This is a genomic window from Thalassiella azotivora (assembly GCF_054781695.1).
In genome coordinates this window covers 1-57,398 of record NZ_BAAGTX010000007.1, presented here as the reverse complement: position 1 = coordinate 57,398, position 57,398 = coordinate 1, and the positions used below count along the sequence as shown (strand labels likewise).

Here is a 57,398-nt window from a genome sequence, read left to right as displayed (position 1 = left end):
CCGCGCCCCGCCGGCCGGGCCGGGCTCGCACCACACCGTCCCGCCGTGTGCGCGCACCGTCTCGGACACGAGGCTCAGCCCCAGCCCCGTCCCGGGGCGCGAGGCGCGGGACCCGCCCCGCACGAACCGCTCGAAGACCCGCTCCCGGTCGGCCTCGGGCACGCCCGGCCCGGCGTCGTCCACCTCGACCAGGACCGACCCCTCGTCGCCGCGGACCGTCACCGCCGTGACCCCGTCCCCGTGCAGGTCGGCGTTCTCCAGCAGGTTGACCACCGCCCGGGCCATCTGCTGCTTGTCCACCAGCACGGGCAGGACGGCCTCCGGCCCCTGCACCAGGCCGGGGTCGCGTCCGCTCAGCTCGCAGGCGCCGCGCACCAGGTGGGTGGCGTCGACCTCCGCGCGCAGGTCCCGGGCGGTCCCCGCGTCGAGCCGGCCGAGCTCGAGCAGGTTGTCCAGGGCCGAGCGGAACCGGACCAGCTCGGTGTCGACCAGGTCGAGCACCTCGCGGGAGCGCTGCGGCATCTCGTCCTCGCGGGCACGCAGCAGCTGCACGCTGGTGGTCAGGGTGGTCAGCGGCGAACGCAGCTCGTGGCTGACGTCCGCGGTGAAGCGCGCGTCGCGCTCGATCCGCTCCGACAGCGCGTCGACCATGGCGTTGAAGGACCCGACGATCGTCACCAGCTCGGGGTCGTCGGTGCCCGGCAGCCTCGTGCCCAGGTCGCCGCCGGCGATCCGCGCCGCGGCGCCGGCCACGTCGTCCAGGGGGGCCAGGACCCGCCGTGACGCCCACCGGCCGAGCAGAGCGCCGGCCAGGGTGGTGAGCACCGCGAACGCCGTGAGCACCCACCCCAGGGTGGTGAGCGTGCGCTGCAGCTCGGCGGTGACGGTGACCTCGTAGAAGCGGGCCTGCGCCGCGGGCACGGGCACGCCCACGGCCACCGCGGGGACGCCGTCCACGGTCGTCCACGCCAACCCGGCGCTGCCCGCGGCGACGGTGTCCTGCAGCGCGTTGGGCACCACCTCGACCCGGGGCCGCAGGGACGTCGTGTACCACTCGCCGCCGCGCTGGACGAGGACGACCGTGTCGGACGGCGGCGAGACGGTGCCGAGCGCGTCGGCGACGGGCCGGCCCGCCGTCAGCAGCCCGTCGCGCACGTACGAGGCGTCCGCGAACGCCTGCCCGAGCGCGGCGCTCTCCCGCTGGTCGAGCAGGTACTGGCGCGCCACCAGGTAGGTGCCGCCGGAGAGCACGGCCGACAGGGCCAGCGCCCCGGCGGCGAACGACACCGTCACCTGGTTGCGCAGCCCGAGGGAGCGGCCCCGGAACCGCCGGCTCACTGCGGGTCCAGCCGGTACCCCAGACCCCGGACCGTGACGACGAGGCGCGGGTGGGACGGGTCGGTCTCGATCTTCGTGCGCAGCCGCCGGACGTGGACGTCGACGATCCGCTCGTCCCCGAAGAACCCCCGGTCCCACACGCTCGACAGCAGCGCCTGCCGGCTGAGCACCCGCCCGGGCGGGGAGGCGAGCTCGGTGAGCAGCCGGAACTCGGTGACGGTCAGGTGCACGTCCTGGTCGCCGCGCCGGACCCGCCCGGCCCGCGGGTCCAGCACCAGCGGGCCGTCGGAGTCGAGCACGACCCCGCTGTCCGACGGCGCGTTCTGCGGGGTCGCCGCCTCCGCCGCGCGCCGGCCCCGGCGCCGCAGCGCGCGCAGCCGGGCGGTGACCTCCTTCAGCTCGAACGGCTTGGTGACGTAGTCGTCCGCCCCGGCCTCGAGGGCCGCCACGATGTCGTGGGTGTCGTTGCGGGCGCTCAGCACGATCACCGGCGCGTCGTGCTCGGGGCGCACGGACCGGATGAAGCTGAAGCCGTCCATGCCCGAGCCGAGCATGAGGTCGACGAGCATGAGGTCGACGTCCTGCCCCTTCAGCAGGTCCAGGGCGTCCTCGGCGCTCGCGGCGTCCAGCACCTCGTAGCCCTCGTCGAGCAGGGCGAGCCGGACGGCGGCGCGGATGCCGTCGTCGTCCTCCACCACCAGCAGGCGCGCGACCACCCGCCCATCGTGCCAGCCGGCCGGGCGGGCGCCCGACGCCCGTCACGATGCGCCGCCGATCCGTCACGGAACCGCAAAGGAACCGTGCGGACGGACGCAACACGCGGCGTCCACGCTCGGAGGGCCGGGCCGAGGTGGCCCGTCGAGGTGACGGGAGGAGGACGACGTGTCGGTCCTGGCAGGCAGGCCCACGGGCCCCCGAGGCGTGGGTCGCCCCCGCGGTGGGGCGAGCGACCCGGTGACGGGCCGGGCGACCGGCTCCACCGTCGTCCACCTCGACGAGGGCAGCCCGGTCGAGGCGCTGAACCGGCTGCGCACGGCGGTCAGCGCGCACCTCCTGGACGGCGGTCGCACCGTCGTCGTGGACGTGTCCCGGCTGAGCCGGCTGTCCTCGGGCACCGTCGCCGCGCTGCTGTGGGCCAAGCGCCACTGCCGCGCGCGGGGCGGCACGGTCGTCGTGCGCGGGGCGACCAGCGACAGCCTCACCACCCTCACCCGCTCGGGTCTGGGTGACGTCTTCGACATCGAGCCGGGGCCGAGGGCCCGGGAGGTCCGATGAGCATCGTCCTGACGCAGGCGCTGCCTGTGCTGAGCACCCGCACGCCGCCGTCCCCGCACGAGGTCCGGGGCACGTGGCACGTGGACACGCTGACCCGGCGGGACGGGTCGGTCAGCGTGGAGCGCGTGCCCGGCGGCGTGCGGGTCAGCGTGGGGGACACCGGGACGGACGACGACGCGACCCGGGTCGAGCTGCTGGAGGACGGCGGGGTGCGGGTCACCTCGCACGCCAGCCCGCCCGCGCTGCTCGTCGGCGAGCACGGCGCCCGGTTGCTCCCCACCGGCACCGAGCCCGACGGCCGGGCCCAGGCGCACTGCGGCGACGTGCTGGTGCTCTGCTCCGCCGAGGCCCTCGGGCAGCTGCCGAGCGGGCTGGGCGGGGTGCTGGCGCACTCGCCGCGGCGGCTGGGGGCGCACGACCCGGACGGGCTGCTCGCCGAGCTGATGGCCGAGAGCGACGTCGGCGCCGCGGCGGTCGCGGTGCTGGGTGCGGAGGGCGCCGGCCGATGAGGCGAGACGCCCCCCTGACGACGACCGTCCCGATGACCCCGACGACGACAGCCACGACGACGACAGCCACGACGACGACGACCGTCACCGACCAGGCACCGCGCCACCGGCGCACCCGACCCGCTCCGAGGAGGGGACCCATGACCACCAGCCCAGCGTTCCTCCGTGAGGTGGCCGACCAGGCCGCCCTCGCCAAGCGCCAGCTGGCCGCCGCCGAGGCCGTCGGCGACGAGGCCGCGGCCTCCGCCGCCGCCAACCGGCTGCTCGACCTCGACGAGATCGCGGCGCGGGCCAGCGACGCGACGTTGGTGGTGGAGGACGCGCTGTGAGCTCGGTGCTGGCCGTCCTGTCCAGCACGGTGCTGGCGGTGGCCGGCGTGCTGACGATGGGGCGGGAGGCGCCGGTCGCCGGCCTGGACCCGGACGTCCTCGGTGCCGTGGCCGTCGGCCTGGCCGTGATGATCGGGGCGGCGACGGTCCTGCTGTGGGCGGCCCGCGGCCCCGGGGCCGTCGGCGGGACCGGCGCGGTCGCCAGGTCGCCGCACCGGCGGCGCGCGCGGGGCTGACCGGCCGACCCTGACCTACCGCACTGGCCGGCGGGGCTGACCACCCGTTCGGGTCGGCGTTCGACGCGCGGCCCCCACGTGCGGTACCCCTGGGCGGGTCCACCGACCCGCACCCGGGGAGAGCCGTCATGCCGAGGTCCCGACTGGCCGTCGCCGCACCGGCACTCGCCGCGGCCGGTACGGCGCTGGCCGGCACGCTGGTGGTGCGGTCACAGGCCGACCGCCTGCCCGAGCCCGTCGCGACCCACTGGGGCACCTCCGGGCCGGACGGCTTCTCACCGCTCGCGGACAGCCTGTGGACGACGGCGGTGCTGTTCGCGCCCCTCGTCCTGGTGCTGACCGCGGTGACGGCCGTCGCCCCCCGCTCGGCGCGGGGCGCCGTGGCCGGCTTCGGCGTGGGCACGCCGGTGGGTCTCGGCGTCCTCGTCTACGGCAGCACGCTGCGGCAGGCCGGGTTGGACGACGCGGCGCTCGCGCCCGGTCCGGGGCCGCTGGTGCCCCTCGCCCTGCTCGTGGGCGCCGCCGTCGGGACCCTGGCGGGGTGGTCGCTGCGGGTGCCCGCGCCGCTCCTGCCCGCTGACCGGGCGGGTCTGACCGTGCCGCCGTCCGAGCGCGAGGTGTGGACGGGCACCGCCGGCGTGGGACGTCGCGCGCAGCTCGTGGTGGTCGTCGTCACCGTGGCCCTCGCCGTCGCGACGGCGCTGCTCGACGTGTGGGTCGCCGTCGTCCCGCTCGTCGTCGGGGCCGTCGTCCTGCTCTGCGCGTCGGCCACGGTGCGCGTCGACCACCGGGGGCTGCTCGTGCGCGCGGCCGGGGTGGCCCCCGTCGTGCGGGTGCCGCTGGAGCGGGTGGAGTCGGCCGACGTGACGCAGGTCCAGGCCTTCGCCGAGTTCGGCGGCTGGGGCTCGCGGGTCGGGCTGGACGGCCGGCGGGCCTTCCTGACCCGCAGCGGGACGGCGCTGCGCGTGCGCCGCGTCGACGAGCCAGACGTGCTGGTCACCGTCGACGACCCCGAGGGGGCCGCACGGGTCCTGGCCGCCCTGGTCGCCGCGGCGCGATCGGTCTAGCCGGCCTGACCGGCCGCGCCGCGGCGACCGGTCAGGCGGTGGTGCTGGGCGTCTCCTCGCCGAGCTCGCGCAGCGTCCCCGCCTTGCGGTCCTCGAGGTACTTGCGCATCTCCCGCTTGACCACCGGCAGGAGCAGGTAGACGCCGAGCAGGTTGACGAAGGCGCAGACGAAGAGCATCGCGTCGGCGAACCCGAGCACCTCGCTGAAGGTCAGCACCGTGCCCGTGACCGTGAACAGGCAGAACACGACCTTGTAGAGGTTCTCCGAGAACGTGGACCGGCCGAACAGGTGCGTCCACGCCTTGAGGCCGTAGTAGCTCCAGGTGATGAGCGTCGAGAACGCGAACAGCGCGACGGCCACCGCGAGGACGACCGGGAACCACGGCAGGACGGTCTCGAAGGCGTCCGAGGTCAGGACGACGCCGTCCGCGGTGGTGCCGCCGGTCTCGGCGACCTCGTCGCGGGCGGCCAGGTAGCTCGCCGGGTTCGCGATGATGATCGTCAGGGCGGTCATCGTGCAGATGATGACGGTGTCGGCGAAGGGCTCGAGCATGGAGACGAAGCCCTCGCTGACCGGCCTGCGGGTCTTCACCGCGGAGTGGGCGATGGCTGCCGACCCCAGCCCGGCCTCGTTGGAGAACGCCGCCCGCTGGAAGCCGACGATCATCACCCCGATGACGCCGCCGCCGACGCCCTCGGGGGAGAAGGCGCCCGTGACGATCTCGCCGAAGGCCGCGGGCACGTGGCCGAGGTTGCCGAGGATGACGACGAGGCAGGCGGTCACGTAGACCGCGGCCATCGCGGGGACGAGCCGGCTGGTGACGACGCCGATGGAGCGGATCCCGCCGATGATGACCAGGGCGATCAGGCCGGCGAGGCCGAGACCGAACAGCAGCGCCGCCCCGTCGTTGCCGAGGAAGCCGTCCGCGCCGCCGGTGACCTCCCGGGCCTGGGCGAACGTCTGGTTGGCCTGGAACATGTTGCCGCCCGCGACACCGAACATGATGATCGCGACGGCGTACAGGCCGGTGAGGCCGGCGGACGGGATCCGCCCGAAGCGCTTGAACGCCACCGGCAGGTAGCGGAACGGGCCGCCGCTGACCGTGCCGTCCTCGTGGACCTGGCGGTACTTCACGCCGAGCGTGCACTCGGCGAACTTCGTGCACATGCCGAACAGGCCGGCGACGATCATCCAGAAGGTGGCGCCGGGACCGCCGAGCGCGACGGCCACGCCGACGCCGGCGATGTTGCCGAGCCCGACCGTGCCGGACAGCGCCGACGTCAGGGCGTGGAAGTGCGGCACCTCGCCCGGGTCGTCGGCGGTCGAGTAGTGACCGCGGACCACCTCGGTCGCGACCTTGAACCCGCGGAACTGGATGAACCCGAAGTAGAGGGTGAAGATGACCGCTGCGGTGACGAGCCACAGGGCGACGATGGGGAAGGTGGCGCCGGCGATGGTGACCTCGAAGAACACGATCTTCGTGGCCCACTCGGTGACCGGCTCGAAGACGCTGTTGATGGCGTCCTCGGTGGCGCTGAGCCAACCGGCCCGGTCGTCGTCGGCGACGCTGCTGACGAGGTGTGACGTGGGCGACATGTCAACGCAGCGAACACCGTGGCTGCCCGGATGGCAAGACGAGCCGCCGTCCGTCACGTGTCCGTGACCTGCACCGACGGGCGGCGGGACGGCGTCCAGCAGCCGGGCGGGTCCGCGTGGCGCGACCGGTGGCTCGTACGCTCGACGCCGTGAGCGCGCCCACCGTCCGCCGGTCCGGTACGCCCCGCGACGACGACGGCGGGCTCGTCGCCGCCCTGCGGGCCGCGGGGCTGCGCGACGTCGACGACTCGCCGCTCAGCCGCTCGCTCTACTCCTCCGACGCCTCCCTGTACCGGGTGCCGCCCCGCGCGGTCGTCGTCCCCAGGCACACCGACGAGGTCGTGGCGGCCCTCCAGGTCTGCCGCGAGGCCGGCGTCCCGCTGACCGTCCGCGGAGCGGGGACGTCGATCGCCGGCAACGCCGTCGGGCCGGGGGTCGTCGTCGACGTCAGCCGGCACCTGAACCGGGTCCTCGAGGTCGACCCGGAGAGCCGCACGGCCCTCGTCGAACCGGGTGTGGTGCAGGCGAACCTGCAGCGCGAGGCCGCCCGGCACGGCCTGCGCTTCGGCCCCGACCCGTCGACGCACAACCGCGCCACGATCGGCGGGATGGTCGGCAACAACGCGTGCGGGTCGCGCGCCCTGGGCTACGGGCGGACCAGCGACAACGTCACCGGGCTCGACGTCGTCACCGGCACCGGCGCCCGGCTCCGGCTGGGTGGCGTGACGGGGCCGGCGTCCGCCCCGTCGTCCTCGTCGCCGGTGCTGGACGCGCTGCGCGACGTGGTCTCCGCCGACCTGGCCACGATCCGCACCGAGCTCGGGCGGTTCCCCCGGCAGGTCTCCGGCTACTCGCTGGAGCACCTGCTGCCCGAGAACGGGTTCGACGCCGCGCGCGCTCTCGTCGGCAGCGAGGGCACGCTCGCGCTGACCCTGGCCGCCCGGGTGCGGCTCGTCGCCGACGCGCCGGTCCGCGTCCTCGTCGTCCTGGGCTACCCGTCGATGGCCGAGGCCGCGGACGCCGTCCCCGCGGTGCTGCCGCACGGGCCGGTGGCGTGCGAGGGGATGGACGCGCGGATCGTCGACGTGGTGCGGACCCGGAGGGGACCGGGCGCCGTGCCCGAGCTGCCGCGCGGCGGGGGCTGGCTGTTCGTCGAGCTCGTCGGGGACGAGGAGGCCGCCGTCGCCGACGCCGCCACCCGGCTCGCCAGCTCCGTCGGCGCGCTGGGCTCCCGGGTCGTCACCGACGCGGTGGAGGCCGCGGCGCTGTGGCGGATCCGCGAGGACGGCGCGGGGCTGTCCGCGCGAACCCCGGCCGGGGACCCCGCGCACGCCGGCTGGGAGGACGCCGCCGTCCCCCCGGCGTCGCTGGGCGCCTACCTGCGCGAGTTCGAGGCGCTGATGGCCGACCGCGGCCTGACCGGCCTGCCGTACGGGCACTTCGGTGACGGGTGCGTGCACATCCGGATCGACTTCCCCCTCGACGCGGCCGGTGGGACGACGGTCTTCCGCGACTTCCTGCACGACGCGGGCCGGCTCGCCGCCGCGCACGGCGGGTCGATGTCCGGTGAGCACGGTGACGGCCGGGCCCGCGGTGAGCTGCTGCCGCTGATGTACTCGCCGCAGGCGATCGCGCTGTTCGAGCGGGTCAAGGCGGTGCTCGACCCCGACGACGTCCTCAACCCCGGGGTCATCGTCCGGCCGGCGGCGGTGGACGACGACGTGCGCGTCGCGCAGGCCCACCCGGTGCGCCGGGCCGAGCTGCCGTCGCTGCGCCTGGGGTACCGGCACGACCGCGGCGACCTGTCGATGGCCGTGCACCGGTGCACCGGGGTCGGCAAGTGCCGCGCCGACACCACCGCCGGGGGCGGGGTGATGTGCCCGAGCTACCTGGCCACCCGGGAGGAGAAGGACACGACCCGCGGGCGCGCCCGGGTGCTCCAGGACGTCGTCGCCGGCCACCTCGGTCCGGACGGCTTCCGCACGCAGGCGGTGCACGACGTCCTCGACCTGTGCCTGTCCTGCAAGGGCTGCTCCGCGGACTGCCCCACGGGCGTCGACATGGCGGCGTACAAAGCCGAGGCGCTGCACCAGCGCTACCGGCGGCGGCTGCGGCCCCGGTCGCACTACGCCCTGGGCTGGCTGCCGCGCTGGACGCGGCTGCTGGCGCGGCTGCCCCGGTGGGTGACGGCGGTGGCGAACGCGTCGCTGCGCTCGCGGGCGCTGCACCCGGTGGTGACGTGGGCGGCGGGGGTGGACCGGCGGCGGTCGTTGCCGCAGCTCGCCCCCGAGACGTTCCGACAGTGGTTCGCTGCGCGTGCCCGAACGGGCTCCGGCGGGGCCGGTGCCGCCGCGCCGCACGGGGACGTGGTGCTGTTCGTGGACACGTTCACGGACGCGTTCTCCCCGCAGGTCGGTCGTGCCGCCGTCGCGGTGCTGGAGGACGCCGGGTACCGCGTGTCGCTGACCCGGGAGAACGTGTGCTGCGGGCTGACCTGGGTGTCCACCGGGCAGCTCGACGCCGCGCGCACCCGGGTGCGCGCGACCGTGGCGGCCCTGCTCCCGCACGTGCGCTCGGGCGCCGCCGTCGTCGGGCTGGAACCGTCGTGCACCGGGGTCCTGCGCGCCGACGCGGTCGAGCTGCTGGACGACGCGGAGGTGGCGGCCGCCCGCGAGGTCGCCGCCGCGACCGTCACCCTCGCCGAGCTGCTCGGCCGCACCCCCGGCTGGACGCCGCCGGACCTGACGGGCACGACCGGGGTCGCGCAGCCGCACTGCCACCACCACGCGGTGATGGGCTGGGCCGCGGACGCTGCGCTGCTGCGCAGGGCCGGGGTGGACGTCGAGCGCCTGGGCGGGTGCTGCGGCCTGGCCGGCAACTGGGGGGTCGAGCGGGGGCACCACGACGTGTCCGTCCAGGTCGCCGAGCACCAGCTGCTGCCCGCGGTCCGCGGGGCGGGGCCGGACGACGTGGTCCTCGCCGACGGGTTCAGCTGCCGCACGCAGCTCGACGACCTCGCCGGCCGCTCCGGCGAGCACCTGGCGGAGCTGCTGGCCCGGCACCTGACCGACTGACGCCGTCAGCGGAGCCGCCGTGCCGTCGTCCGGACTGCGGACATTCGGTCCGGGGAGTGGGACGGGTTACCCTCGCCGGGCGAGCACGACCGTCACCACCGGAAGGAGCGCCGTGGCCGCGCTGGACGAGAAGCTGGAGCCGATCTACGCCGAGGTGCTCCGTCGCAACCCCGGCGAGGACGAGTTCCACCAGGCCGTGCGCGAGGTGCTCGACAGCCTCGGCCCGGTCGTGGCCAAGCACCCCGAGTACGCCGAGGCGTCCGTCATCGAGCGGATCTGCGAGCCGGAGCGGCAGATCATCTTCCGGGTGCCGTGGGTGGACGACGCGGGCACGGTCCAGATCAACCGCGGCTTCCGCGTCGAGTTCAACTCCGCGCTGGGCCCGTACAAGGGGGGCCTGCGCTTCCACCCCAGCGTCTACCTGGGCATCGTGAAGTTCCTCGGCTTCGAGCAGATCTTCAAGAACTCGCTCACCGCGCTGCCGATCGGCGGTGGCAAGGGCGGGTCGGACTTCGACCCCAAGGGCCGCTCCGACGGCGAGGTCATGCGGTTCTGCCAGTCCTTCATGACCGAGCTGTACCGCCACCTCGGCGAGTACACCGACGTTCCCGCCGGTGACATCGGCGTCGGTGGGCGCGAGCTCGGCTACCTCTTCGGCCAGTACAAGCGGATCACGAACCGCTACGAGTCCGGGGTGCTCACCGGCAAGGGCCTGACGTGGGGCGGTTCGCAGGTGCGCCGCGAGGCGACCGGCTACGGCACGGTGTTCTTCGTCGACGAGATGCTCACCACCCGCGGCGAGTCGTTCGACGGCAAGAAGGTCGTCGTCTCCGGGTCCGGGAACGTCGCGATCTACGCGATGGAGAAGGTGCACCAGCTCGGCGGCGTCGTCGTCGCCTGCTCGGACTCGAACGGCTTCGTCGTGGACGAGTCCGGGATCGACGTCGAGCTCGTCAAGGACCTCAAGGAGGTCCGCCGGGAGCGGATCAGCCACTACGTCAAGGAGCGGGGCAACGGCGCCCGGTACGTCGAGGACGGTCGGATCTGGGACGTCGCGTGCGACGTCGCCCTGCCGTCGGCGACGCAGAACGAGCTGACCGGCAAGGACGCGCAGGCGCTGGTGCGGGGCGGCTGCCGCGTCGTCGCCGAGGGCGCCAACATGCCCACGACCCCGGACGGCGTCCGCGTGCTCACCGAGGCCGGCGTCCTGTTCGCGCCCGGCAAGGCCGCGAACGCCGGCGGTGTCGCGACCAGCGCCCTGGAGATGCAGCAGAACGCCTCCCGCGACTCGTGGTCGTTCGAGCACACCGAGGAGCGGCTGGCGGAGATCATGCGCGGCATCCACGACCGGTGCGCCGAGACCGCCGACGAGTACGGCCGCCCGGGGGACTACGTCGCCGGTGCCAACATCGCCGGCTTCACCCAGGTCGCCGACGCCATGCTGGCCCTCGGCGTCATCTGACCCGCCCCCCGGCCCGCACCTTTCCACCAACCTGCGGTCCCCGAGCCCGTCCTGACCCCACCTTTCCACCAACGTGCGGGCGCGGGTCGGACGGAGTCGGGGCGGTCACCCGACGCGACGCGCCGTGTGACCGCCCCGTCGCGCGCGGCGGATGGGTCGTGTCAGTAGCGGGGGGCGCTCATCGCGTCGTAGTACCGCGACGACTCGGGCCGCCACAGCAGCCAGATGATCGCCGCCGCGAGCAGCACCTGCAGTCCGCCGAGAGCCATGGCCAGACCGGTGGTGGGCTGGGCGAACGAGCCGAGGAACGACAGGATCGAGAGCCCGCCGAGCACGGTGCTGAGGATGCGCGCCCACTTCTTGCCGCGGGCGTTGAACACGGCGTTGAGAACCCACAGCACCACACCGATCAGACCCACGACGGTCGCGATGACCAGCGTGAAGGTCACCAGGGTGTCGAGCGTGCTCGGGTCGTAGCCGGGGGTGCCGGCGGACTGCTCCTCGATCATGTCGCGCATGAGGTCCCGTTGCACGAAGGGGACCAGGATCGACAGCAGCGCGAGCCCGGCGCCGGCGTACATCAACCGGACGGCGAGGTCGAGCGGCTTGGGACGGGAGGCCGGGCCCGGTGCGGGCGGGTACTCCCCGCGACTGCTCGGGTCACCGGACGGGTAGGCGGGTGGCCCGCTCTGCGGGGCCGAGGGGTAGGCGGGCGGGCCGTCGGAGGGTGTCTGGGTCATGGGCGCAGAGAGTGGCACACCGGACCCGACCCGCGCCGCCGGATTCGCCGAGCCGCAACGGGGACCATCTGCCGCCCTGGCGCCGGACGCGTCACCGCAGCGACCGGACGAAGGCCCGCACGTCCTCGACGAGCGCGTCGGGCCGCTGGAGCGCGAGGAAGTGCCCGCCGTGGTCGAGCTCCGTCCAGCGGACGACGTGGTGGTCCCGCTCGGCGAACGTCCGGACGGTGACGTCGTTGGCGGACAGCAGGAAGGCGGTGGGGACGGTTCCGCGCTCGGGGGCCCAACCGCCCACCTCGGCCCAGCCCTCCGCGCCGGCCCCGCTGTCCGTGGTGCCGCAGCAGCCGCCGGCCCCACCGTCGACCCCGCCGCCCCACGCCGCCGGGTTCATCGCCTCGAAGTACACCTGCGCCGACGACCCGGCGGTGCGCGTGAACCAGTAGAGGGAGACGCCGGTGAGCATCCGGTCGCGGTCGAGGGCGTCCTCGGGCGCGGCGTCCGCCGGCAGGTCGCTGAGCCGCTGGAAGAGCTCGACCATCCACGCGAGCTGGCCCACGGGTGAGTCGGTCAGCGCGTACGCGACGGTCTGCGGCGACTTCGACAGGATCTGGAGGTAGCCGTCGTTGTAGGCCTGCATCCGGTCCCAGCGCGCCTTGTCCTCACCGCTGAGGGCGTCGGCCTCGCCCTCACCCACCGGGAACGTGATGGCGGCGTTCAGGTGCACCCCGAGGACGTGCGCGGCGTCGACCCGGCCGACCTCGGGGGCGACGAAAGCACCGGTGTCGGCGCCCTGGACGACGTACCGGTCGTACCCGAGCCCGGCCATCAGCGAGGCGAGGACGCCGGCGGTGCGGCCGGCGTCCATCCCCGGTCCGGCCAGCGGCGTCGAGAAGCCGAAGCCCGGCATGGACGGGACCACCAGGGAGAAGGCATCCGCGGGGTCCCCGCCGTGCGAGCGCGGGTCGGTGAGCGGTCCGACCACGTCGAGGAAGTCGGCGAACGTGCTGCACGAGCCGTGCAGCAGGAGCAGCGGCGTGGCGTCCGGCTCGGGTGAGGGCACGTGCAGGACGTGCAGCCGCTGGCCGTCGACGTCGGCGAGGTACTGCGGCCAGGCGTTGAGGGCGGTTTCCGCGGCTCGCCAGTCGTAGCGGGAGCCCCAGTAGCCGGCCAGCGTCTGCAGGTACGCCTGGGGGGTGCCGCGGCTCCACCCGACGCCGGGCAGCTCACCCGGCCAGCGGGTGGCGGCCAGGCGGCGTCGGAGGTCGTCGACGTCGTCCTGGGGGACGTCGATGCGGAAGGGACGGAGCTCGAGCGGTGTGGTCGTCATGCCTGCACGCTGGCACCGGGTGAGGACGGGTTCTGTCCGCAGTCGGTGGCAGGCTCTGCGTCGTGTCCACGACGGCCCGGCTGCTGCGCCTGCTGACGCTGCTGCAGGCCCGCCGCAGCTGGACGGGTGCCGAGCTGGCCGAGCGGCTCGACGTCACCACGCGCACCGTGCGGCGGGACGTGGAGCGCCTTCGGGGCCTCGGGTACCCGGTGCACACCACCCGCGGGGCGGCCGGCTACCGGCTCGGCGCGGGCGCCAGCACCCCGCCGCTCGTCCTGGACGACGACGAGGCGGTGGCCGTCGCCGTGGGACTGCGCACCGCTAGCGCGGCGTCGGTCGCAGGGGTCGAGGAGACGTCGCTGAGGGCGCTCACCAAGCTCGGGCAGGTCCTGCCGGCCCGGCTGCGCCACCGGGTGCAGACGCTCGACCAGGCCGTCGTCCGCGCGGGTTCGCCCCCCGGGCCGCAGGTCTCGGCGGACGTGCTCGTGCAGGTGGCCGAGGCGTGTCGTCGGCACGAGCGTCTGCGCATGGACTACGCCGGTCACGACGGTCGGACCAGCCGGCGGGTGGTGGAGCCGCACCGCCTGGTCGGCTACGGGCGGCGCTGGTACCTGGTCGCCTGGGACACCGAGCGCGACGACTGGCGCACCTTCCGGGTGGACCGCCTGGTGCCCCGTGCGCCCACCGGTCCACGGTTCGCGCCGCGGGAGCCGCCGGACGGGGACGTCGTCGGCTACCTGTCGCGGGGCCTGTCGGCGCGTGCCTGGCCGTACCGGGCCACGATCCGGGTCGGCGAGCCGGCCGACGCCGTGGCGGCACGGATCTGGCCGGGCATGGGCTCGGTCGAACCCGTGGCTGACGGCGCGTGCGCGGTGCACCTGGGGGCGGACGCCGTCCCGGCGCTGGTCTGGATGATCACCTCGCTGGACGTCGACTTCGTCCTCGTCGACGGGCCCGCGGGGCTCGCCGAGGCGCTGCTCGCGCAGGCCGACCGGTGCCGTCGTGCGGTGGCACCGGTCGGTCGGCCAGGCTCGGCGCCCTGACGGGCGCCGCCCTACGTTCGGTCCCCGGCCCCGGTCGAGGGGTGTCGCAGCGCCAGTGCCACGGCGAGCGCGGCGACGCCGAGCAGGACGATCGGTGGCGACGGCAGCAGCAGGAGCGAGGTGACCCACCCGGCCGCCAGGACGCCGAGCAGGAGCGTCAGGGCGGCGCGCGACTCGTCGACGAGCGCGGGTGCGCGTCGCAGGGCGTGCAGGAGGAGGCCGCCCGTCGCGAGCAGCAGGAGACCCATCAGGACGCTGAACCCCGTGAACAGCTGCCAGAGGCTCCGCTCGATCCCGGCGAGGGTGACCGTGGTCGCGTCCATCGCGGCCCGGGCCACCCGCTCCCCGTCGGGCACGGGCGACAGGGCACCGAGGGCCGCGACGGTCAGGTGCCCGGCTCCGGCGACCACGAGGCACCAGCCGGCGACGGCGACCGGCACGTGCCGAGGTCGTCGTCCCCGCACCCGCTCCGCGTCGTGGGACGGTGCCGCTGCGGCGGTCACCGTCGACCCGCCCTGTCGTCGTCCGCGGCCACGCCCGGCGCGTCGTGCGCGGGGTGGGCGCCCCCACCCGGTGGCGGCGTCGGTGGCCTCCACCCCGCGGCCCGGTCCGAACCGCGCAGGAGGACGCCCCGGGGCGTGAGCCGTGCGGCGGTGTCGCGGACCGCGGCGCCGACCGGCCCGGTGTGCTGCGTGACGCGCCCGATCCGCGCGGACAGCCGGCTCAGTGCGGCGACCCGGGGCCGTCGGGCGCCGTTGTAACGGGCCAGCGCCTGGTGCACGTCAGCGTCCTCACCGAGCTCGTGGGCGAGCACGACGGCGTCCTCGACCGCGAGGCACGCGCCCTGGCCGAGGTTCGGCTCCATGGCGTGCGCGGCGTCGCCGAGCAGCACGGCCCGGCCGCGGTGGAGCACGTCGGGCACCGTCGGCAGGGCGTGCACGTCGTGACGCAGCACGGCCTCTGGTGCGAGCGCCTCGAGGAGGGCGGGGATCGGCTCGTGCCAGCGGCCGAACCGCCGTCGCAGCTCGGCGACCTCCTCGTCGCTGCCGGTGGCTCCGCCGGCCGGCACCGTGGCCGTGGCGAACACGTAGACGCGCCCGTCGGCCATCGGCACGACCCCGAACCGCTCGCGCACGCCCCACGTCTCGCTGACCTCGCGGACGGGCACGTCGGCGCGGACGACGGCACGCCAGGCGGTGTACCCGGCGTACGCGGGCTCGGCCAGGTCGGGCCAGAGGGCGGCGCGCACGCGGGACCGGACGCCGTCGGCGCCGACCACGAGGTCGTGCTCGGCAGCGAGCTCGTGGGGGTCGTGGACGTCCGAGCCGAGGCGGACGGCGTCCGAGCCGAGGCGGACGGCGTCCGGGCCGAGCGCGTCGGCGAGGCCGGTCTGCAGGTGGCCGCGCTCGATGCCCAGCAGAGGTGCACCGTGCCGGGCGGCGAGCGCAGCGCCGTGGGTGCGGGCGAGGAGCCGCCCGTCGGGGCGGCGGATCGCCGTGCCGCCGAGGACGGCGGCGTGCTCGCGGACGGCGTCGCCGAGCCCGAGTGCGTCGAGGGCGTGCACGGCGTTCGGCCACAGGACGAGCCCGGCGCCGAGTGGTTCGAGCGCCGCGGCCCGTTCGTGGACGGTGACGGACCAGCCGGCGCGCTGCAGGGCGACGGCGGTGGTGAGGCCGCCGATGCCGGCGCCGACGACGGCGGCGCGACGGTCTGGGCGGCCGACCGTAGGGGAGGAGGTCATGGCCATGACTCTACGAATGTAGAGGCTTCGAGGCAACTCTACGCCGGTAGAGTCAGGTCACATGGAGACGGACCGCCGCCGCCAGATCGCCCGGGCGGCGTTGGAGGTGCTCGCTGCCGACGGCGCGAGGGGGCTCACGCACCGCGCGGTCGACCGTGCCGCCGACCTGCCGGCCGGGTCGACGTCCTACTACTTCCGGAGCCGGGCGGCGCTGCTGGAGGCGTGCCTGGACGACCTGGTCCGGCAGGACGAGGACGACATCGCCGTCCTCGCGCCGCTGCTGCGCGCCGGGGACGAGGAGACGTTCGCCGACGCGATGGCCGGGGTGCTGCACCGGTGGCTGACGACCGAGCGCAGTCGCCAGCTCGGCCGCTACGAGCTGTTCCTGGAGGCGCTGCGCCGACCGGACCTCGCGACGGCTCTGCACGTCGGTGGCGCCGGCATCCGGCAGGGGGTCGGGCGGGTCCTCGCCGACCTCGGCGCCCCGGACCCGCAGCAGCGCGCCGAGTGGCTCGTCGCCGCGGTCGACGGCCTGCTGTTCGAGCGGGTCGCGGGGGCGAAGGCCACCGAACCGGTCGACCGCGCGTCCCTGGACGCCGTCGCCCGCTGGCTCACCCGCGCGGCGCTCAGGTGACCCGCGCGGCCCACCTGACCCGCACCGCCCACCTGACCCGCACCGCCCACCTGACCCGCGCAACGCTCGGTGCCCCGTGGGCGACCTCGACGTCCGTCAGGCCGACCACGGGGCACCGGAGTCGCGCGGCGACTCGCGCGTCGCCGCGACGGCGGTCAGTACCGCGACTTGTAGTTGAACTGGTACACGACGTAGTTGGGGTCCCAGACGCCCGGGGCGATCTGCGGGACGATCCCGTAGCACGACTTGGTGATCCGGACGAACGACGTGGAGCCGTAGGCCCGCTGGGCGTCCCGGCACTCTGCCATCGTGTCGTAGCGGGGACTCCTGGCGGCCGACGCGGGCGTCGCCAGGGCCCCTCCCAGGGCGACTGCGGTCAGCGTGGCGATGCTGACGCCGCGCGCGATGCGGCGGCGAGCCGAGGTGGCGGTTCCCATGCGTGATCTCCTTCTCCGGACGGATGTGTCGCCAGATGCTAGGTGGGGCGGCGGATCCGGCCTCCGGAGTTGTCCACAGGCCCCTTCCGGACCGCCGCGCCGCCGTCGAGATGAGTCGTCGTGGGTTACGACCCGGAGGTCGCCGAGCGGGTGCGCGCCGCGCTGGCCGACCGCGAGGTCCGCGAGGTCCGCATGTTCGGCGGGCTGGCGTTCATGGTGGACGGGCGGATGCTCGTCTGTGCCTCGAGCGGAGGCCTGCTCGTCCGGGTCGACCCCGCCGAGGACGCCGAGCACCTGACCAGGCCGGGCGCCGCGCGGGCCGAGATGGGCAGGGGCCGGCCGATGGGCGAAGGGTGGATCACGGCCGACCGGGCGGTCCTGAGCACGGACGAGGACCTGGCTCCCTGGCTCGCCGCAGCCCTGTCCTTCCACGCGAGCGGCGCGGGCGTGACCCGACCGGGGAAGCGAACCCGTGTCGGACGGGAACACGAGAACCGCCCCGAGAGTTGAGTGTGGCAGACTCAACTTGACGACCGGTGGGCCGGTCGGAGCACGCGAAGGGGTACCGATGGAGCTGAAGCTCACCACCAAGTCGCAGGAGGCGCTCTCCGCGGCGGTCCAGCAGGCGACGGCGGCGGGCAACCCGCACGTCGAGCCCGCGCACCTGCTCGTCGCCCTCGCCGACCAGGCCGGCGGGGTCGCGGCGGGCCTGCTCGAGGCCGTCGGCGTCCAGCCCGCGACGGCCCGCACCCGCGCGCAGGCGCTCGTCACCGCCATGCCCAGCGCCACCGGCACCTCGGTGGCCGCGCCCCAGCTCTCCCGCGGAGGGCTGCAGGTCATGCAGGCCGCCCAGCAGGAGATGGAGGCCCTCGGCGACGGGTACGTCTCCACCGAGCACCTCCTCCTCGGCCTGGCCGCCGACCGCGGGCAGGCCGGCGAGCTGCTGCGCTCCCTCGGCGCGACCCGCGAGGCGCTGCTCGAGGCGCTGCCCGGCCTGCGCGGCTCCGCGACCGTCGACAGCCCCGACCCCGAGGGCACCTTCCAGGCCCTGGAGAAGTACGGCATCGACCTCACCGCGTCGGCACGCGACGGCAAGCTCGACCCCGTCATCGGCCGGGACGCCGAGATCCGCCGCGTCGTGCAGGTGCTGTCCCGCCGCACCAAGAACAACCCCGTCCTCATCGGCGAGCCCGGCGTCGGCAAGACCGCCGTCGTCGAGGGCCTCGCCCAGCGGATCGTCGCCGGCGACGTCCCCGAGTCCCTGCGCGGCAAGCGGCTCGTCAGCCTCGACCTCGCCGCCATGGTCGCCGGGGCCAAGTACCGCGGGGAGTTCGAGGAGCGCCTCAAGGCCGTCCTCAAGGAGATCAAGGAGTCCGGCGGGCAGGTCGTCACCTTCATCGACGAGCTGCACACCGTCGTCGGCGCCGGAGCCGGCGGCGAGGGCGCCATGGACGCCGGCAACATGCTCAAGCCGATGCTGGCCCGCGGCGAGCTGCGCCTCGTCGGCGCCACCACCCTCGACGAGTACCGCGAGCGGATCGAGAAGGACCCCGCCCTCGAGCGCCGCTTCCAGCAGGTGTTCGTCGGCGAGCCGAGCGTCGCCGACACCGTCGCCATCCTGCGCGGCCTGAAGGAGCGCTATGAGGCGCACCACAAGGTCGAGATCACCGACGCCGCGCTCGTCGCCGCCGCGAGCCTGTCCGACCGGTACATCACCGGCCGCCAGCTGCCCGACAAGGCCATCGACCTCGTCGACGAGGCGGCGTCCCGGCTGCGGATGGAGATCGACTCCAGCCCCGTCGAGATCGACGAGCTGCGCCGCCAGGTCGACCGGCTGCGGATGGAGGAGCTCGCCCTGTCCCGAGCCGACGACCCCGCGTCCGCCGACCGGCTGGAGCGGCTGCGCGCCGACCTCGCCGACACCGGCGAGCGCCTCGCCGGCCTGACCGCCCGCTGGGAGCAGGAGAAGGCCGGCCTCAACCGGGCCGGCGAGCTGCGCCAGCAGCTCGACGAGCTGCGCTCGCAGGCCGAGCGACTCCAGCGCGAGGGTGACCTCGGGGCGGCCAGCGAGCTGCTCTACGGGAGGATCCCCGGCATCCAGAAGGAGCTCGAGGCCGCCGAGGCGGAGCAGGAGCGTCCCGCGGAGTCGCCGATGGTGTCCGAGCGCGTCGGACCGGACGACGTCGCGGACGTCGTCTCGTCCTGGACCGGCATCCCCGCCGGCCGGCTGCTCGAGGGCGAGACGGAGAAGCTGCTGCGCATGGAGGAGGTCATCGGGCGCCGCCTCATCGGCCAGCGGGACGCCGTCCGGGCCGTCAGCGACGCCGTCCGCCGTGCGCGAGCGGGCGTCTCCGACCCCGACCGGCCCACCGGCTCCTTCCTCTTCCTCGGCCCCACCGGCGTGGGCAAGACCGAGCTCGCGAAGTCCCTCGCCGACTTCCTGTTCGACGACGAGCGGGCGATCGTGCGGATCGACATGTCCGAGTACGGCGAGAAGCACACCGTCTCGCGGCTCGTCGGCGCGCCCCCCGGGTACGTCGGGTACGAGGAGGGCGGCCAGCTCACCGAGGCCGTCCGCCGCCGTCCCTACTCGGTCGTGCTGCTCGACGAGGTTGAGAAGGCCCACCCGGACGTGTTCGACATCCTGCTGCAGGTGCTCGACGACGGCCGGCTCACCGACGGCCAGGGCCGCACGGTCGACTTCCGCAACACCATCCTGGTGCTGACGTCGAACCTCGGCTCGCACTTCCTCGTGGACCCGGCACTGGACGACGCGGCGAAGAAGGACGCCGTGATGGGCGCCGTCCGCGCCGCGTTCAAGCCCGAGTTCCTGAACCGGCTCGACGACGTCGTCGTCTTCGACGCCCTCGGCACCGCCGAGCTGAGCCGGATCGTCGCGATCCAGGTCGACCGGCTCGCCGAGCGGCTGGGGGAGCGCCGGCTCACCCTCGACGTCACGCAGGCCGCCCGGGACTGGCTCGCCCTCGAGGGCTACGACCCCGCGTACGGCGCTCGGCCGCTGCGCCGGCTCGTCCAGCGCGAGATCGGCGACCGGCTCGCCCGGGGGCTGCTGTCCGGCGAGGTCAGGGACGGCGACACGGTGCGCGTCGACGTCGTCCCCGGCGAGCCCGGCCTGTCCCTGCGCCCCGTGCACGAGGAGGCCGACCCCGACGGGCCCCCGGTCGCGGCGCGCGAGCTGCCCGCCTGACCGCCGCCCGGCCCGCCCCCGCGGACGACGCGCGCGGCGGGCCGGACTGCGACGAGTGTGTGACTTCCGCTTTGGTCCGGCCCCGGTGGTGTCGATGATCCCCACGTGAGCATCCCCGCCGTGGGCCGGACCAGGCCCGTCGACCTGGCACGCGTGCTCGAGGGCCAGCGTGCGCTGCTCGACGCCGAGCCGGGTGACGTGCTCGCCGTCCTCGCCGAGGAGGTCCGGCACCTCGTCGGGGCCGACTCCGTCGTCGTCAGCACCCCCTCCCAGCAGCAGAAGATGCTGGTGCGCGCGGTCGCCGGCTCCCACTGCGAGGAGGCCGAGGTCGGTGACCTCGTGGAGCCCTCCGGCGGGCTCGCCGCCCTCGCGCTGCGCACCGGCGCCGCCCAGGTCACCGGCGACCTCGGCCTGGACCCGCGGCTGGAACCCGCGCGCTGCCGCCAGCACGCCCACGGCAGCTGCGTCAGCGTCCCGCTGCGCGACGACGGCGTCGTCGTCGGCGTCGTCTCCGCCTACGCCACCGGCTCCCACGCGTTCACCGACGTCCACCAGCGCCTCGTCGAGGTGTGCAGCCGCGTGGTCAGCACCGCCCTGGGGCAGGCGCTCGCCGCCGCCGAGGGCGAGCAGCTGCGCAGCCACCTGTCCACCAGCCGCCGCCGGCTGCTCACCGCCCAGCGGATGGCCGGCTTCGGCTGGTGGGAGACCGACCTGGTCACCGGCCACGCCGAGTGGTCCGAGGAGATCTACGGCCTGCTCGGGCTCGACCCGTCGTTCGGCCCGATGCCGCTGCGCGAGTTCCTCGAGTTCGTCCACCCGGAGGACGTCCACCGCCTCCCGACCCGGCTCGACGAGGTCGACGGCGACGAGGCGGAGTTCAGCTACCGGCTCATCGGCGCGGACGGCGTGACCCGCCTCGTGCACGGCTGGATGGAGGTCGAGCGCGACGACGACGGCGTCCCCGTCCGCACCTTCGGGACCGCCGTCGACATCACCCGGCGCCGTGAGGCCGAGCAGGAGCGCGAGTCCACCGAGCGGCTGTTCCGGGTCGCGTTCGACCACGCACCCATCGGCATGGTCATCACCTCCATGCACCCCGACCACCTCGGGGTCGTCCTGCGGGCCAACGACGCGGTGTGCCGGATGCTCGGGGTCACGCCGGAGCAGGTCGTCGGCCGCAGCGGCCAGGAGTGGGTCCACCCCGACGACCGCACCGACAGCCTGCAGCTGCGGATGGCCGTGGCCGGCGGCGTGGCCCAGGACGAGCCCGCCGAGCGGCGGCTGCTGCGCTCGGACGGCGAGGTGCGGCACGTGCTCATGCAGAGCGCCGCGTTCGAGGACTCCTCACCCCAGTCGCCCTACGTGCTCACCCACATGCTCGACATGACCGACACGATGATGCAGCGCGCCGAGCTGGAGCGCCTGGCCCTGACGGACACGCTCACCGGCCTGAGCAACCGCAGCGTCGTCGAGCGCCGGGTCGCCGCCGCCCTGGACCGGTTGCGCGCCCCGCGGCGGTCCGGCGAGGGCGTCGCCCTGCTGCTGCTCGACCTCGACCGGTTCAAGCTCGTCAACGACAGCCTCGGCCACGGTGCCGGCGACACGCTGCTCGTCGAGACGGCCCAGCGGCTGCGGTCCGTGGTGCGCGAGCCCGCGACCGTCGGTCGGCTCGGCGGCGACGAGTTCGTCGTCGTCCTCGAGCAGGTCGCGGACGTCGAGGCCGCCGGGGCCGTCGCCGCCCGCATCGTCGAGACGCTGCGCGAGCCCGTCCGGCTGCGGTCCGGGCGCCAGATCGTCTGCACCACGAGCGTCGGCCTGGCCGTCGCCACCGCCCCCGGACGCACCGGCGAGGACATGCTGCGCGAGGCCGACCTGGCGCTCTACCGCGCCAAGGACCAGGGCCGGGACCGGTACGCCGTGTACGACGACGACCTGCGGGCCCGTGCCGTCGGCCGGATGGAGACCGAGAACCGGCTGCGCCGGGCGCTGAAGGAGCGCGGCCTGCGGATGCACCTGCAGCCGCTGGTCGACCTGCAGGACGGCGAGCGGACCGTCACCGGCCACGAGGCGCTCGTCCGGATCGTCGACCCCGTCGCCGGCGTGCTGCCGCCGCTGCCGTTCATCGAGGTCGCCGAGGAGACCGGCCTGATCATCGAGGTCGACTTCTGGATGCTCGAGGAGGCCGTGCGGCTCCTCGGGGACGACCCGGACGGCAGCACCAGCCCGCGGATCGCCGTGAACATGTCCGGCCGCACGCTGGAGCAGGTCGGTTTCGCCGACCTGCTGCGCGCGATGCTCGAGGAGTACGGGGTGGCCGGTGACCGGCTGTCCCTGGAGATCACCGAGCGGGTGCTGCTCGAGGGCGGCCCGGGCGTCGAGGAGACCGTGCAGCAGGTCCGCGGGATGGGCGTGCTCGTCGGCCTGGACGACTTCGGCACCGGCTACTCCGCGCTGACGCACCTGCAGCGGTTCGACCTGGACTTCCTCAAGATCGACCGGTCGTTCGTCGCGACCATGGAACCGGGGTCGCGCTCCGCCGCCATGATCAAGGCGGTCATCGACCTCGCCCACGCGCTGCGGCTGACCGTCGTCGCGGAGGGCGTCGAGGACGAGGAGCACGCCGTCGCGCTCACCCAGATGGGGTGCGACCACGGCCAGGGCTGGCTGTTCGGCCGTCCCCAGCCCGCCCCCGGCTCCTGACGCGCACTCCGCCCCTCCCGTACCGGCTGATCGTCAGACGTTCCTGGTTGCTATCACCACCAGGAACGTCTGACGATCAGTAGCCCCGCCCGCCTCCGCCCCCGCCCGCCTCCGCCCCCGCCCGCCTCCGCCCCCGCCCCCGCCGCCCCGGCCCCGGAACCCGCAAGATCGTCAGACGTTGGTGGTCGTGATGGCGACCAAGAACGTCTGACGATCTTGGGTGTGGGGGTGTGGGGGTGTGGGGGTGTGGGGGTGTGGGGGTGTGGGGGTGCGGGTGACGGGAGACGGTGGCGGGTCAGCGGCGGGGGGCCAGCAGGGTCTTGCGGGCGTAGAGCAGCCGCTCGACCACGTGGTCGCTGGCCGGCCAGGTCGTCGCGGCCACGGTCCCGCGCACCGCGGCGGTCACCTCGCCGGGGTCGAGGTGCGCCGGTCCGCACGCGGGGGTGCGGGCCAGCAGGTGCTGCTGCCGCTCGGTCCGCAGCCGGTCGGCGACCCGCTGGGCCGCGACCACGGCCGGACGACGCCGGACGGCGATGAGCCTCGTGCGCGGCAGCCCGTCGACGGGGCCCGTCGCGGCCTGGACGGCGCCCTGCGCGGCGGCGACCGCGGCGTCCAGGCTCGCCCCGAGCGCGGTGCACAGCTCGCGGGTGCGCTCCCGGTCGGCGCCGCGGGCCCGGGCCTCAGCGAGAGCCCGCCGGGCCTGGCTGACCTCGGCGAGGCGGACGTCGAGCCGTCGCGTCGCGTCGTCGGACGGGTCGGGGCGGCCGGTGGGGTCGGTGCCGCGCGTGGTCGGGCGGTCGGTCGTCGGGACGCGGCGCCTGCGGGCCGCGGGGCGGTGGACGTGCACGGGGTACCTCCTCGTTCGTGGCGTCGCGCCCGGCCGGACGCAGCGCGCGTCCAGCTCGGGCGCCGGTCAGGGACCCGACGGGCACCTGACCGGCGACGGGCGACGACCGGTCAGACGCGGGTGAGCCGGAGCCGCCAGGCCTCCGGGCCGCTCTCCAGGTAGTCGACGCCCAGCCCGTTGCCGGTGCGGGCGGACAGCTGGGCGAGCAGCGGCTTGGGGTCGTGCGGCGCGACGAGCACCATCGCCTTGCCGGCGGGGACGGCGTCGAACGCGCCGAAGACGGTCGCGTGGCGGATGGCGTGCGGGACGGCGCGCACGTCGAGCTCGGGGTCGGTCCCGTCGTCGGTGTGGCCGCACCCGCACGCGCCCGGGGCGGGCGCCGCCGGCACGTCGCCGTGGTCGTGACCGGCGTGCTCGTGGCCGCCGCCCGTGCCGCCGCCGAGCAGCTCGTGCATGCCGTCGAGCAGCTCGGCCAGGGACGTCGCGGGGTCGGCGACGAGGACCGGCAGCACCTGGTCGTTCTCCTTGGCCAGGTGCGTCTCGAACAGCACCAGCAGGGCACGCGCCGCGGCCGCGGCGGTGACGGCGTCCGGGGCCTCGCGGACCTCGTCGACGAGTCCCGTGATCACGACGTGCTCGGCCACCATGGCCTCGACGAGGGCGCGCAGCCCGGCGTCGCGCGCGGCCGCCGGGTACATGCCCTCCTCCTCCGCGCGGGCGTGCGGCACGAGCTCGCCCGTGGCGAAGGCCAGCACCCGGTCCCGCGCGCGGTCGGCGTCCCCGGCCGCCCCCTCCGCGGCGCGGTCGACCAGCTCCTGCGTGAGCAGCCGCAGCCGGCCGGCCATCTCGGCGTGGTGGGTGCGGACGGCGTCGGCGGCTCGGGCGTCCTGGGCGCTCGTGGCGACGACGACGTCCTGGGGGGTGGTGGTCACGGTGGTCCTCCTCGGGTGGCCGGCGGTTCCGGCCGCTCCACCGACGATGACACGGAGACCTCCGTGGAAAAACGGGACCTTGGTCCCGAGTCAGGGAGGTGCCCCCGTCCCTACGCTCGAGCACGTGGACGCCGCACGCACCGTCGCCGTCGAGATCCGCCGGGAGCCGGGCCCGGCGCCGGTCCGCTCCGGCGGCCGCACCGGCGCCCTGTCACCCCAGCGCGCCCGGGTGCTCGAGCACCTCCAGTGCACGGCGGAGCAGGTGACCGTCGCCGGCCTGGCCGCCGACACCGGTCTGCACGAGAACACCGTGCGCGAGCACCTGGACGACCTCGTCGCCCGCGGCCTCGTCGTCCGCGACCGGGTCCCGTCGCGGCGCCGGGGCCGCCCGGCCTGGGGGTACACCGCGGTCGCCGAGCACGGCGAGCCCGACGACCGGGTCCGCGACCACGCGGGACTGGCGACGGCGCTCGCCGGCCACATCGCCCGCACCAGCCCGAACCCCCGCCAGGACGCGCTGACCGCCGGCCGGCAGTGGGGCCGTGACGTCGCCGCCGGTGACGGGCCGGCCCCCGGACCGCACCAGGCCCGGCACCGGGTCGTGGCGCTGATGCGCGACCTCGGCTTCGACCCGCAGACCGACGCGCGCGCCACCACCGTCGCCCTGCGCCGCTGCCCGCTGCTCGACACCGCCCGGGCCCACCCCGACGTGGTCTGCGCGGTGCACCTCGGGCTGGTGCAGGGCGCGCTGGAGGCGTGGGGAGGCGACCCGGCGCGCACGGCGCTGACGGCGTTCGCCGAGCCGGGGGCCTGCCGGCTCCTGCTGCGCACCGACCGGCCCGTCGACGGGACCGGCCGTGGCTGACGCGCGCCGCACCCCCTACCACCGCTACGCGCTGCTCGTGCCCGGCGGCGTCGCGCTGCTCGCCGGCCTGGACGCCGCGCTGGTCCTGCTCGGCCTACCCGCCCCGGTCCGCTCCGCGCGGCTGCCCGAGGTCCACGGCGTCCTGCTCGTGCTGGGCTTCGTGGGCACGCTCATCGCGCTCGAGCGCGCCGTCGCGTGGGGCCGTGCGCGCGGCTACGCCGCCCCAGCGCTGCTCGGGGCCGGGGCGCTCGCCCTCCTGTCCCCGCTGCCGCGGCCCGTCGGCGCGTGGCTCCTCGTCGCGGGCGCGGCGGCCCTGACCCTGCTGTACGTGCCGCTGTGGCGCCGCCAGCCCGCCGCGGCCGTCCTCGTCCAGGTGGCCGGTGCCGTCCTGGGCACGGGCGCGGCCGTCCTGTGGGCCGCCGGCGTCCCGGTGCCGTGGCTGCTGCCGTGGCTCGTCGGCTTCCTCGTCCTGACCATCGCCGGCGAACGGGTCGAGCTGTCCCGGGTCGGGGTGCTCGCGCACGGCGCCGAGGCGCAGGCGGTGGCGACGGCGGCGGCCGTGGTGGTCGCCGTCCCCGTCGGCCTGCTGTGGCCGGCCGCCGGCTACCCGCTGCTCGGCGCGGCGCTGCTCGCGCTGGTGGGATGGCTGCTGCGCCACGACGTCGCCCGCCGCACCGTCCGGGGCGCCGGGCTGCCCAGGTTCACGGCGGTGGCGCTGCTCGCCGGGTACGGGTGGCTGGCCGCGGCGGGCGGCGCGTGGCTGCTGCTGGGGCGGGTCCTCGACGGCGCCGGCTACGACGCGGTGGTGCACTGCGTCTTCCTCGGGTTCGTGCTGTCCATGGTGATGGCGCACGCGCCGATCATCCTGCCCGCGGTGCTGCGCCGGCCGCTGCCGTACCACGCCGCCATGTACGCCCCGCTCGCCCTGCTGCACGGCTCGCTCCTGCTGCGCGTGGTCGTCGGCGACGTCCGCGGCGTCGAGTGGGCGTGGCAGGTCGGCGGCGTGCTGAACATCGCGTCGGTGCTGCTCTTCGTCGCGGTGGCGGTGCTCTCGGCGGTGCAGGGCAGCCGCACCGCGCGCTCGCGGCGCACGCCCGTGCCCGAGAACCCGGTGGGCGTCCCCCGGCGCCCCGCCCCGCCCGTGGAGGTTCGCGCGTGATCCCCGTCGGCCCCCAGGACCGTCCCCGACCCGCATCGGCGACGAACGGCACGGCGAACGGCACCGCGGGCCGGGCGTCGGGACGGGCCGGCTGGCACCTGCGGGCCGGGGCGGTCGTCCTGGCCTGGCTGGTCGCCACGGTCGCCGTCAGCGTCGCCCACCCGTTCGTCCCCGCCCCGCGGTGGCTGATGGTCCACCTGCTCGTGCTCGGCGCCGTCAGCAACGCGGTGCTCGTGTGGAGCTGGCACTTCGCCGCCGCCCTGCTCAAGCTGCCCGAGGAGGTCATCGCCCGCGGCCGGGTCGCGCGCCTGGTGACCCACAACGTCGGGGCGGTGCTCGTCGTCGCCGGGGTCGTCGCCGACGTGTGGCCGCTCGTCGCGGCCGGCGGCGCGGCCGTCGTCGCGGTCGGCGGCTGGCACGCCGTGGCCCTCGTGCGCCGGATGCGGGCCGCGTTGCCCTCCCGGTTCGGGACGACGGTCCGCTACTACGTCGCGGCCGGCACCTGCCTGGCGCTCGGGGCGACGATCGGGGTCGAGCTCGCCCGCGGCGCCGCGGGGGACGCGGGGCACGCCCGGCTGCAGGTCGCGCACACCGCGCTGAACGTCCTGGGCTGGATCGGCCTGACCGTGCTGGGGACGCTCGTCACCCTGTGGCCGACGATGCTGCGGACGAGGATGACCGACGGGTCGGAGCACGTCGCCCGGCGCGGGCTGCTCGGTCTGGTGGCGGCGCTCGCGGTGACGGTGGGCGGGGCGCTCGGTGGCGTGCTGACGGTGGCCGCGGCCGGTGTGGTGGCGTACGCGGCCGCGGCGCTGGTGGTCTGCCGCCCGCACCTGGGCGAGACCCGGCGCCGTCCACCGACGGCCTTCTCGACGCTGACGGTGCTGGCCGCGGTCGCCTGGTGGGTGGGTGTGCTCGGCTGGGTGGCCGTCGGGCTGGCGACCGCGGGGGACTGGGCGGCCGCGGAGGTCGCGGTCGACGCCGCGGTGCCGTACCTGCTGGCCGGTTTCTGCGCCCAGGTCGTGCTCGGGGCGCTGGCCTACCTCGTGCCGGTCGTGCTCGGCGGCGGTCCCGCGGTGGTGCGTGCGACCACCGCGGTCCTGGACCGCGGCGGGGTGCTGCGGGTCGTCGTCACCAACGGCGGGCTGCTGCTGTGCGCGCTGCCCGTGCCGAGCCTGGTGCGGGTGCTGGCGTCGATGGCGGTGCTGGTGTCCATGGCGACGTCGCTGCCGCTGGCGGTGCGGGCTGTCGTCGTGGCCCGCAGGCTGCGGGACGCCGGGCCCGTGCGCGCTGCGGCGGTGGCCCCGCCCGCTCCCCGGCCGGGTGGTGGACGCGGGGACGGCGCGACGGCGTCCGACGGGGTCGCGGCGGCCCGGCGGCTCGGTGCTGCGACCGCGGGCCTCGCGGTGCTGGTGCTCACCGCCGCGGTCGGGGTGGCCGCGGACCCGGCGGCGGCAGGGCTGCCGACGTCCCGGGCGGCGGCGTCGACGTCGGACGTCGTCGCGACCGGTGGGACGACGACCGTGCGGGTCGCCGTCGAGGGCATGCGTTTCGTCCCGGACGTCGTGCGCGTCCCCGCGGGTGACCGGCTCGTCGTCGAGCTCGACAACACCGGCGGGGACCGGCACGACCTGGTGCTGGAGAACGGCGCGCGGACCGAGCGGCTCGCGCCCGGGCAGTCGCAGACCCTGGACGTCGGCGTCGTCGGTGCCGACCTCGACGGGTGGTGCTCGGTCGCCGGTCACCGGCAGATGGGCATGACGCTGACCGTCGAGGTGGTCGGCGCGGCGGCCGGGGCGTCCGGCGACGACGGCACCGGGGGCGAGACGCCGTCCGGCCCCGGCCACCACGGTCACGGGACCCCCGCGGCCGCGGACGACGGGCCGGACGCGGGTGCGCCGTCCGCCGCGGAGGACGTCGACCTGGCCGCGTCGCCCGGCCCCGGCTTCGAGGCGCACGACGCGTCGCTGCCGCCCGCGGCGGACGCGACCGTCCACCGGCTGACCCTGACGGTCCGGGAGGTGGAGCGCGAGGTCGCACCCGGTGTGCGGCAACGGCTCTGGACGTTCGGGGGCACCGCGCCCGGGCCGACGCTGCGCGGACGGGTCGGCGACGTGTTCGAGGTGACCCTCGTCAACGACGGGTCGATCGGGCACTCCATCGACTTCCACGCCGGGGCGCTGGCCCCGGACCGGCCGATGCGCACCATCCAGCCGGGGGAGTCGCTCGTCTACCGGTTCACCGCGACGCGTGCGGGGGCGTGGCTGTACCACTGCTCGACCGCCCCGATGTCGCTGCACATCGCCAACGGGATGTTCGGCGCCGTCGTCATCGACCCGCCGGACCTGCCGGCCGTGGACCGCGAGTACCTGCTCGTGCAGTCCGAGCTGTACCTCGGCCCGCAGGGCGGTGTCGCCGACGCGGACCGGATGCTCACCCAGCGTGCGGACCTCGTGGTGTTCAACGGGTACGCCAACCAGTACCAGCACGACCCGCTCGAGGCCCGCGTCGGGGAGCGGGTGCGGATCTGGGTGGTGGCCGCCGGACCGCAGCGGGGCAGCGCCTTCCACGTCGTCGGCGGGCAGTTCGACACGCTCTGGCAGGAGGGTGCGTACCGCCTGCGTCCGGACGCCACCTCCGGCGGGGCGCAGGTGCTCGACCTGGCTCCCGCGGCCGGCGGTTTCGTCGAGACGGTGCTGCCCGAGGCGGGCCGCTACCCGTTCGTCACCCACGCGATGCTGGACGCCGAGCGCGGGGCCCACGGGGTCATCGCCGTCCGTCCCTGAGCCCCCTGGCGCGTGGCACCGTGGAGGCGGCGTGACCGAGCCGTGACGTCCGGGCCTCTTGACGGCTAATGATTAGGACGCTCTACTAACAAAATGCACCAGCGCCCCAGCCACCGGCCGCTCCGGCCCACCGGCAAGCTCCTGCCGGGTGACGCCCGCCAGCACCACCGGGCCATCGTCCTGCAGGCGCTCTTCGGCGACGGCCCCGCCAGCCGGGCCGACCTCGCCCGCAGCACCGGACTGACCCGGGTGACCGTCTCCGACGTCGTCGGGGAGCTGCTGGCCGAGGGGCTCGTCGAGGAGCTCGGGGCGCGTCCCGGCACCCGGGTCGGCAAGCCGGCCACCCTCGTCGGGTTCGCCGCCGACGCCGCCCGCGTCGTCACCCTCGACCTGTCCGGCGAGGACCGGATGCGCGGCGCCGTGATGGACCTCGACGGCGGCGTCCGCGTCCGGCGGTCCGCCGAGGTCGGCCGGCGCAGCGGCGACGCGGCGGTCTCCCTCGCCGGGCGCCTGGCCCGCGACCTCATCGCGCTGTCCGACCGGCCCGTCCTCGGCGTCGGCGTCGGCACCCCCGGCGTCGTCGACGCCACCGGCACCGTGCGGGAGGCGCCGAACCTCGGCTGGCACGACACGCCCCTGGCGACGCTCCTCGGCGAGCGGCTCGGCGTCCCCGCCCACGTCGCGAACGACGCGAACACCGCGGCCCTCGGTGAGCACACCTACGGCCACGCCGACGGCTCCAGCCTGATGGTGCTGCGCGTCGGCCGCGGCGTCGGGGCCGGCCTCATCCTCGACGGCGCGCTGCTCGGCGGCTCCCGCTCGGCGGCCGGCGAGATCGGGCACGTGGTCGTCGACGAGCAGGGCGAGCGGTGCGGCTGCGGCCGCGTCGGGTGCCTGGAGACCGTGCTCGCCGTCCCCCACCTGCGCGAGCAGCTCGACCGCGTCCCGGACGACGGCGCCGCCGCCGTCCTCGCCGCCGCCGGCCGCCGGCTCGGCACGACGCTCGCCCCCGTCGTCAGCACCCTCGACCTGCGCGAGGTCGTCCTCAACGGGCCCGCCGACCTGCTCGAGGGGCCGTTGCTGGACGCAGCGGCCGACACGATCCGCCGCTGCACGCTCGCGGTGGACGACGACGAGCGGCCCGTCGTCCGCACCTCCGCCCTCGGGGACGACCTCGTCCTCGTCGGCGCCGCCGTCCTCGTCCTCGCCGGTGAGCTCGGCGTCTCCTGACCCCTGCGAACGCCCCAGCACCACCACAGACGCACCGCACCCACGTACAGCACCCACGCACAGCACCCACCGCACCACCAGCACCCACTGCACCACCCGTGCCCGCCGTCCGGCGTCGCACCCCGCACCACGAGAGGAAGTCCCCGTGAGATCAGCCCGTGTGCTCGCCGTCACCGCGGTGGCGGCACTGGCCCTGACCGCGTGCAGCGGGGGTTCGGACGAGCCCGCCTCCGACGCCGGCGAGGCCACCGCCGACCTGCGGCTGTGGATCAACGGCCCCGACACGCCGCAGGAGGCGCGGGACTGGCTGAAGGCCACCTTCGAGGAGCAGAACCCCGGCTCCACCCTCACCATCGAGGAGCAGCAGTGGGAGGGCCTCGTCGAGCGCCTGACCACCGCCCTGAGCAGCGAGTCCGACACCCCCGACGTCGTCGAGGTCGGCAACACCCAGGCCCCGACGTTCACCACGGTCGGCGCGTTCACCGACCTGACCGAGCACCTCGACGACCTCGGCGGTGACGACCTGCTCGAGGGCTTCGTCGAGGGCGCCACGGTCGACGGCAGCACCTACGCCGTCCCGTACTACGCCGGGTCGAAGTACGTCTTCTACCGCAAGGACCTCTTCCAGCAGGCCGGCGTCGCCGTGCCCACGACGCTCGACGAGTTCGTCGACGCGGCCGTCACCCTGAAGCAGTCCTCCACCGACCCGGCGTTCTCCGGCTTCTGGTTCCCCGGCCAGGACTGGCGCAACGGCGCGAGCTTCGTGTGGGCCAGCGGCGGCCAGCTCGCCGTGCAGGAGGACGGCGAGTGGCAGGGCGCCCTGTCGACGCCCGAGTCGCAGGAGGGCCTGCAGGTCGCCCAGCGGCTCTTCCTGGAGGCCAGCGGCGCACCGAAGGACGGCAACGAGACCGACGCGCAGGTGCCGTTCTGCGCCGGGCAGGCCGCGATGGTCTCCGCCCCGGGCTGGCTGCGCGGCGTCCTGGAGGACCCGGAGTCCGGCTGCCCCGAGCTGATGGACCAGGTGGGCGTGTTCGCCCTGCCCGGCCAGGACGGTGAACCGGCGCCGGTGCTCCTCGGCGGCTCGGACATCGCGGTGTCCGCGGCGTCGCCGAACCAGGAGCTCGCGATCGAGCTCGTCGAGCTGATGACGAGCGAGGAGTACCAGACGATGATGGCCGAGGCCGGGCTGACGCCGGCCCGCGAGTCGATGTCGGACCTCCTCGGCGACGACGAGTTCGCCGAGGCGACCATCGCGGCCGCCAGCAACGCGCGGCTGACGCCCCCGGCGGCCGGGTGGGCGAAGGTCGAGGGCGCTCGCATCCTCGAGGACCTGTTCGTCCAGCTGGCGAACGGCGGCGACGTCGCGCAGCTCGCCGAGCAGGCCGACGCCGCCATGGACGACCAGCTCCGCTGACGTCCCCCGCGCAGCGGGTGCCGGGACGACGCGACGCGCGTCCCGGCACCCGCCACCAGCGCCGCCCACCAGCGTGACCCACCAGCGCCACGCACCCGACGGCCGCACGCACGACCACGCACCCGACGCACCGGACAGGAGGACGCCGTGACCACGGTCGACGCACCCGCACGACCCGCACCGCGACCACCGGCCGCCCGGCCCACCCGGCGCCGCCCCGGGCTGCCGCACGCGCTGCTCGTCCCCGCCCTCACCGTCCTGGCGCTCGCCCTGGCGTACCCGCTGGCCCGCCAGGTGCTCCTGTCGTTCCAGGAGTACGGCCTGGCCCAGCAGTTCGGCGCCGACGCTGAGTGGGTCGGCCTGCGCAACTACCGCGACCTCGTCACCGACGGGTACCTGTGGGCCGTCACCGCCCGCTCCATCGCCTTCTGCGTCGTCAACGCCTCGGTGACCATGGTCCTCGGGGTCGGGGTGGCGCTGCTGATGCGGCTGATGTCGGGGCCGGTGCGGCTCGCCGTCCAGGCCGGCCTGCTGCTGGCCTGGGCGATGCCCGTCCTGGCCGCGCTGACGGTGTGGCAGTGGATGTTCGACGCCCAGTACGGCGTCGTGAACTGGCTCCTCGTCCGCGCCGGGCAGGACGGGTTCGCCGGCCACTCGTGGCTGATCGAGCCCCTGTCGTTCTTCCTGGTCGCGACCGTCGTCGTGGTCTGGATGAGCGTGCCGTTCGTCGCGTTCACCGTCTACGCGGCGCTCACCCAGGTGCCCGGCGAGGTCGTCGAGGCCGCCCAGCTGGACGGCGCCGGTCCGATGCAGCGCTTCCGGCACGTGCTCGTGCCCACGATCCGGCCCGTGCTGCTGGTCGTCGGCCTGCTCCAGGTGATCTGGGACCTGAGGGTCTTCACCCAGATCTTCGTCCTCCAGGACGCCGGGGGCATCGCCCGGGACACGAACCTCATGGGCACCTACGTGTACCGGCTGGGCATCGCCGAGGGGCAGTTCGGGATGGCCGCCGCCGTCGCCATGTTCATCCTCGCCATCACCGTCCTGCTCACCGCGGGCTACATCCGCTCCATGCTGAGGCAGGAGGACCTGTGACCTCACCGACGACCGGGCCGACCACGCAGCCGGCCACGCAGCCGACCGCGCAGTCGGATGGGCAGCCGACCACCCAGCCGACCACGCAGCCGGCCGCCGGGACCGCCGGTGCCCCGCCGGCCGTGGCGACGCCGTCCGCCACCAGCGCGGCGACGGCGGCGGGCGGCAGCCCGACCGCCCCGCGGTCCCGGCGCCTGCGCGGTCGGCGCGGACGGCGGCTGCTCGCCGACGCGACCGGCGTCCTGGTCCTGCTCGCCGCGGTGTTCCCCGTCTACTGGATGGTGTCGACGTCCTTCCTGCCCGGTCGGGAGATCCGCTCCGCCGAGCCGACGTGGCACCCCCTCGGCGGTTCGCTGGACAACTACCGCCGGGTCCTGGACGGCGGCGACTTCCTCACCTCGCTGCGCACCAGCCTGCTGGTCACCGGGCTGACCGTCGCCGTCGCGCTGCTGTTCGCCTTCCTCGCCGCGCTCGCGGTGTCGCGGTTCCGGTTCCGCGGCCGCAAGCAGCTCGTCGTCGGCGTCCTGGTGCTGCAGATGATCCCCGCCGAGGGGCTGTTCATCTCCCAGTACAAGATGCTGGACGGGTGGAACCTGCTCAACACCGTCGCCGGACTGACGGTGCTGTACGTGGCCGCCGTCCTGCCCTTCACGATCTGGACGCTGCGCGGGTTCGTCGCCGGCGTCCCGTACGAGCTGGAGGAGGCGGCGATGGTCGACGGCTGCACCCGCACGAGCGCGTTCTTCCGGGTCACGTTCCCGCTGCTGGCGCCCGGCCTCGTCGCGACCGGCGTGTTCGGCTTCATCCAGGCGTGGAACGAGTTCACCCTCGCGCTGGTCGTGATGAACCGGCCCGACTCGGCGACCCTGCCACTCTGGCTGCGCACGTTCACCGACGCCAACCGCGGCACCGACTGGGGCGGGGTGATGGCCGGGTCCACGCTGATCGCGGTGCCCGTCGTCCTGTTCTTCCTGCTGGTGCAGGCGCGGATGACGTCCGGGCTGGTCTCCGGCGCGGTGAAGGGGTGACGGCGGACCGGTGCGCAGGGACCTCGGGGCCGCCGTCGGGCGGGTGGACGGACGTGCGCTCGTGAGCGGGCTGCAGGTGGGCCTGGACATCGGCGGCTCGAAGGTGCTGGGCGTGGCGGTCGACGGCGGCGTCGTGCTGGCGACGGCCCGATCCGCCACCCGACCCGGCGCGGTGGGGGTCGTGGACACCGCCGAGCGGGTCGTGCGCGAGCTGAGCGACCGGGTCGGCGTGCCTGCCGCGTCCGTCGACGTCGGCGTCGGCGTCCCCGGCCTCGTCGACCCCGACCGGGGGCTGGTGCTGCACGCCGTCAACGTCGGGATCGGGCCGGAGGGCCTCGCGCTCGGTGAGGCGCTGCGCGCCCGGCTCGGCGGGCCGCCCGTCGTGGTGGAGAACGACGTCAACGCCGCCGCGTACGGGGCCAGCCGCACCGTCGACCTGCCGGAGGGCCTCGACCCGGTCGGCGTGGACGCCGTCGGCCTCGCCGGGATGGGCCTGGACGGGGTCGGCTCGGACGGCCTGGCGCTCGACGGGTGGGCGCGCGAGCCGAACCCACCGGACGTGGCCTACCTCAGCATCGGCACCGGCCTCGCCGCCGGGCTCGTCCTGGGCGGCCGGCTGCGTCGCGGCGCGTTCGGTGCGGCGGGGGAGATCGGGCACCTGCCCGTCGACCCGCGCGGCGCGGCGTGCCCGTGCGGCCAGCGGGGGTGCCTGGAGACGGTGGCGTCCGGCTCGGCGCTGGCCCGCGCGTGGCCCGTGGACGACGGGACGCCCCCCGCGCAGTCGCTGTTCGCCGCCGCGGCACGCGGCGACGCCCGCGCCGGGGCGGTGGTGACGACGTTCGCCGACGCGGTCGCCGCCGCGGTGCGCGTCCTCACCCTCACGGTCGACGTGCGCTCCGTCGTCCTCGGCGGCGGGGTCGCCGAGATCGGCCCGCCGCTGCTCGACGCCGTCGTGGAGGCCCTGCACCGGCAGGCCGGGGCGACGCCGTTCCTGCTCGCCCTCGACCTGCCCGGGCGCGTCTCACTCGTCCCGCGGGACCGGCCGGTCGCGGCGCTCGGCGCGGCGATGCTGGCGCGGTCCGGCGGGGGCCGGCGGCGCGCCGACGACGTCCCGGGCAGCCTGGTCGACGGCCGGGCGGGGGGTGCCTGATGGAGGTCGTCCCGCTGCGCGACGCCGCCGAGGTCGCCACCACCGCCGCGGACGCCGTCGAGCGGCTCGTGCGCTCGCGCCCCGACGCCGTCCTCGGCCTGGCCACGGGATCGACCCCGGTGCCCACGTACGACGAGCTCGTCGCCCGGCACCGCACCGGCACCGGGCCGTCGTTCGCCGCCGTCACCGTGTTCATGCTCGACGAGTACGTCGGCCTGCCGGCCGGTGACCCGCAGGGCTACCGGGCCACGATCGAGCGCCAGCTCACCGCACCGCTGGGGATCCCCGCGGAGTCGGTGCACGCCCCCGCCGGGCACGCCGACGACCTGCCGGCCGCGTGCGACGCGTACGAGGACGCCATCGCGGCCGCGGGCGGCGTGGACCTGCAGGTCCTCGGCATCGGGGACGACGGCCACCTGGCGTTCAACGAACCCGGTTCGTCGCTGGCGTCGCGGACCCGGCTGAAGACCCTCACTGCGGTGACGAGAGAGGCGAACGCGCGCTTCTTCGGCTCGCCGGAGGACGTCCCGCGGCACGTGCTCACCCAGGGCCTCGGCACGATCCTGCGCGCCCGGCACCTGGTGCTGCTGGCCACGGGTGAGGGCAAGGCGCAGGCCGTCGCGGACGCCGTCGAGGGGCCGCTGAGCGCGTCCTGCCCGGCGTCGGTGCTGCAGCTGCACCCGCACGCGACGGTGCTCGTCGACGCCGACGCCGCGTCCCGGTTGCGCCGGGCGGACTACTACCGCGAGACGTACGAGGGCAAACCGTCCTGGCAGGCGCTGTGAACGGGCAGAGGAGGAACACGGTGGACGACGTCGACCGGCTGGTGCACGCGGTGTCGATGCCGGCGTTCCACGGCGAGGAACCGCCGGCGTGGGTGCTGCGGGCGCTGGACGACGGGCTGGCGGGGGTGTGCCTGTACGGCCACAACCTGCGAGGTCCGGACTCGGTGCCGCGCGCGGCCGGTGCCGTGCGGGACGTCGCCCCCGACGCGCTCGTCGCGCTCGACGAGGAGGGCGGGGACGTCACCCGCCTCGACTACCTCACCGGCTCCCGGTACCCCGGGCCGTGGGCCCTCGGGGTGGTCGACGACCCGGACCTGACGCGCGAGGTGGCGGCGGCCGTCGCCGCGGACCTGCGCGCCGTCGGGGTGAACCTGGACCTCGCGCCGTCCGTCGACGTGGGCAGCGACCCGCGGAACCCCGTGATCGGCGTGCGTTCCTTCGGCCCGGACCCCGAGCGCGTGTCGGTGCACGGCGCCGCGTTCGTCGCCGGGCTCCAGGCGGGCGGGGTCGCGGCGTCCGTCAAGCACTTCCCGGGGCACGGCGACACGGACACCGACTCGCACCTGGCGCTGCCGGTGGTCGAGGCCGACGAGGAGACGTACCGCCGCCGCGACCTCCCCCCGTTCGCGGCGGCGGTGCGCGCGGGGGTGGCGACGGTGATGACGAGCCACGTCGTCGTCCGCGCCCTGGACGACCAGCCCGCCACCCTCAGCCGGCGGCTGCTGACCGGGCTGCTGCGCGAGGAGATGGGCTTCGACGGCGTGGTCATCTCGGACGCCCTCGACATGGCGGGGGTGCGGGCGCAGCACGGCATCGTCGGCGCAGGGGTGCTCGCCCTGGCGGCGGGTGCGGACCTGCTGCTGCTCGGGGCCGAGGACGGCCGCGACCAGCTCGCCGAGCTCGGTGCCGCCGTCCGGTCGGCGCTGGCCGACGGGCGGTTGGGCCGCGACCGGCTGGAGGAGGCCGCGGCGCGGGTCGACCTGCTGCGCAAGCGGCTCGTCGCCGGGGACCTCGGCCCGACCGCCCCCGCTGCGCCGGCGGGCGCGGACGTCGGTCCGCGCGCCGCCCGCCGTGCGCTGCGGTCGTCGTCCCCCGCGCCGGTGGTCGAGGTCGCACGGCGCCCCGTCGTCGCCGAGCTGCGAGGCGAGCAGAACATGGCCGTCGGCCACGCGCCCTGGGGGGCCGCGGACCCGTTGCGCCGCAGGGGTTCCGACGTCCAGCACGTCGCCGTGCACGAGACCGGTCCGGCACCCGAGGAGGTGCTGGCTCTCGCGGCCGACCGGCCGCTGCTGCTCGTCGTCCGGGACGCCTACCGCCGCCCGTGGCAGCGGGACTGGGTGCGCACCGTGGTCGCCGCCCGCCCCGACGCGGTGCTGCTCGGGCTGGGGATGCCCCACGACGTCGACCTGGCCGGTGACGCGTGGCTGCTCACCCACAGCGCCTCGCGCGTCAGCACCGACGTCGCCCTCGACGCGCTGCTGCGCTGACCCCGTCCCGCACAGATCGTCAGACCGAAATGGTGGTGATAGCAACCATTTCCGTCTGACGATCAGTGCGTGCAGGGCGTTCGAATGCGCTGGGGGCGGGGGTGAAACGGCTTACGCTCACTCGGATGAGGGAACGCCGGGAGCGGCAGAAGGTGCTGTGCTACATCGTGCGGGCGAGGCGGCTGTTGGTCTTCACCCACGTCGACGAGCCCTTCGTGGTGACCGGGCTGCAGGTCCCGGCGGGGAGCGTCGAACCTGGCGAGTCGCCGGAGGCGGCGGCCTGCCGCGAGGCCCGTGAGGAGACGGGACTGACACGCTTCCGCGTCGTGCGCACCCTGGGCGAGACGACGTACGACATGGCTCCCTACCGCGACGAGGTGCACCGTCGGCACGTCGTCCACCTCACCGTCGACGGGGAGGTGCCCGAGCGGTGGCTCAGCGCTGAACCGGACCCGGACGACGGCACAGGCTCCCGGCGCTTCGAGTGCTTCTGGATCCCGCTGACGCAGGGGCACGTGCTGTCAGCGGGCCAGGGCGCGCTCCTCGGGCGGCTGTGACGGCTCCTTCACCTACTGATCGTCAGACCGAAATGGTTGGTATCACCACCTTTTCGGTCTGACGATCAGTAGGTGCGGGGGCGGTGGTAGGCGCAGCGGTGCGGCCGCGAGCGGGTGACGACTGAGGGGCGATCAGACCGCAGCGGACGACGAGGCGTGCGCCCGGTAGCGGGCGACGACCTTGCGGATGCCGTAGGCGACGACGCCGGGGGCGATGCGCTGGGCGAGGGACAGCACCTTCGCCTCGGCGGGGACGGCGATGACGGCGCGGTTGCGGCGGATCCCGACCATCAGCGCGTCGGCGACGTCGCCGACGTCGATCGCCCTGTCCTGCAGGCGTTGCAGCAGCCCGGTGGTGGTGGACGAGACGCCGGTGGGCCGCAGACCGTCGTTGATCCGGTCGAGCAGCGGGGTGGCGACGAACCCGGGGCACAGCGCGGACACCTTGACGCCGTGACCGGCGGCCTCCTCCCGCAGGGCGCGGCTGAGGCCGACGACCGCCCACTTCGTCGTCGTGTACGGCGTCATCATGGGCGCGGGGATGAGCCCGGCGAGGGACGCGGTGTTGACGATGTGGCCGCTGCGCTGGCGGAGCATCACCGGGTAGACGGCCTCGATGCCGTGGACGACGCCGTGCAGGTTGACCGCCAGGGTGCGGTCCCAGTGCTCCGGGGTCAGCTCCTCGGCGAGGCCGCCGGTGCCGATGCCCGCGTTGTTGAGGAACAGGTCGATCCGCCCGTGCTCGGCGACGACGGCCTCCACGACGGCGTGGAACGCCTGCCGGTCGGTGACGTCGAGCGTCACCGCCTGCGCGCTCCCCGGTCCCAGCGCGGTGAGCCGCGCGACGGTCGCGTCCGCGGTCGCCCGGTCGACGTCGGCGAGGACGACGGTGTCGCCGCGGCGTACGAGCCGGTCGGCGGCCTCGGCGCCGATCCCGGACGCCCCTCCGGTGACGAGTGCGATCACGCGTGCTCCTTCTGCGGTGTCGGGTCGACGGTCCGGACGGGCGCCCGACCGCCGGGGCCGGTCCTCGGGTCGAGCGTGCCACCCAGCTCGAGGTCCCGTTCGGCGGGGCGCCGCATCCGGCGCCAGTACGTCAGCACGGACGCCGGCCACAGGGTCCGGTTGCGGCCGAAACGGTCGAGGTACCAGGACCGGCAGCCGCCGGTCACCCAGATCGTGTCCTCGCTGCGCCGGTCGACCTCGGCGACGAACGCGTCCTGCGCGTCGCGGCGGACGGCGATCCGCGTCGCCCCGCGGGAGTCGCGCAGCCGCAGGGCACGGGCGACGTAGCCGACCTGCCGCTCGATCATGAACACCATCGAGCTGTGCCCGAGGCCGGAGTTCGGCCCGACGAGGGTGAACAGGTTGGGGAACCCGGCGACGGCGACACCGAGGTAGCCGGCCATGCCCTGCGACCACTCCTCGGCCAGGGTGCGCCCGCCGGGCCCGGTCACGGTGAGGTCCTGGTACGGCTCGGTGACGGCGAACCCGGTGCCGAGGACCACCGCGTCGACGGGGTGCCGCGTCCCGGAGGCGTCGACCACGGCGTCCGCCTCGACCCGGGTGACGGGCTCGGTGACGAGCGCGACGTCGGGCCGGGTGAAGGTCGCCCAGTAGTCGTTGGACAGCAGGATCCGCTTGCAGCCGATCCGGTACCGGGGGCGCAGCCGCTCGGCGAGCGCGGGGTCCGGGACCTGCCGGTGCAGGTGCCGCAGCGCGACCCGCTCCACGACGCGCATCGCGCCGGGGTGGGCGGTGAACGCGAGCACCCGGGACTCCAGCCGCGTGAACACCCCGGCGCGGACGACCTTCTGCAGCAGGGGGAACCGCGCGTACAGGCGCTTCTCGGTGTCGGACCACCGCCGGTCCACCTTGGGCAGGATCCACGCGGGCGTGCGCTGGAAGACGGTGACGTGCTCGGTGCGGGGCGCGATCTCGGGCAGGATCTGGACGGCGCTGGCGCCGGTGCCGACGAGGGCGACCCGCTGCCCGGTGAGCCCGTCGTCGCCGTCCGGCCAGTGCGCGGAGTGGAAGACGGGGCCGGTGAAGTCGGCCAGGCCCGGCAGGTCCGGGACGGCGGGCACGCTCAGCGCGCCCGTCGCGAGGACCAGGGTGCGCGTGGTCATCCGGTGCCCTGCCGCGGTGCGCAGGGCCCACCGGTCCTCGCCGTCGAGCCACCGCGCCTCGACGAGGTGGTGCCCGTACCGGACGAGCCGGTCGACGCCGGTCTCCCGGGCGACGTCGCGCAGGTAGTCCCAGATCTGCTGCTGGCGGGCGAACGCGGTGTCCCAGTCGGGTTTCGGGGCGAACGAGTACGAGTACAGCGCGGACGGGACGTCGCACGCGCAGCCTGGGTAGCGGTTGTCGCGCCAGGTGCCGCCGAGGTCGTCGGCCTTCTCCAGGACGACGACGTCGCGGACGCCGTCCAGCAGCAGGCGGCGGGCCATCGCGATGCCGGCGAAGCCGCTGCCGACGACGACCGCCTCGTGGTGCTCGTTGACCGCCTCGGTGGCCTCGCTCACGTGGTGGCACCGCCCTCGTCGTCCCGGTCGTCGCCGCCGCCGACCCGGTCGGCGAGCAGGTCGGTGAGCAGGTCGGCGAACAGGGCCGCGACCTCCGCGGGTCGCTCCACCTGCACCATGTGCCCGGCGTCCGGCAGCTCGACGAACCGGACATCGGGGATCGACGTCCGCAGCACCTCGCCGTGGGGCGCCGGCACGAGCCGGTCGCGGGCGCCGGTGACGACGACGGTCGGCACGTCCGCGAGCCGCGGCAGCACCGCGCGCTCGTCGTGGTGGGCGAGCGCGTGCAGGTAGTACCCGGCGAGGGTGCTCAGGCTGGTGCGGGCGACGAGGCCGTGGACGGCGGCGACACCGGCGGGGTCGGCGTCCCGCCCGAACAGCAGCCGCTCGCTGCCGCGCACCCCGAGGGCCACCCGCGGGGAGAGCGCGGCGAGCCGGGAGGGCAGGTGCCGTGACGTCAGGGCGGCGGGCAGTCTCGGGGTGCGGGCCATGAAACGCAGGCCGGCGTGGACGAGGGCCCGCCGGGTCGGCTCGGGCAGGCGCCGGGAGAGCACGGGCAGGCCCAGCCCCTCGGTGCAGGCGGTCGTGGCGGCCAGCAGCACGCCGTCGAGCCGGTCGAACAGGGCGGGGTGCCGGTCGAGCGCCGACATCACGGTCATCCCGCCCATCGAGTGCCCGCCGAGGACGAGGCGCCCGGTCGGGGCGAGCCGGCTCACGACGAGCGCGAGGTCGTCGCCGAGCCGGGGCACGGACGGCGGCGGGGCGCCGCGGTGCGGGCGCCCGGACCGGCCGTGGGCGCGCTGGTCCCAGGTGACGACGCGGACGCCGGGCAGCGCGGCGAGGCGGTCGGCGACGTCGTCCCAGCTCGACCCGGCGAGGCACCACCCGTGCGCGAGGACGACGGTGGTGTGCGGCGTCCGGGACCCGCGGACGGCGGCGGCGAGCCAGACGCCGTCGTCCGTGCGCAGGCGCACGGGGTGGACGGGTGCCCGGTCGGCCGGCGGGGCGGTGGTCGGACCCGTCGGCGGCGACGCGCTGCGGCTCGCGGTGGCGGGGCGCAGGTCGGACGTGGCGCTCACGGGTCTCCTCACGATCGCCGGCCAGGACGACCGGGAAGTTACCACCGGTAAGTTGACGTCGGTAGAGTTGGCAGGTGCCGTCCACCGTCCAGCCGTCGACGCCGCCCCCGGTCGCGGGCGCGCCGCGCCGTCGCGTGCCGCGGGCCGAGCGCGAGGAGCAGATCCTTCGCGTCGCGGAGGAGGTCTTCGCCGAGCGGGGCGTCCACGCTGCGTCGATGGACGAGATCGCCGCCCGGGTCGGCGTCACCAAGCCCGTCCTGTACGGGTACTTCGGCTCCAAGGACGGCCTGCTCGTCGCGTGCGTGGTCCGCTGCCGCCAGCAGCTGCGCGCGATGACGCTCGCGGCCGGCGAGCGGGCGAGTGGCCCGCACGAGGCCCTGCGGCTGCGGGTCCGGGCGTTCTTCGACTTCGTCGACGAGCACGCCCGCGCGTGGGCGGTGATGCGGACCGAGGCGGTCCTGGCGACCGGTTCGGCGGCCGAGGCCGTGGAGGACATCCGGCACCAGCAGTCCCGCCACCTCGCGGAGGTGCTGGCCACCGCCCCCGGCCTCACCGACCTGCCGGCCACCACCCTCGAGGCGTACGCGGACCTGCTCGTCGGGGCCTGCGAGCGCCTGGCGCTGAGGGCCGGGCCCGGCGGGGACCTCGACGCGCAGACCGCGACCGACCTGGTGATGGACGTCGTGTGGTCCGGTCTGGAGCGGCTCTCGCGCGGCTGACCGGGTGAGCGAGCTCGGCGCTTCTGTTGACGTCGAGGGTGGAGGCTGGTGGCGAGAGGCGCTTCTGTTCGACGAAAGCCTCTCGGCGGAGACACCGCAGTTCTAGCGTGAGAAACGCACGCAGAGTGAAAGCGGGGTGATCCTGATGAGCAACCGGATGATCAGGTCCTGGGTCGGGCGCACGCTCGCTGCGGCGGTGGCCGTCGCCCTGGGGGCGGGGACCGCAGGGGGGACGACGCCCTCTGCGGCTGAGGCGACCAGCGTCGCCTCGGGTTGCGACGACCCGTACGCGGGCGCCTTCGGAGAGACCACGTTCAGGTCGCTGCCGGCCCCCGGCCGAACCGTGCAACCGGGTGACCGCATCGTCTACTGGATGACGGTCGAGGTGTGCCAGCCGTTGTCCGGTGCGTCGCTGACCATGCTGGTCCAGGACATCGTCGAGGTCGTCTCCATCAAGCCCGTCGGGCAGCACTACCCCGACTACGGCACTGGGGAACCCGGAGACCCGTTGGAGCCGTTCGGCCTGGTGAACATCGACTGGAGCAGGCCCCAGGCCGAACGCACCGGGTTTCGAGGCAACCTCACCATCCGCATCCGACTGGTGCACCGACATATTCGAACCACGTGAATGCCTCTGAAGGAGCAGCGCGTGCTTCAGAGGTCCACGGGCCGGAACCAGTCATCGACGCGCATGGCCCAGGGCGCTGCTCGGTGTCTATCGGCTGGTTAGGTGTGTGCGGCGGCGGTGCTGGCCGGGTTGACGTGCACGACAGCTCGGTCCAGATGGGTCACGGTCTGGGTCAGGGCGTGGTCTACCTGGTGGGCGATGTGGTGGCCGGCCTCGACGGACAGCGATGCCTCGACGCTGATGTCCAGATCCGCCTCGAGGCGGTGACCACTCCACCGTGCCCGGGCACGGTCGACGGACACTACGCCCTCGACGTGGGCGGCCGTTTCTTCGATGCGGTCTAGGGTGCCCTGGTCGATGCCGTCCATCAGACGATGGACCACGGTGCGCATGGAGCTGATAAGGACTGCGACGATGACCGCTGCGATCACCAGCCCTACGACCGCGTCCAGCTGCGGCAGGCCCATCCACGCTCCGGCGACGCCGATCACGACCGCCAGTGAGGTCAGCGCGTCGGTCCGCGCGTGCTGGCCCTCGGCGACCAATGCCGCTGACCCGATGCGTCGGCCGGCTCGGATTCGGTAGACCGCGACCGCCTCGTTGCCTGCGGCGCCGACCACCGCGGCTGTGAGCACCCACCCGAGGTGGGTCAGCGGCTGCGGTTCGGTCAGCGCGTTGACCGACTCCCAGATGATCAGCGCAGCGGACAACGCGATGACCAGGCCGATTCCGAGGCCGACCAGGTCCTCCGCCCGCCGGTAGCCGTAGTTGTACCGGCGGGTCGGAGTCCGGCGACCGATGCGGAATGCGATGATCAACGGGATGGTCGTGGCCAGGTGCCCCAGGTTGTGCACCGTGTCGGCCAGCAACGCGATCGACCCGCTCACCGCCACGATCACGAGCTGCAGAGCCGCGGTCACGCCCATGCCGGCCAGGCTGAACCAGGCCGCCCGGATGCCCAGGCTGCTGGCTTCGTCCGCGGTCTGAATCGTCTGGCTGTGGTCGTGGCTGTGCGGCGTCAGGGCATGACGCACCCGCGCCAGCACGCCGCGCCCGTGGTCGTCCGCGTGCTCATGGTCGTGGGGCTCATGCGTAGCGCCCGGCGACGTCTCCGTCCGGTGGCGATCTTCCATGGTTGGGAGCCTACTTGCGTAATTACGCAAGTTCTAACGCCGGGTACGTTGGATCTGTGCACGGCAAACCTGTCCTGGTCGTTCCCGACGAGGAGCACGCCCGTATCGCGTCCGAGTCGTTTCGGATGCTGGCCGATCCGACCCGGGTCAAGATCCTGTGGTCGCTGCTGCAAGGGGAGTCCAGCGTCGGTGCCTTGGCCGAGCTGGTGCAGTCCTCGACGACGGCGGTCAGCCAGCACCTGTCCAAGCTGCGTTTGGCCGGTCTCGTCGACAGCCGCCGTGAGGGCACCTTCGTCTACTACTGCGCCACCGACGAGCACGTCCACCGGCTGCTGACCGAGGCCCTGTCCCACGCGGAGCACGTCACCGGCACAGCCGCTGGCGACGACCGGCACCGGTACCGCACCTGACCGGCAGGGGCGGTTACGCCCGCGACGGCGGGGATTCTCCATCGAATCTTCAGCAGCAGCGGCCGGGAGGCGGACGCCGGCCTGCCGATACTGCCAGTGGTGCCGCTGTCCGGTGGCGCTACTTCCGAGGGTGCTGAATGAGGTAGTCGTGGCAGCGAGACGACGGTCGATGGTGGTCGCGGTCGGCGCGGTCGTCGCGCTGGGCCTTGCCGGGTGCGGCGGTGGGCAAGGCGATGCGCAGACGGCCGTACCGGTTCCCACTGCCTCCGCGGCGACCTTGCCTCAGCATGACGCCGACCCGCCGACTCAGCCGGCGGTGATCCCGTCGGAGGCGACCCACGTGCATGGGATGGGGTACAACCCTGCTGACGGGCTGCTGTACCTGGGTACTCACGGCGGCCTGTTCACCCTTGGACAAGGGACGATGACCAAGGTGGGTGAGGCCACCATCGACCTGATGGGCTTCGCGGTCGCTGGCCCGGACCACTTCTATGCCAGCGGTCATCCCGGTCCCGGCGATGACCTGCCTAATCCCGTGGGACTCATCGAGACCAGGGACGGCGGGGAGACCTGGTCCACGCTCTCGCGTGCCGGCCAGTCGGACTTCCACACCCTGACGGCGACCAATGGCGGCACGGACCTCGTTGCCTTCGACGGTGTCCTGCGCCGCAGCAGCGATGGCGGCGGGACGTGGTCGGCGGGCGATGAGGAGGTTGAGCCGGCCGCGTTGGCGGCGTCACCGGACAGCAGCAGCGTGGTGCTGGCAACCACAGGTGGCGGAGTGGTCCGCTCCACAGACGGCGGCGCGTCATTCACCCCGGTCAGCGCGGCGCCCGTGCTGTACCTGGTGGCGTGGGCCGATGCGCACCGCGCCTGGGGTGTGGACCCCGACGGTGGCCTGCATCTGAGCCAGGACGCGGGTCTGACCTGGCAGCAGCGCGGCACTGTGGGCTCGCCACCGCAGGCGATGACCGCCGACGCCGAAGGAGTCGTCGTCGCCACCCAAACGGCCATCGTCCGATCCGCGAACGGAGCGTCGTTCGTGACCCTGGCGAAGTAGCGAACGGCCAGCCGTGAAGGCGGGGCACATCGGCATCTACGCCACCCGGAAGCCTGATGTACGAGCCCCCCACGCCCTGGGTGAAGCCGAGCAGTCCAGCCCCGGCCACGCGGGTAACCCCGTGCAGTGCCGGACTGCTCCAGCACTGCACCATCAGGGGTGGGGTGCTCGGTGTGTGCGCAGGGCAGACGGCCCTGCGTTGTTCGGCGTCCTCGGACTGGGCGGGCTGAACCGGAACCCGGGGCCCAGGGGCGGCGGGGTGGGCGCTGCGCAGCGCTATGTGCGCCAGGGCTGTCCGGGGTGATCGTCAGAGCTGGTTCAGCAGGTTCTCCATCTCGGTGATCTCGCGCTCCTGGTCTTCGACGATCTTCTGGGCCAGCTGCCGGGCCGCCGGGTTGCTGCCCTCGGTCACTTCGGCTTGTGCCATCTCGATGGCACCGCGGTGGTGCACGATCATCTGCTGCAGGAACAGGCGGGAGGCGTCTGGGCCGCTGGCATCTGCCAGAGCGGTCATGTCTTCGGCGCTCATCATGCCGCCGGACCCGTGCCCCATGCCGCCGGAACCGTGGTCCATGCCGTCCATCGAGCCGTCGGTGGGCGGCAGTGGCTCTCCCCAGGCGGTCAGCCAGACCTGCAGCTGTTCGATCTCCGGGCCCTGGGCGGCCTTGATCTGCTCGGCGAGGGTCGTGACTCTCGGGTCGATCCCCTCCTTGCCCAGGACCACGTCACTCATCTCGATGGCTTGGGCATGGTGAGGGATCATCATCTTCGCGAACATCAAGTCCGCGGCGTTGTGCTGCTCGTCCGCAGAGTTGTCGGTCGCGGTCTGGGACGGGGTGCTCTCGGCAGTCGTACCCGACCCGCCACCGTCGTCTCCACATGCCGACAGCAGCACGGTGGTGCTGACCACAAGGCCCGTCAGGCCGCTCCAGCGTCTGCTGACCATGTCTCTCCTCACCTAGCGGAACTCCATTCTCACCGGGCCTGCAGCGCGGACCGCACGATCTGAGTCAAGGTTCGATGAAGGCCAGCAGTGACTGCCCGGTGCTCCCGGGACTGGGCTGTGGGTGGCAGCGATCCGGAGCGGGTCACGAACTGCGGCGGCCTGCCCTGGTGGCGCTGCCATGAGATGGATGTGCAGGGTGCCCGGTGTCTTCATCGAACGTTGACCGCGCCCGGCGGCCAGCGGTGGGCGTTGCGGGCCACACTGGATCAGGAGGCGAGGTGAGGGCCGTGATGGGTTGGTACGGCGGCGGTGCCGGGTGGCTGATGATGATCGCCAACGTGGTCCTCAGCGGGTCGTTGATCGCGGCCGCGACGTGGGCGGTGATCCGGCTGGCGCCAGGTGGCGGGCCGGGGCCTGGCCACCACGACCGTGTTGATGCCCGGGAGGTCCTCGACCGCCGCTTCGCCGCTGGTGAGATCGACGCCCAGGAGTACCAGCAGGCCGTTCGGCTGCTGGCGATGGAGCGGGCTGGATGACCCAGCCGACGTCGGGCGCCCCCGTTGGGTCGGTGAAACCGGCGGGACGACCGGTTCGGGTGTCACTGGGTGCCCGTGCCCGTGCCCGGATGCGGTGCGGTGTTGACCTGCGTGGTCAGTGGTGACCGGCTGAGGCCTGTTGCGGTTCGGCTGGCGCTTGGCGCCTGGCCCTGGAGTCGTGGGTTGCCGCGACGCTGGCCTGGGGCCGTAGGTCCAGTCGTCGCAGCAGCTGGGCGTTGAGGGCGACGACGATGGTGGACAGCGACATCAGCAGCGCGCCGACTTCCATCGGCAGGACGAAGCCGACCGGGGCGAGCACGCCCGCCGCCAGGGGCACCGCGACCAGGTTGTAGCCGGCGGCCCACCACAGGTTCTGCTGCATCTTCCGGTACCCCGAACGGGACAGCTCGATCACCGAGAGCACCGAACGGGGGTCGTCGGAGGCCAGGATGACGCCGGCCGAGGCGATCGCGACGTCGGTGCCTGCACCGATCGCGATCCCGACGTCGGCCTGTGCCAGCGCGGGGGCGTCGTTGACCCCGTCTCCGACCATGGCCACCGCCCGGCCCTGACGCTGGAGCTGGGCGACCTTCTCGCTCTTGTTCTCCGGCCGGACGCCGGCGAAGGCCTGGTCGATGCCGAGCTCGGCCGCCACCGCCCGCGCGACCGGTTCGGCATCCCCGGTGATCATCACGACCTCGATGCCGAGGCGGTGCAGCGCCTCGACCGCCTCGCGTGACTCCTGGCGGACCTCGTCGGCCAGGGCCAAGGCACCGGCGATGGCGCCGTCGACCAGGACGTGCAGCACCGTGGAGCCGGCATCCGCCCACGGCTGGGCGGCGGGCAGCGGCTGCAGACCGTGGTCGGCCAGCAGGTGCGGCCCGCCGACGGTGACGGTGCGGCCGGCGACCGTGGCGCTTACACCGACCGCGGCTGATGAGCGGAAGCCGCTGGCGGAGGGCACATGCAGGTCACGACGCTGCGCCGCGTTGACGATCGCGCGGGCCAGCGGGTGCTCGCTGTCGGCTTCGGCGGCCGCGGCCAGGGCCAGGACCTCATCGTCGGGCGCCCCGGTGGTGGCGATGTGGGTCAGGGCCGGTGTTCCCTTGGTCAGGGTGCCGGTCTTGTCGAACAGGACCGACTCGATGGTGCGCATCCGCTCCAGCGCGGCGCGGTCCTTCACCAGCACACCCGCCCTGGCCGCGCGCTCGGTGGAGATGGAAACCACCAGCGGGATCGCCAGGCCCAGCGCGTGCGGACAGGCAATGACCAGCACGGTGATGACCCGCACCAGCGCGCTCTGCGGAGCGCCGTAGGCAGACCACACCACCGCGGTGATCGCAGCAGCGACCACGGCGAACCAGAACAGCCACCCGGCGGCCCTATCGGCCAGCAGCTGGGCGCGGGTGGCCGAGGACTGCGCCTCGGCCACCAGCCGCTGGATACCCGCCAGGGCGGTGTCGTCACCGACTGCGGTGACACGCACCCGCACGGCGGTGTCAGTGGCCACCGTGCCGGCCACCACCGTGTCGCCTGGGCCGCGGCGCACTGGCCGGGACTCCCCGGTGATCATGGATTCGTCCACGTCGGCGCTGCCGTCCACGATCTGCCCGTCGGCTGGCACTCGCCCACCCGGGCGGACCATCACGACATCGTCTACGACCAGTTCAGCGGGGCGGACCGTCACCACCCGGTCACCCTGGACCTTCTCGGCCTCGTCGGGCAGCAGAGCGGCCAGCGAGTCCAGTGCGGAGGAGGTCTGGGCCAGTGAGCGCATCTCCAGCCAGTGCCCCAGCAGCATGATGACGATCAGCAGCGCCAGCTCCCACCAGAAGTCCAGTTCGTGGGACAGGACGCCGAGGCTGGCGCCCCAGGATGCGACGAAGGCGACCGTGATGGCCATGCCGATCAGCAGCATCATCCCAGGCTGTCGCGCCCGGATCTCACCGATCGCGCCGGCGAGGAACGGCCAGCCACCCCACAGGTACATCACCGTTCCCAGCACCGGCGAGACAGCCGCCAGGCCGGGCACATCGGGCAGCGTGTAACCGACGATCGAGGCGAACATCTCGTTCAGCAGCACGGTGGGCACCGCGAACACCAGCATGATCCAGAACAACCGGCGGAACATCCCCACGTGATCACCGTGACCGGAATGGCCTTCCTGGTGACCGCCGCCGGCTTCGTGACCGCTGTGCCCGATATGAGCGGTGCCGACGTGACCGGCGTTGTCCCCGCTGTCGTGTCCAGCCGGCGTCGCAGCGTCGTCGGAGCTGCTGGGACCAGCCGCACTGACCGGGTCAGTCACCTCCGGATCCACGTGTCCGGCACCGTGCGCGACTGGCACACCCTGCCCGTGCGTGGACCCGAGCTCGGGCCCGGGCACCGCCGGGTCCTCGTGTCCCGGGTGGTGTCCGTTCTGGCGGCTCGTGCGATCCGACATGACCTTCCGACCCTCTCGACGGCCCCCTGGCTGCATATACCCCGCCAGGGTATCCCCGTGCCGGGGGTCAGGCGCATCTCGACGGCTTCGCCCGTCCAGCCTTCAGTGAATCTTCATCCGGGCCCTGCGCGGCCGGGGTTCGCGCCAGGCCTCATGAGGCGGGCAGCCACACCTGGAACGTTGACCCGGCGCCGATGCCTGCGCTTGCCACCGAGACCCGCCCGCCGTGCGCCTCGACGAGGGCCTTGGTGATGGCCAGCCCGATGCCGGAGCCACCTCGGTCGCGGTCGCGGGCGGTGTCGACGCGGTAGAACCGTTCGAACACGTGCGGCAGGTGCTCGGCCGCGATCCCGCTGCCGGTGTCGGTGACGCTCAGGCCCACGCCGGTTCCGGTCCTGCGCGCGGTGAGCGTGACCGTTCCACCTGCGCTGGTGTGGCGCAGGGCGTTGTCGAGCAGATTGGCGAGCACCTGGCCCAGGCGGTCGCGATCTGCCCGGATGACCGGCAGCTGCCCGATCACCTCGGTCTTCAGGTGCACGCGTTTGGCCGCGTACGCGGCCGCGGCGCTGTTCACGGCCGTGCGCACCAGGTCAGCCGGCGCCAGGGGGCCCAACGCCAGCGACAACTGGTGCTCCTCTGCCCGGGAGACCGCGCTGATGTCTTCGGCCAGCCTGGTCAACCGGTGAGTCTGCGAACGGAGCATCGACGTCGTCTCAGCGTCCAACCGGGTCACCCCGTCCTGGAGCCCTTCGAGGTAGGCGTCCAAGGTGGCGACCGGGGTGCGCATCTCGTGGGCCAGATCCGACAGCAGCCGCCGGCGGGTGGTCTCCACAGTGGACAACCGCCCCGACATCGCGTTGAACGCTGCGGCGAGCTCGTCGAACTCGGTCCCCAGTCCCGGCGGGGCGACCTGGGTGTCGTAGCGGCCGCCCGCCACTTCGGCGGCCGCGGTCGCCACCGCCCGAACCGACCGCCCCACTCGCCGCGTGACGTAGGCACTGACCCCCAGCGCCGCGAGCAGGCCCGCGAGCAGGGCGACCGACAAGCTCACCGCGGTGGCCGACCGGAACGCCTCCTCCGCGTGCCGGACCGCTTCGCCATCGTGGGCCGCGCCCGCGCGCTCGAGGTGCTCGTGGAACAAGGGTGGACCGACCACGCTGGCGACAAGCCAGGCGGTGGCGGCCGCAGTCACCATCACCAGTACCAGCGCAGCGAGCAGCCGGGTCGCCAAACCCCCCGCCGAGCGCGCCTGCCGAGTGGTCGTCACTGCGTTCCCGGGGTGGATTCGGCGCTCTGCCCGGTGCCCATCCGGTAACCGACCCCGCGCATCGTCCGGATGAACCGCGGGGCCGACGCGTCATCCCCCAGCTTGCGACGCAGGTGACCGACATGGACGTCGACCAGGTGCTCGTCACCCACCCAGTTGTCGCCCCACACTTCATCGATGAGCCGACGACGGCTGAAGGCGAACCCGGGCCGCGCCGACAGGGTCTCGAGCAGGTCGAACTCAGTTCTTGTCAGCGGCACCAGCTGCTCGTCCAGGAACGCTTCTCGCCCCGCGGCGTCGATCACCAGCGGACCGAAGCGGCGCGGCGGCTCCTCCGCCTTCGCCGCCTCCCTGCGGCTGGGCCGGGGCCTGCGGAGCATCACGTGCACGCGAGCCGTCAGCTCCCGCGGGCTGAAGGGCTTAGTCATGTAGTCATCGGCCCCGACCGACAACCCCACCAGCTTGTCCACTTCCTCAGCTCTCGCGGTCAGCATGATCACGTAGCAGTCCGAGAAGGTCCGCAAGACCCGGCAGACCTCCACCCCGTCCATCCGCGGCAGCCCGAGGTCCAGCACGACCACATCCGGGTCCAGCACCCGGGCGACCTCGACCGCCTGCTGCCCGTCGTGCGCCGGTGTCACCTCGAAACCGTCCCGCTCCAGGTAGCTCGAGATCACCGAGACCAAAGGCTTCTCGTCGTCGACCACCAACACCCGCCGGCCCGCACCCTGCTGACTCATGTAGCCATGCTGCCGGGTGCACCCGCGAACCGGGCGCACCCCCCACCCAGGGGGCGCCCGGACGCGTCCGTCTTCACCGACTCGTCATGCACCAGAGCCACTCGACCCCGTCTCGGGACTGCCTGGGACCGCCTCACCCAGGCCGATCAGTGGTCGTGGGCACCGCCGCCGTGGCCTGCGTCGCCCTCAGCCACCGGCGAACCACCGGAGTAGTCCGGCACCGTGACCGTGACGGTGTCCGCAGTCCCAGAGCCCGGCAACACCGGGCCGAAGGAGATGCCGTTCGGCTTGTCACCGACCGCGACGGTGGCCACGACCTGGTAACTCGTCAGGTCGATCACCGACACGGTGTCGTCGTAGAGGTTGGTCACCCACGCTCGAGTATCGGACGGGTCGATCACCACACCGTGCGGGCCGGATCCCGTGACGACACTCGCGGCCACCGACATCGTGCCGGTATCGATCACCGTCACGGTGTCCCCAGGAGACGCCTCGCTGCCCTGGTTGGCCGACAGCAGCAGGGTGCCGTCGGTGGTCAGGTACAGCTGGATCGGCGCGGACGGCACCTGCACCGTCTGGACGACCTCGTGCCGGGCGAGGTCGACCTTGGCCACCGCGTTCTGGCCGGACAGGCTCACGTAGGCGTACCTCGCGTCTGGGTCCACAGCGACCTGCGCCGGTGCGCCCCCGACCGGGATGGTGGCCGACACCCGCAGCGACCCGGCGTCCACGAGGTCGATCGTGTCGGCGGCGGTGTTCGCCACCACCAGCATCGCCCCGTCCCCGGTCGCTCGAAGACCGTGCGGACCATCACTCAACGGCGCGGCGCCCAGGGCCTGGATGCCGGCCGCGTCGTAACTGCTCACGGTGTTGTCGCCGGAGTTCGTCACGTACACGCGGGTCCCGTCCGAGCTGGCGATCACGTGAGCCGGCGCATCGCCGGTCGGGGCGGTACCGACCAGCTCCAGGGTCGACGCGTCGAGCGCGACCAGCGCATCGCTGTGCCCGCTGACAGCCCACACCGTGCCACCATCCGCGCTGGCCTGGACGTTGTGCGGAGCCTCGATCCCGTCCACGGTCGCCAGCACCTCGTTGGTTCGGGCGTCGATCGCACTCAGGCTGCCACCGTCCTCGTTGGCCACCCACACGGTTCCGTCCGGCACACCAACCGCTGACTGGCCGGTCCTTTCGGACGCAGCAGAAGGCTGTACCGCAGCGTCCTGGCCGCACGCGGCCAAGACCACTGCAGGCAGGGACACCAGCGCGAACGCGAGTAGGCGACGCCGTGGCTTGTTCATCAGGGGTACTCCGGGGTGCTCGACCAGAAGGGGACCACGCCAATGTGAGGCCGTCACCCGAACCGAAGGCCACTTGTTGCGTCAAGAACCGGTGAAAACGGCGACCGGCGGCGACTTCTCGGCAGCCCCCGATGCGCTCGTTCCCTCAGGCCTTCATCGAATCTTCATTGCCGGTCGCCCGCTCTCACCGTGCGACCCGACGGGTCCGTCCATAGCGTCGTTGACGTTCTCGCGGCGTCGCCCCGGCCCCGGTGGCGGCGCCCCGCAACCAACGGACCAGGAGGGCACGATGAAGACGACGGAGATGCTCCAGGCCTACCCCGCGGAGATCAACCTCGACCGCCAGCTCATCGCGCGCGTCGTCGACGCGCTGGCGGAGTGCGCGCAGACCTGCACCGCGTGCGCTGACGCGTGTCTGAGCGAGGAGATGGTCGCGGACCTGCGCAAGTGCATCCGCACCAACCTCGACTGCGCGGACAGCTGCACGACGACGGCCCGGATCCTGTCTCGCCACACCGGGTACGACGCCAACATCACCCGTGCACACCTGCAGGCGTGCATCGCCGCCTGCCGGGCCTGCGGCGACGAGTGCGCCCAGCACGCCGACATGCATGAGCACTGCCGGGTCTGCGCCGAGGCGTGCCGTCAGTGCGAGAGCGCGTGCCAGGAGCTGCTCGACAGCATCGCGTGACTTCCGCGCCCCGAGATCCCCGGGGCGCGGAAGCAGCCAGGGTCGAAGCAGCGAAGGGAGCCGGTCCCTGTGTCGACGAATGCGCCCCAGGAGTCGAGCAGCAGCGAGCACCAGGAGCAAGACCAGTCCCACCAGATGAGGAACATGTACCTGCGGTACGCGGCGATGATCCTCACCGGGATGGTCGTGATGTACGCGGTGATGTTCGTCGGCTCCTGGGAGTGGGGCCACCTGCGGTGGAGCGAGAGCCGGGTGTTCATGGCCCTGACCATGGGCGGGGCCATGGGCCTGGTCATGCTCGGCTGGATGCTCAACATGTACAAGAACGCCAAGGCCAACCTCGCAGTCGTGGCCGCCAGCGCCCTGCTGCTCGCAGGCGGGATCTTCCTGGACCGCTCCCAGACCACGGTCCAGGACACGGCCTACATGAAGTCGATGATCCCGCACCACTCGCTGGCCATCACCCGGTCCGAGCGCGCCGAGATGGTCGACGTCCGAGTCTGCGAGCTGGCCGTCGAGATCAGCGAGGCACAGCGGCGGGAGATCGACGAGATGGACTGGCTGATCGACGACATCAACCGCAACGGCCCCGCCACGACGCCCGAGGAGGCCGAGGCGCGGCCGGTCCCGACCTTTGAGGTGACCGCAGCGCGCCAGTGCGGCACAGGCTGACGAGGCCCTGACCGGTGATCACCGGTCAGGGCCTCCCAGAGACCCTGGTAGACGGTCTTCGACCACGCGTGGGGCCAGCGCAATGGGACCAGCTCAGCGCCCGGCACGGCCGAGTCCACGACCGAGGCGTGGGCCGCCGCTGCATCCACGCCACCCTGCCGTCGTCATTCGGGATGTGGTTCATCTCGGGTCATCCTTCGCGCGAGATCCCCGCGTAGCTGGTCCAGTTGCCGCCGCCCAGTTGGCGCCACTTGTCCGCCGTCGCGGGGTGCAGCCCCAGCAGGTCGGCCAGGACCGCGGGTGGGACCTCACGGGCCAGTTCCAGCAGGGCGGTGTTGCGGGCGCGGCGGGCAGGCACCCCCATCGCAGTGAGCCGCCGGTGCAGGCCCTTGCTGGTGATGGGCTGGCCGGCGCGGCGGCCGGGAAACAGCCAGTCCTGGTCGTGGGCCACGGATTGTCCGAGGCCGGCGACGTGCGGGTCGCGGGACCGACCGGCGGCCAGGTCGGCCGCGATCCGGGCCAGGGACGGCGGGAGAGTGACCGCGTCGTTGCCGAGCCTGATCGTCGTCCGGGTGTCGGTGACGGTGATGTCGCTGCGGCGCAGCACGGTCAGACGGCTGACGGGCTGACCGTAGAGCAGCACCAAGCACCCGAGGAGCCGGTGCGCGGCGGGCAAGGTGTCGTCGTCCACAAGGTCACGTGCCAGCTGCCAGTGCTGCTGGGCGGGCAGGAACGTCGTCGGGCCCCACCGGCGGGAGTCGGTGAGCGTGGCCTCCCCGGTGAGGCCGTTGCGGGCGGCCCAACGCAGGAACACCGCCACGTCCGAGACGCTGCCCGGGTGCTCGAGCACCCACTGGTCCAGCACCGCCTGCGGAAGGGTGCCCAGATCCGCGTCGTGCACGCGTAGCCAGCGCAGGAAGCGCCAGATGATCCGCAGGGTGTTCGTGGCGGCTTGGTAGACACCGCTGGTCTCAGGGCCGCCACCGGCGGTGCGGCGGTGGACGCCGGGCAGCAGCCGGAACTGGGCGTAGCGGCGCAGCACCTTGGCGTCGTCGGGATCGGCGTCGGCCAGCAGCCTCGCCAGCGTCGATTCGAGCCGGGAGGCGTGCTCGTCCCGGAAGGGCAACGTGCCGCTGGCCACCAGCAGCTGGCGCAGGTGCCCGACCGCGTTCGCGCGACCCCGCAGCGTCCTGGCCCGCTCGTCCAGCGCCTGGTGGGTCAGCGGGACCTGGCCGCGGGCGATTGCGACCAGCAGGTCACGACTGGGACCGGCGCGCAGCCAGGTGATCACGGTGCGCGGAGACTCGACGTTCCCCAGGACCGCCACGAGGCCGGCCAGCCGCGGGTCGACGACGCCGTCCGGGCCGGCCAGGGTCCGGCTCAATACCGCCCGCAGCCGGCACCGCTCGCACCGTCGGCGGCCGTCAGGGACGCGAACCAGAGCGAAGACGGTCCCGTCGCAGGTCGGGCAGCGCTTCGAGGTGACGCCGCCGCACCGCGGGCATCTGTCATCGGCGTCGTCGTGGTGCTGGTGTGGTCGAGGATGACCGCAGGCCGAGCACAGCCGCTGTGGCATGCAGTAACAGGAGCCGCAGAGCCCCTCGGCGCCGAGCCGAGCGTGTACGCGTGCGGTCCGCCCGCACCGGTCGCAGGGCACCACCGGCCGGGGTGCCCTCGGGCCAGCGGGGCGGCGGCGCGCCGGTGTCGACGGCGGGGTGGCGCACGGGACGCACGGGTTGGGCTGACCGGCTGGGGTGCAGCTGGCGCACCGCACCGCGCCATGTTCCCGCCTCGGGCACAGCGCGGTGGGCGCCGTGCAGGTGGGGCAGCAGGCCCTGCGCGTCTGAGCGACGCAGCGTTCACACATCGGCTTGCCGTCGCTGGTACGGCCGCCACGGGGAGCGACCCGGCGGCAACGTGAGCACGCGGTCAACGTCATCCGGCGCGCGCAACGCCGGCACGCGCCGCCACCATTGCTACGCAGCCGGCGCACCATCGGCTTGGTCGAGCCGCACCACTCACACCGCGGCAGCGCCACCCGGACGCCACCGGCGACGAGCTCACGGATGAACGCCTGGGTCACCGCCTGACTGCGTGTGGTTCCCCAGGTCAGGAACTCGGGGTGCGCCGCCAGCTCCGCAGCGAGCACCTGTTGCCGGCGGGCGTGTGGGGCAACCGCGGCCACGGCTCGCGCCACCAGATGCGGGTCGGTCCGGGTGTCGACCGCCAGGACCACGGCGACGATCGCTACGACCGGGTCCATGGTGGCCGCAGCCGACGCCTGCTCGAGACGCGGTTGCGTAGGGGTCACTGCTCGGTGAGCCGTACCCGGGTCGGCCGCGCAGTGCGGTCGGGCGGGGCCGGGCCGTCGTCGCCGGTTCGCCCGGCAGCACGAACCCTGGTCTGCCGCTGGGTGGCGGTGACCTCGATCAGGTCGTTCGGGGTGCACCCGAGTGCGTCGCAGACCGCCGCCAGGACCTTGACGTTCAGCCGCTCCGGCGGCTGGGTGACCAACCGGTACACCTGAGTCGCCGACAGCCTCACCCCGCGCTCGGCCAGCAACGGCATCAGGTCCGTCGTGGCGAACATCCCGTGCGCGGCCATCAGCTGCCGCAGCTTCCACTCGATCCCGACCTGGCGAACCCTCATCACTCAGCTCCTTCCATTGACTTGGCCGGCGGTCAGCCGGTCCAGCGCGCTGCGCAGCGCCCGGTTCTTGAAGTCGCCGCTGACACCGGTGTACAGCGCGGTCGTGGACCCCCAGGCGTGCCCCACCTGCTGCTGGACGAACAACGGGTCGAACCCGTCCTCGACCAAGTGCGTCACGTAGGAGTGCCGCAGGCAGTGCGGGTGCAGCTCGGCGGGCAGACCGAGGGCGTCGCGGTACTCGGCGAACCGTCTGCTGACGTGGTCCACCCCGATCCGACCGCCGCGCTCGGTCGGCCACAACACCGACCCGGCCGCCGTCCCGTACAGGGGCCGGACCCGCTGCACGTACTCCTCGAGCACCTGCGGCAGCCACGGCATCACCGTCAGCACCGTTCGACGTCGCGGGGGACTGCCCTTGCTCGCCTTACCCCACCGCACCGCCACCAGCCCGTACGGTGACGTCCCGCTGAGTGGTGGAGTTGCTCGACACCGTGCGGGTCAGTGCGGTGATCATGCCGTGAGCAGTTGAGCGGTGTCGACCTCCTGGGTG

General features: G+C 74.1%; 52 protein-coding genes (1 of these 52 running past the window's edge). 30 read left to right on the top strand and 22 right to left on the bottom strand.

The genetic code is table 11. The annotated features are described in order from the left end of the window. On the bottom strand, positions 1 to 1,338 hold the 5' portion of the coding sequence (locus tag ACYVQV_RS06380; RefSeq protein WP_461022435.1) for a HAMP domain-containing sensor histidine kinase. Its footprint begins 126 nt before the window's first position; the window shows 1,338 of its 1,464 coding nt (coding positions 1-1,338); it begins with the start codon at positions 1,336 to 1,338; its stop codon lies off the left edge, out of view. After that, positions 1,335 to 2,054, bottom strand: coding sequence for a winged helix-turn-helix domain-containing protein (locus tag ACYVQV_RS06375; RefSeq protein ID WP_461022434.1), 720 nt, complete (start codon positions 2,052 to 2,054; stop codon positions 1,335 to 1,337). Before ACYVQV_RS06375 ends, ACYVQV_RS06380 begins: the two co-directional genes overlap by 4 nt. Positions 2,055 to 2,220: 166 nt before the next feature. Between ACYVQV_RS06375 and ACYVQV_RS06370 the strand changes: the two genes are divergently transcribed. The 5 genes from ACYVQV_RS06370 to ACYVQV_RS06350 all read left to right on the top strand — a co-directional run bounded on the left by ACYVQV_RS06370 (position 2,221) and on the right by ACYVQV_RS06350 (position 4,754). Then, positions 2,221 to 2,613, top strand: a complete 393-nt coding sequence (locus ACYVQV_RS06370; RefSeq protein ID WP_461022433.1) for an STAS domain-containing protein — start codon at positions 2,221 to 2,223, stop codon at positions 2,611 to 2,613. Next, positions 2,610 to 3,122, top strand: a complete 513-nt coding sequence (locus ACYVQV_RS06365) for a hypothetical protein (RefSeq protein ID WP_461022432.1) — start codon at positions 2,610 to 2,612, stop codon at positions 3,120 to 3,122. Before ACYVQV_RS06370 ends, ACYVQV_RS06365 begins: the two co-directional genes overlap by 4 nt. A 140-nt stretch (positions 3,123 to 3,262) precedes the next feature. After that, on the top strand, positions 3,263 to 3,451 hold the full coding sequence (locus tag ACYVQV_RS06360; protein ID WP_461022431.1) for a hypothetical protein: 189 nt from the start codon (positions 3,263 to 3,265) through the stop codon (positions 3,449 to 3,451). Beyond that, positions 3,448 to 3,687, top strand: a complete 240-nt coding sequence (locus ACYVQV_RS06355; protein ID WP_461022430.1) for a hypothetical protein — start codon at positions 3,448 to 3,450, stop codon at positions 3,685 to 3,687. Before ACYVQV_RS06360 ends, ACYVQV_RS06355 begins: the two co-directional genes overlap by 4 nt. Before the next feature lie 128 nt (positions 3,688 to 3,815). After that, positions 3,816 to 4,754, top strand: coding sequence for an SdpI family protein (locus ACYVQV_RS06350; protein WP_461022429.1), 939 nt, complete (start codon positions 3,816 to 3,818; stop codon positions 4,752 to 4,754). 31 nt (positions 4,755 to 4,785) lie between these two features. Here the strand turns inward: ACYVQV_RS06350 and ACYVQV_RS06345 are convergent, their stop codons facing one another. Continuing rightward, entirely contained in the window at positions 4,786 to 6,351 is a 1,566-nt protein-coding gene (locus ACYVQV_RS06345; protein WP_461022428.1) for an alanine/glycine:cation symporter family protein, read from the bottom strand. Positions 6,352 to 6,500: 149 nt separating this feature from the next. Here ACYVQV_RS06345 and ACYVQV_RS06340 point away from each other — a divergent pair, with 149 nt between their 5' ends. Beyond that, complete coding sequence (locus tag ACYVQV_RS06340; protein ID WP_461022427.1) at positions 6,501 to 9,425, top strand: FAD-binding and (Fe-S)-binding domain-containing protein; 2,925 nt, start codon at positions 6,501 to 6,503, stop codon at positions 9,423 to 9,425. Between the two features lie 112 nt (positions 9,426 to 9,537). Continuing rightward, positions 9,538 to 10,887: an NADP-specific glutamate dehydrogenase gene (gdhA, locus tag ACYVQV_RS06335; RefSeq protein WP_461022426.1), complete on the top strand. Its 1,350-nt coding sequence runs from the start codon at positions 9,538 to 9,540 to the stop codon at positions 10,885 to 10,887. A 161-nt stretch (positions 10,888 to 11,048) separates the two neighbouring features. On the opposite strand, the gene ACYVQV_RS06330 is transcribed toward gdhA, so the two are convergent. Continuing rightward, a complete protein-coding gene (locus ACYVQV_RS06330) occupies positions 11,049 to 11,627 on the bottom strand; it encodes a hypothetical protein (protein WP_461022425.1) in 579 nt (192 codons plus the stop codon). A gap of 91 nt (positions 11,628 to 11,718) precedes the next feature. Beyond that, on the bottom strand, positions 11,719 to 12,954 hold the full coding sequence (locus ACYVQV_RS06325; RefSeq protein WP_461022424.1) for an epoxide hydrolase family protein: 1,236 nt from the start codon (positions 12,952 to 12,954) through the stop codon (positions 11,719 to 11,721). Positions 12,955 to 13,016: 62 nt separating this feature from the next. On the opposite strand from ACYVQV_RS06325, the gene ACYVQV_RS06320 reads away from it, so the two are divergent. Continuing rightward, entirely contained in the window at positions 13,017 to 13,997 is a 981-nt protein-coding gene (locus ACYVQV_RS06320; protein ID WP_461022423.1) for a helix-turn-helix transcriptional regulator, read from the top strand. 11 nt (positions 13,998 to 14,008) lie between these two features. On the opposite strand, the gene ACYVQV_RS06315 is transcribed toward ACYVQV_RS06320, so the two are convergent. Together ACYVQV_RS06315 and ACYVQV_RS06310 are read right to left on the bottom strand one after the other, a co-directional pair. Further along, the gene (locus ACYVQV_RS06315) at positions 14,009 to 14,500 is read right to left on the bottom strand and encodes an LIC_13387 family protein (RefSeq protein WP_461022422.1); all 492 of its coding nucleotides are present in this window, start codon (positions 14,498 to 14,500) and stop codon (positions 14,009 to 14,011) included. Continuing rightward, complete coding sequence (locus tag ACYVQV_RS06310) at positions 14,497 to 15,738, bottom strand: FAD-dependent monooxygenase (protein ID WP_461022421.1); 1,242 nt, start codon at positions 15,736 to 15,738, stop codon at positions 14,497 to 14,499. The genes ACYVQV_RS06315 and ACYVQV_RS06310 overlap by 4 nt, the downstream gene beginning before the upstream one ends. A gap of 61 nt (positions 15,739 to 15,799) precedes the next feature. Here ACYVQV_RS06310 and ACYVQV_RS06305 point away from each other — a divergent pair, with 61 nt between their 5' ends. Beyond that, a complete protein-coding gene (locus tag ACYVQV_RS06305) occupies positions 15,800 to 16,372 on the top strand; it encodes a TetR/AcrR family transcriptional regulator (RefSeq protein WP_461022420.1) in 573 nt (190 codons plus the stop codon). Between the two features lie 155 nt (positions 16,373 to 16,527). Here ACYVQV_RS06305 and ACYVQV_RS06300 read toward each other — a convergent pair whose 3' ends face one another. Next, a complete protein-coding gene (locus tag ACYVQV_RS06300; RefSeq protein ID WP_461022419.1) occupies positions 16,528 to 16,809 on the bottom strand; it encodes a hypothetical protein in 282 nt (93 codons plus the stop codon). Between the two features lie 120 nt (positions 16,810 to 16,929). On the opposite strand from ACYVQV_RS06300, the gene ACYVQV_RS06295 reads away from it, so the two are divergent. The 3 genes from ACYVQV_RS06295 to ACYVQV_RS06285 all read left to right on the top strand — a co-directional run bounded on the left by ACYVQV_RS06295 (position 16,930) and on the right by ACYVQV_RS06285 (position 22,717). Continuing rightward, the gene (locus ACYVQV_RS06295; RefSeq protein WP_461022418.1) at positions 16,930 to 17,319 is read left to right on the top strand and encodes a TfoX/Sxy family protein; all 390 of its coding nucleotides are present in this window, start codon (positions 16,930 to 16,932) and stop codon (positions 17,317 to 17,319) included. 58 nt (positions 17,320 to 17,377) lie between these two features. Next, complete coding sequence (gene clpB, locus ACYVQV_RS06290; RefSeq protein WP_461022417.1) at positions 17,378 to 20,017, top strand: ATP-dependent chaperone ClpB; 2,640 nt, start codon at positions 17,378 to 17,380, stop codon at positions 20,015 to 20,017. 105 nt (positions 20,018 to 20,122) lie between these two features. Further along, a complete protein-coding gene (locus tag ACYVQV_RS06285) occupies positions 20,123 to 22,717 on the top strand; it encodes a bifunctional diguanylate cyclase/phosphodiesterase (RefSeq protein WP_461022416.1) in 2,595 nt (864 codons plus the stop codon). Positions 22,718 to 23,012: 295 nt separating this feature from the next. Here the strand turns inward: ACYVQV_RS06285 and ACYVQV_RS06280 are convergent, their stop codons facing one another. Both ACYVQV_RS06280 and ACYVQV_RS06275 read right to left on the bottom strand, forming a co-directional pair. Then, positions 23,013 to 23,564 carry a hypothetical protein gene (locus ACYVQV_RS06280; RefSeq protein WP_461022415.1) on the bottom strand — a complete coding sequence of 184 codons (552 nt, stop codon included), beginning with the start codon at positions 23,562 to 23,564 and terminating at the stop codon, positions 23,013 to 23,015. A 110-nt stretch (positions 23,565 to 23,674) separates the two neighbouring features. Then, the gene (locus ACYVQV_RS06275; RefSeq protein WP_461022414.1) at positions 23,675 to 24,496 is read right to left on the bottom strand and encodes a DUF2249 domain-containing protein; all 822 of its coding nucleotides are present in this window, start codon (positions 24,494 to 24,496) and stop codon (positions 23,675 to 23,677) included. 124 nt (positions 24,497 to 24,620) lie between these two features. On the opposite strand from ACYVQV_RS06275, the gene ACYVQV_RS06270 reads away from it, so the two are divergent. From ACYVQV_RS06270 to ACYVQV_RS06220, 11 genes are all read left to right on the top strand, one after another. Beyond that, complete coding sequence (locus ACYVQV_RS06270; RefSeq protein WP_461022413.1) at positions 24,621 to 25,361, top strand: helix-turn-helix transcriptional regulator; 741 nt, start codon at positions 24,621 to 24,623, stop codon at positions 25,359 to 25,361. Continuing rightward, entirely contained in the window at positions 25,354 to 26,520 is a 1,167-nt protein-coding gene (locus ACYVQV_RS06265) for a hypothetical protein (protein ID WP_461022412.1), read from the top strand. Before ACYVQV_RS06270 ends, ACYVQV_RS06265 begins: the two co-directional genes overlap by 8 nt. 98 nt (positions 26,521 to 26,618) lie before the next feature. Continuing rightward, entirely contained in the window at positions 26,619 to 29,306 is a 2,688-nt protein-coding gene (locus ACYVQV_RS06260; protein WP_461022518.1) for a multicopper oxidase domain-containing protein, read from the top strand. 93 nt (positions 29,307 to 29,399) lie between these two features. Then, positions 29,400 to 30,536: an ROK family transcriptional regulator gene (locus tag ACYVQV_RS06255; RefSeq protein WP_461022411.1), complete on the top strand. Its 1,137-nt coding sequence runs from the start codon at positions 29,400 to 29,402 to the stop codon at positions 30,534 to 30,536. 145 nt (positions 30,537 to 30,681) lie between these two features. Beyond that, entirely contained in the window at positions 30,682 to 31,950 is a 1,269-nt protein-coding gene (locus ACYVQV_RS06250) for an extracellular solute-binding protein (RefSeq protein ID WP_461022410.1), read from the top strand. A 147-nt stretch (positions 31,951 to 32,097) separates the two neighbouring features. After that, positions 32,098 to 33,045: a carbohydrate ABC transporter permease gene (locus tag ACYVQV_RS06245; RefSeq protein WP_461022409.1), complete on the top strand. Its 948-nt coding sequence runs from the start codon at positions 32,098 to 32,100 to the stop codon at positions 33,043 to 33,045. Between the two features lie 122 nt (positions 33,046 to 33,167). Further along, positions 33,168 to 34,073: a carbohydrate ABC transporter permease gene (locus tag ACYVQV_RS06240; RefSeq protein ID WP_461022517.1), complete on the top strand. Its 906-nt coding sequence runs from the start codon at positions 33,168 to 33,170 to the stop codon at positions 34,071 to 34,073. 61 nt (positions 34,074 to 34,134) lie between these two features. Continuing rightward, the gene (locus ACYVQV_RS06235; protein WP_461022408.1) at positions 34,135 to 35,223 is read left to right on the top strand and encodes an ROK family protein; all 1,089 of its coding nucleotides are present in this window, start codon (positions 34,135 to 34,137) and stop codon (positions 35,221 to 35,223) included. Next, on the top strand, positions 35,223 to 36,008 hold the full coding sequence (gene nagB, locus ACYVQV_RS06230) for a glucosamine-6-phosphate deaminase (protein ID WP_461022407.1): 786 nt from the start codon (positions 35,223 to 35,225) through the stop codon (positions 36,006 to 36,008). Before ACYVQV_RS06235 ends, nagB begins: the two co-directional genes overlap by 1 nt. Positions 36,009 to 36,028: 20 nt before the next feature. Further along, a complete protein-coding gene (locus ACYVQV_RS06225) occupies positions 36,029 to 37,495 on the top strand; it encodes a glycoside hydrolase family 3 protein (protein WP_461022406.1) in 1,467 nt (488 codons plus the stop codon). Positions 37,496 to 37,620: 125 nt separating this feature from the next. After that, positions 37,621 to 38,052: an NUDIX hydrolase gene (locus ACYVQV_RS06220; RefSeq protein WP_461022405.1), complete on the top strand. Its 432-nt coding sequence runs from the start codon at positions 37,621 to 37,623 to the stop codon at positions 38,050 to 38,052. A 132-nt stretch (positions 38,053 to 38,184) separates the two neighbouring features. On the opposite strand, the gene ACYVQV_RS06215 is transcribed toward ACYVQV_RS06220, so the two are convergent. The 3 genes from ACYVQV_RS06215 to ACYVQV_RS06205 are packed head-to-tail and all read right to left on the bottom strand — an operon-like array spanning position 38,185 to position 41,656. After that, a complete protein-coding gene (locus ACYVQV_RS06215) occupies positions 38,185 to 39,018 on the bottom strand; it encodes an SDR family NAD(P)-dependent oxidoreductase (RefSeq protein ID WP_461022404.1) in 834 nt (277 codons plus the stop codon). Next, positions 39,015 to 40,577, bottom strand: coding sequence for a flavin-containing monooxygenase (locus ACYVQV_RS06210; RefSeq protein ID WP_461022403.1), 1,563 nt, complete (start codon positions 40,575 to 40,577; stop codon positions 39,015 to 39,017). The genes ACYVQV_RS06215 and ACYVQV_RS06210 overlap by 4 nt, the downstream gene beginning before the upstream one ends. Beyond that, positions 40,574 to 41,656, bottom strand: coding sequence for an alpha/beta fold hydrolase (locus tag ACYVQV_RS06205; protein ID WP_461022402.1), 1,083 nt, complete (start codon positions 41,654 to 41,656; stop codon positions 40,574 to 40,576). Before ACYVQV_RS06205 ends, ACYVQV_RS06210 begins: the two co-directional genes overlap by 4 nt. A gap of 74 nt (positions 41,657 to 41,730) precedes the next feature. Between ACYVQV_RS06205 and ACYVQV_RS06200 the strand changes: the two genes are divergently transcribed. Then, positions 41,731 to 42,375, top strand: coding sequence for a TetR/AcrR family transcriptional regulator (locus ACYVQV_RS06200; protein WP_461022401.1), 645 nt, complete (start codon positions 41,731 to 41,733; stop codon positions 42,373 to 42,375). 157 nt (positions 42,376 to 42,532) lie between these two features. Beyond that, a complete protein-coding gene (locus ACYVQV_RS06195) occupies positions 42,533 to 43,003 on the top strand; it encodes a hypothetical protein (RefSeq protein ID WP_461022400.1) in 471 nt (156 codons plus the stop codon). 98 nt (positions 43,004 to 43,101) lie between these two features. On the opposite strand, the gene ACYVQV_RS06190 is transcribed toward ACYVQV_RS06195, so the two are convergent. Then, a complete protein-coding gene (locus tag ACYVQV_RS06190; protein WP_461022399.1) occupies positions 43,102 to 44,136 on the bottom strand; it encodes a cation diffusion facilitator family transporter in 1,035 nt (344 codons plus the stop codon). A 56-nt stretch (positions 44,137 to 44,192) separates the two neighbouring features. Here ACYVQV_RS06190 and ACYVQV_RS06185 point away from each other — a divergent pair, with 56 nt between their 5' ends. Continuing rightward, positions 44,193 to 44,546 (top strand): ArsR/SmtB family transcription factor, encoded by a 354-nt coding sequence (locus ACYVQV_RS06185; protein WP_461022398.1) that lies wholly within the window; start codon positions 44,193 to 44,195, stop codon positions 44,544 to 44,546. Positions 44,547 to 44,715: 169 nt separating this feature from the next. Beyond that, positions 44,716 to 45,606 carry a F510_1955 family glycosylhydrolase gene (locus tag ACYVQV_RS06180; protein WP_461022397.1) on the top strand — a complete coding sequence of 297 codons (891 nt, stop codon included), beginning with the start codon at positions 44,716 to 44,718 and terminating at the stop codon, positions 45,604 to 45,606. Positions 45,607 to 45,913: 307 nt separating this feature from the next. Here ACYVQV_RS06180 and ACYVQV_RS06175 read toward each other — a convergent pair whose 3' ends face one another. Next, positions 45,914 to 46,552, bottom strand: coding sequence for a DUF305 domain-containing protein (locus tag ACYVQV_RS06175; RefSeq protein WP_461022396.1), 639 nt, complete (start codon positions 46,550 to 46,552; stop codon positions 45,914 to 45,916). Between the two features lie 278 nt (positions 46,553 to 46,830). On the opposite strand from ACYVQV_RS06175, the gene ACYVQV_RS06170 reads away from it, so the two are divergent. Further along, positions 46,831 to 47,088, top strand: coding sequence for an SHOCT domain-containing protein (locus ACYVQV_RS06170; RefSeq protein ID WP_461022395.1), 258 nt, complete (start codon positions 46,831 to 46,833; stop codon positions 47,086 to 47,088). Between the two features lie 115 nt (positions 47,089 to 47,203). Here the strand turns inward: ACYVQV_RS06170 and ACYVQV_RS06165 are convergent, their stop codons facing one another. From ACYVQV_RS06165 to ACYVQV_RS06150, 4 genes are all read right to left on the bottom strand, one after another. Next, positions 47,204 to 49,396 (bottom strand): heavy metal translocating P-type ATPase, encoded by a 2,193-nt coding sequence (locus ACYVQV_RS06165; RefSeq protein ID WP_461022394.1) that lies wholly within the window; start codon positions 49,394 to 49,396, stop codon positions 47,204 to 47,206. A 286-nt stretch (positions 49,397 to 49,682) separates the two neighbouring features. Next, complete coding sequence (locus tag ACYVQV_RS06160) at positions 49,683 to 50,762, bottom strand: sensor histidine kinase (RefSeq protein WP_461022393.1); 1,080 nt, start codon at positions 50,760 to 50,762, stop codon at positions 49,683 to 49,685. A 32-nt stretch (positions 50,763 to 50,794) separates the two neighbouring features. Beyond that, positions 50,795 to 51,538 carry a response regulator transcription factor gene (locus ACYVQV_RS06155; RefSeq protein WP_461022392.1) on the bottom strand — a complete coding sequence of 248 codons (744 nt, stop codon included), beginning with the start codon at positions 51,536 to 51,538 and terminating at the stop codon, positions 50,795 to 50,797. A gap of 146 nt (positions 51,539 to 51,684) precedes the next feature. Next, a complete protein-coding gene (locus ACYVQV_RS06150) occupies positions 51,685 to 52,680 on the bottom strand; it encodes a YVTN family beta-propeller repeat protein (protein WP_461022391.1) in 996 nt (331 codons plus the stop codon). A 445-nt stretch (positions 52,681 to 53,125) separates the two neighbouring features. On the opposite strand from ACYVQV_RS06150, the gene ACYVQV_RS06145 reads away from it, so the two are divergent. Beyond that, positions 53,126 to 53,527 carry a four-helix bundle copper-binding protein gene (locus ACYVQV_RS06145; protein ID WP_461022390.1) on the top strand — a complete coding sequence of 134 codons (402 nt, stop codon included), beginning with the start codon at positions 53,126 to 53,128 and terminating at the stop codon, positions 53,525 to 53,527. A 135-nt stretch (positions 53,528 to 53,662) separates the two neighbouring features. Then, on the top strand, positions 53,663 to 54,199 hold the full coding sequence (locus ACYVQV_RS06140) for a DUF305 domain-containing protein (protein ID WP_461022516.1): 537 nt from the start codon (positions 53,663 to 53,665) through the stop codon (positions 54,197 to 54,199). A gap of 190 nt (positions 54,200 to 54,389) precedes the next feature. Here the strand turns inward: ACYVQV_RS06140 and ACYVQV_RS06135 are convergent, their stop codons facing one another. The 3 genes from ACYVQV_RS06135 to ACYVQV_RS06125 all read right to left on the bottom strand — a co-directional run bounded on the left by ACYVQV_RS06135 (position 54,390) and on the right by ACYVQV_RS06125 (position 57,292). Beyond that, the gene (locus ACYVQV_RS06135) at positions 54,390 to 55,583 is read right to left on the bottom strand and encodes a hypothetical protein (protein ID WP_461022389.1); all 1,194 of its coding nucleotides are present in this window, start codon (positions 55,581 to 55,583) and stop codon (positions 54,390 to 54,392) included. A 923-nt stretch (positions 55,584 to 56,506) separates the two neighbouring features. After that, complete coding sequence (locus ACYVQV_RS06130) at positions 56,507 to 56,848, bottom strand: helix-turn-helix domain-containing protein (RefSeq protein WP_461022388.1); 342 nt, start codon at positions 56,846 to 56,848, stop codon at positions 56,507 to 56,509. Positions 56,849 to 56,851: 3 nt separating this feature from the next. After that, positions 56,852 to 57,292 carry a tyrosine-type recombinase/integrase gene (locus ACYVQV_RS06125; RefSeq protein WP_461022387.1) on the bottom strand — a complete coding sequence of 147 codons (441 nt, stop codon included), beginning with the start codon at positions 57,290 to 57,292 and terminating at the stop codon, positions 56,852 to 56,854. Between the last annotated feature and the right edge of the window lie 106 nt (positions 57,293 to 57,398).

Excerpts from the sequence above, each read along its gene's own strand:
- ACYVQV_RS06180 (WP_461022397.1), top strand. The coding sequence starts at position 44,716 with ATGGTGGTCGCGGTCGGCGCGGTCGTCGCGCTGGGCCTTGCCGGGTGC.
- ACYVQV_RS06345 (WP_461022428.1), bottom strand. The coding sequence starts at position 6,351 with ATGTCGCCCACGTCACACCTCGTCAGCAGCGTCGCCGACGACGACCGG.
- ACYVQV_RS06155 (WP_461022392.1), bottom strand. The coding sequence starts at position 51,538 with ATGAGTCAGCAGGGTGCGGGCCGGCGGGTGTTGGTGGTCGACGACGAG.
- ACYVQV_RS06145 (WP_461022390.1), top strand. The coding sequence starts at position 53,126 with ATGAAGACGACGGAGATGCTCCAGGCCTACCCCGCGGAGATCAACCTC.
- ACYVQV_RS06195 (WP_461022400.1), top strand. The coding sequence starts at position 42,533 with ATGATCAGGTCCTGGGTCGGGCGCACGCTCGCTGCGGCGGTGGCCGTC.
- ACYVQV_RS06360 (WP_461022431.1), top strand. The coding sequence starts at position 3,263 with ATGACCACCAGCCCAGCGTTCCTCCGTGAGGTGGCCGACCAGGCCGCC.
- ACYVQV_RS06330 (WP_461022425.1), bottom strand. The coding sequence starts at position 11,627 with ATGACCCAGACACCCTCCGACGGCCCGCCCGCCTACCCCTCGGCCCCG.
- ACYVQV_RS06190 (WP_461022399.1), bottom strand. The coding sequence starts at position 44,136 with ATGGAAGATCGCCACCGGACGGAGACGTCGCCGGGCGCTACGCATGAG.
- ACYVQV_RS06350 (WP_461022429.1), top strand. The coding sequence starts at position 3,816 with ATGCCGAGGTCCCGACTGGCCGTCGCCGCACCGGCACTCGCCGCGGCC.
- ACYVQV_RS06140 (WP_461022516.1), top strand. The coding sequence starts at position 53,663 with ATGAGGAACATGTACCTGCGGTACGCGGCGATGATCCTCACCGGGATG.
- ACYVQV_RS06220 (WP_461022405.1), top strand. The coding sequence starts at position 37,621 with ATGAGGGAACGCCGGGAGCGGCAGAAGGTGCTGTGCTACATCGTGCGG.
- nagB (WP_461022407.1), top strand. The coding sequence starts at position 35,223 with ATGGAGGTCGTCCCGCTGCGCGACGCCGCCGAGGTCGCCACCACCGCC.
- clpB (WP_461022417.1), top strand. The coding sequence starts at position 17,378 with ATGGAGCTGAAGCTCACCACCAAGTCGCAGGAGGCGCTCTCCGCGGCG.
- ACYVQV_RS06175 (WP_461022396.1), bottom strand. The coding sequence starts at position 46,552 with ATGGTCAGCAGACGCTGGAGCGGCCTGACGGGCCTTGTGGTCAGCACC.
- ACYVQV_RS06325 (WP_461022424.1), bottom strand. The coding sequence starts at position 12,954 with ATGACGACCACACCGCTCGAGCTCCGTCCCTTCCGCATCGACGTCCCC.
- ACYVQV_RS06305 (WP_461022420.1), top strand. The coding sequence starts at position 15,800 with ATGGAGACGGACCGCCGCCGCCAGATCGCCCGGGCGGCGTTGGAGGTG.
- ACYVQV_RS06255 (WP_461022411.1), top strand. The coding sequence starts at position 29,400 with ATGCACCAGCGCCCCAGCCACCGGCCGCTCCGGCCCACCGGCAAGCTC.
- ACYVQV_RS06365 (WP_461022432.1), top strand. The coding sequence starts at position 2,610 with ATGAGCATCGTCCTGACGCAGGCGCTGCCTGTGCTGAGCACCCGCACG.
- ACYVQV_RS06310 (WP_461022421.1), bottom strand. The coding sequence starts at position 15,738 with ATGACCTCCTCCCCTACGGTCGGCCGCCCAGACCGTCGCGCCGCCGTC.
- ACYVQV_RS06300 (WP_461022419.1), bottom strand. The coding sequence starts at position 16,809 with ATGGGAACCGCCACCTCGGCTCGCCGCCGCATCGCGCGCGGCGTCAGC.
- ACYVQV_RS06130 (WP_461022388.1), bottom strand. The coding sequence starts at position 56,848 with ATGAGGGTTCGCCAGGTCGGGATCGAGTGGAAGCTGCGGCAGCTGATG.